The following is a 57,671-nucleotide window of genomic DNA, read 5'->3' as shown; positions in this document are numbered from 1 at the left end:
ACATCGGCGAGCTGGTCCTGGACGGCTTCGGCCCGTCCGTGGACCCGCGGCGCGTATCGGCGTCGTTCGAGCGGGAGTTGACCCGTCTCGTACGGGAACACGGGGTGCCGCTGGCCGCGGACGGCGCCGTGTCGATGGACGGGATGTCGGGACTTCCCCCGATGCCCGCCGGGTTGTCCGCGCGCCGCATCGGCCAGGAGCTGGCCCGCGCGGTGCACGCGGGACTTTCGGGCCGTGGGGAGGTGACGCGATGACGAACTCCGCAGCTCAGGACTCCCAGGCAGCCGAGCAGGCCGCCGCCGAACGCCGCCGCAAACGCAAGGAGCGCGCGGCGAAGAACCGCGCCCCCGAGCCGAAGAACATCGTCAGCGGGGCCGGACAGCCGCTGGACGCCGGTGTGCGCCGGGAGCTGGAGGAGCAGCTCGGCCACGACCTGGGCTCCGTACGCCTGCACACCGACCGCGACGCGAGCGCTCTCACCGGCATGCTCGGTGCGGACGCGGTGGCGGTGGGCCGGGACATCTTCTTCGGCGAGGGCCAGTACCAGCCGGGCACGGAGCAGGGCCGCGCCCTGCTCGCGCATGAGCTGCTGCACACGATCCAACACCCCTTCGCCAGCGGCACGTTGGCGGCGGGCCGTGACCTGGGTCAGGTCAGCGCGCCGCACGAGGCGGCCGAGCGCGCCGCCGAGGACACCGCCCAGGCCGTCGCGCGCGGCGAGCAGGCACCCGAGATCGCCCCGGAGGCCAGCACTCCGGCGTGGATGCGCTACACCACCGTCCACGCCGACCGTAATCGGCTCGAACACCTCGACCCCGCCACGCTGGTCGACCGCCTCGCCAACACGGTCATCCGGTCCCTCCGCACCGACCCGACGGACAGCGCGCAGCGCGTCCGCGCCTCCCTGGCCCCGCTCTCGGAGGAGCTTCAGGAGCGGGTACTGGATCGCCTGGAGCACCGGCTGCTCACCTCCGAGCACGACTTCGTGGTGGACCTGGTCACGGAGATCGACGAGGACGGCCAGGCGGAGAGCGAGGCCACCGCCCGGCAGCGCGGCCTCCTCGCTCCGGAGGTCGAGGAGGACACCGCCGAGGACGTACAGGCGGAGCGGGAGAGGGAGCAGGAGGCCGCCCAGGAGGAGCAGCAGCGCACCGAGCGGACGGGGCCCGCTCCCGGCCCGGAGAAGCAGTCCGTGGACGGGGCCGGGTCCGGGGACACGGCTCCCGCCGCGGGCAGTACGCCGGAGAACGCGGGCGGCACGATTCCGCAGGGTGGCACTCCGGGCGCGGACGCCGGGAAGGCGGAGGACGAGAAGGAGTCCGACCCGCGGACGGGTGGGGACGCGTCCAGCCCCAAGGGGGACGGGCAGCAGCCCACTTCGCCGGCCGCGCAGTCGGAGCAGAAGCCGGGGCAGCAGCAGGGGTCCCAGGATGCCGCGGTCGGCGGGAACGCCGGAGCGCAGGCGGCCGGGAAGCAGGACGCGAAGTCCGGCGCGGAGAAGAGCGGACAGCAGGGGCAGCAGCAGGACAAGGGGGACAAGGGGGACAAGGGGAAGCAGGGCGGCGGGAAGGACGGCGATCGGGCCGGGGCGAAGCAGGCCGAGGAGAAGGCGAAGAAGGAAGCCGGCCAGGAGGAGGCGGCCGGCCCGCGCGCCGACGCCGAGGACGGGGCCGCCAAGGCCCGCGAGAGCGCCGCCGCGGCCGAGGCGGCCAAGAAGGACGAGCCCGGTCGCGACGAGGGCAGTCCCAAGGTCGCGGGCAAGGACGAGGGTTTCCTCGGCCGCGCCAGCACGCTGGACGGGGCCCGCGCCCAGGACCAGGAGGGCGAGGAGGAGCGGGAGGAGTCCGCCGTCCAGGGCGGCGACTCCGAGGTGGAGGTCGGCGGCGGGGAGCCGAGCGCCTGGGACATCAAACTCAGGCCGGAGGACTTCCTTCCCGAGCAGGACCTCGACGTGTCGAACGTGCCGACCTCCGACCAGATCGACGAGTCCGCCGGGAGCTCCGCCACGCCCACCCCCTCCTTCTCTGCCCCGCCGCCGACCAGGGCCGAAAAGGTGCAGGCACAGCGTCAGCAGGAGGACGAGGAGGACGCCGAGCGCGAGGCGGCGGCGGAGAAGGACGACCCGGGCACCGACGACTCCCCGCCCGTGCCGGGCGCAGAGGAGGAGGCGGCGGAGCAGTCGCGTCGTACGGAGAGCGAGCTCGACCCCGAGGAGAAGAACGAGCCGAAGCCCGCCCCGGGCGTCGCCTCCAGGGACCCCAAACAGGGCGACAACCCCAAGGCGGGCCCGGCCGCGGCCGAGGCCAACGTTCAGGAGGCCAAGGACCGTTCGAAGGAGACGGGCGGCGATACGGCCGAGAAGGCTGCCAAGGAGGAGAAGGGCACGCCCGCCGCGGGCGGCCCCGGCGACAAGTCCTCGGGCGGCGGCGAGAAGGGCTCCGCGCAGGCCCGCTCCGACACCTCGGCCGCCGCGTCCCCGGCGGACACCGCCAAGCAGGGTGCCGAGGGCGAGAAGGCGGCTTCCGACGAGGGCGCCAAGGGAGCGGCGAAGGCCGAGGAGTCCGCTGGACCGCAGGAGTCGAAGGGGCCCAAGGACGAGGGCGGGAGCGGCACTTCGGAGGGGTCCGCGTCCGGTGGCGGGACGACCGACTCGGGCAGCTCGGCCGATACCGGCTCGACACCGTCGTCCGGCTCGACGTCCAGCCAGCCTTCGAGCGGCGACAACTCCACCTCAGACACGGGCAGTTCAGGCTCAGGCACGGAGTCCCGCTCCTCATCCCGTACGGAGAAGCCGAGCCCGAGGGCCCAGGAGCCGCGTACGGAGAAGCCGAAGGAGCAGGCTCGGCAGCCGGAGAGCAGGGCGGAGACCAAGGCCGAGTCCGGGGGCGGCGACGACTCCGGCACCCGGGCGGCTCCTGCGCCGGCGCGCGGTGGGGGCGGCGGTGGCGGTGCCGCTTCGAAGGGTGGCTCCACCAGTGGGGGCAAGGCCTCCGCGGCCAAGGGGAAGAAGGCGTCCAAGGCGGCGCCGGACCTCTCCGGCGGCTCCCCTGAGGAGGGCCTTGCCACCGCGTCGAACCTCAAGCCGCACCAGGCCGTCGAGGCGATGGACAGCGTCGGCGGAGCCGTGGACAAGGACGTCGGCAAGGAACACAAGCAGCTGGCGTCCAAGCCGCCCGCCATGGACCGTCCCACCGGCGCGCCGAAAACCCTGCACGGCAAGCCGGACGCCGAGGAAGCCGCGCAGTACAACGAGGACAAGGCCGAGCGCGCAGAGGACGCCAAGGACGAGAAGGCCGAGGTCAAGGGCGAGAAGAAGCCGGAAGGCAAGATCGACGCCGAGGAGATGGAGGAGCCGGACTTCTTCGACCAGATCGGGATGATGGCCGGCTACGCCATCGGTGGGATCGGCGACTGGCTCGGCTTCGATGTGACGGCGGAGGACCTGGCCGCCCAGTTCGCCGGCATGCCCACCAAGGACGAGGCCATGAAGGAGGCGCAGAACGGCACCGCGCCGGGCGTCGACATGCAGGGCCAGGCCGACGACAAGGCCACGGAGCAGGGCGGCAACACCGACGACAAGAGCCAGGAGGCCGCCGAGACCGGCGCCGACGACGCCGGTCGCAAGATGGGCGAGGACCAGGTCTATCCGGACGCGCCGAAGGAACGGCTCGAAGGGAAGGTGCCGGCCGAGCAGGGCGGCAAGTCGCGCGTCGGCGGAGGCGGTGCGAGCACCGGTGCCGTGCCCCCCGAGGCGGCCTCGGAAGTGGCCGAGCACGAGCGCAAGCCGCAGTTCAAGAAGGCGCTCAGTGACGGCCGCCAGGACATGGGCAAGGGCCGGGAGAAGAAGACCCAGGACACCCGTACGTCCCAGGAGAAGCACAAGCGGCAGGTCGACAAGGAAGTCCAGTCCAACACCAAGGAGCAGACGGGCAAGCGCGAGGGCGTCCTGACGGACGTGGACAAGCAGCGCTCCGACTGGACCAAGGAGCAGGACGACGAGCTGAAGAAGCTCGGCACGAAGAAGTCCGACCGCGAGAAGAAGATCCGCGACGACGTCAAGAAGGAAGAGGAGGACACCGACAAGGACGTCGACAAGGAGAAGGAGACCAGCGACAAGGACGTCAAGGACAAGGGCACCAAGGCCGAGGAGGACGCGGAGAAGAAGAAGGACGAGAAGGTCGACGACTCCAAGGGCTGGCTGTCGAAGACGCTCGACTGGATCAAAGAGAAGTTCATCGAGCTGCGGGACAAGGTCGTCCAGATCATCAAGGACGCCCGTAACGCGATCATCGAGGCGCTGAAGAGCTTCAAGGAGACGGTCGAGGGCTGGATCAACGCGGCCCGCGAGGGCATCGTCGAGATGATCAAGAAGTTCATCGAGGACCTGATCGAGTTCGTCACGTCCTTGGTGGAAGCGGTCATCGAAATCGCCCGCCGTATCCGCAAGTTCATCACGGACCTGATCAACGCGGCGCTCGCGTTCGTCACTCAGCTCGCCAACGCGCTGAAGCAGATCATGAAGGATCTGCTGGAGTCCATCGCGAAGCTTCTCAGCGACATCCTGAACGTCCTGAAGAAGATGCTCCTCGACGTCCTGAAGGCCTGCAAGGACGCCCTCAAGGCGGTCCTCGACTTCGCGACGAAGTTCATCGCCGCCTTCGGCGAGTTCATGATGATCCTGGTCGACATCCTCTCGGACCCCGGCGGCTGGCTGAGCGGCGCGAAGAACTCCGCGTACGACGGCGCGAAGAACCACCTCTTCAACGAGGTCAAGAGCGCCGTCAAGCAGTGGTTCAACGACAAGGTCAAGGAGATCACCGGCCTGACCGAAGCCGTCTGGAACAAGCTCATGAAGGGCGGCTGGACCCTAGAGAAGATCGCCAAGGAGGTGTGGGACGCGATCGTCCCCCAACTCCCGTTCATCATCGGCGAGATCGTCATCACGAAGGTGCTCGCGAAGCTGATCCCCGGCGCCGGCTGGGGCGCGGCCATCCTGGAGGCCATCCAGGCCGCGATCGGCTCGCTGGGCGAGATCCTCAAGGCCATCGGCGCGGTCATCACCTGGCTGAAGTCGGTACGGCAGGGCGGCGCGGGCGTCCTCTTCGCCAAGGCGATCGCGGCGGGCATCGTGGTCCTGCTGGAGATGGCCTACGAGTTGATCCTCAGCGGGATCGGCAAGTACGTGTCGAAGGTGGGCACGCGGCTGAAGGGCGTGGCCGCGAAGATCGGCAAGGACAAGGGCGGTTCGGGCGGGGACAAGGGGAAGGACGGCGGGGGCGACCCGCCGGCTTCCAACAAGGACAAGTCCTCGTCGACTCCCGAAAAGACGCAGACGCCCCCGGCCAAGGTCACGCCCCCGACGAAGCCCAAGGACACGGGCGGCCCCGGAAAGCCGAAGGACCAGGGCGCGCCTGCCAAGCCGAAGGACAAGGACGCACCGGGCAAGCCCCAGGACAAGAAGCCGGCGACGACGAAGCCCGGAAAGCCGAAGGACAAGGACACCGACGCCCCGTCCCCCAAGCCGACGAACCCCAAGGCCCCCACGAACAGGCCCGGCAAGGACAACGGCAAGCCCGACGACAAGAAGAACAACACCCCGAGCGACACGTCCACGAAGCCGACGCCCCCGACGTCCAAGGACAAGAACGGCAATCCGAAGGACAAGGACCAGCAGCCGGACAAGGACAAGCAGGACACCAAGCCGACGCAGGACCCGAAGCCCAAGGACGACAAGGGCGACCCGGGCAAGCCCAAGGACAAGGACGCGCCGGGCAAGCCCAAGGAAAATGACCCTCCGGGCAAACCGAAGGACCAGGAATCCAACAAGCCGAAGGACAAGGACAAGGACACGGACAAGGACGGCAAGCCGAAGAACGAAAAGGACAAGCAAAAAGGAAACGACGAAAATAAGCCGAAGACTGATCCGAAGCAAGAAAAGAGGGACAAGCGGAAGGAAGAGGAGGATAAGGACAAGGAAGATCGCTTGAGGAAGATTCTCGCGAAGATCCGGCCACGCGATCAAAAACTCCTGGACAAGGGGTTGGCGGAGTCGAATCACATATCGGCCCTCGCGGAGTTCAAGGACTATTACCGCTTGACCGGGCTTTACAAGACGGGGGACGAAAGTTTCGGAGTGCGAGGGACGCTCAACCCTGCGGCGATGAGCGGCATTCACGGGGTGAACACGCCGGCGAATCAGGACCGCACTCGCCCCGAACAATTTCCCTCGCCGGATATATCCCCCGGTCGGGTCGACGACAAGCTCACCCGCGTGGACTACGACAAGGTGCAGAACACCGGGTCGAATATTTCCAGTAAGTCCATGGAAGGAAAATTCCTCGACAGTACGATGAAGGCGAAGGGCCAGGTTCCGGACAAAAACAGGAAGCAGCCGCTGGGGTGGGAGTACATTGCCAACAACGGCCTCGGGAAGGGTGCGGAGTGGGTCAAGATGCACCTCCTGCCGGGTGGGAGTTCGAAGGGTCTTGGCGGGCACAACGGGGCGAATAACCTTGTGCCGGCGCGAGGCCACCGCACCAATGACTTGTTCCACCGGGAAATCGAGAAGTGGGCGCACGATTCCATCATCGGTAAGTCGGAGCAGGAGAGGGGAAGTGGGAAGAACGCCAAGCACAGGATGATCTGGTACAAAGCCGAGGCGGACTTCAACCACTCCGACTTCCCCGGATTCCCCGATCGAATCAGCGCCTCTTACGGCGGATACACCAAGAAACGGCCAGAGCTTACGGGAAAGTTGCCCGAGCACTGGGAACCCAAAACATCCCACACCTACGAGGCCACTGGAATTCCTCAGCCGGACCCGGACGAGAAACACAGCATTCACATCAACTCTGCGGGAGAGAAGATTCTCGGAGATCGGCTCAAAATATCGAATCGGAGTGCGCGACACATAGCCGGGACGTTCGAGAAGTCGGAGACGAAGGTCGAAAAGCCTACCTACACGAACCTCGGCTCGGTCAGAAAATACCTTCGGCAGCAGCAGCGGGTGAACAAGAAGCCCTCGGACAAAATAATCGACGAAATCATGCGGCAACTGGCGAAAAAGAAGCAAGAAATCGACTGGCGAGTATGACATGAAGGATCGCGAAAGGGCTGCCATGCAAGACGCCGACGACCTGGAAAGGCGATGCCTTCGAGCGGTGCGGGAACTGGGGGAGGAGGCGAACGTCCGGATCGAGTACGAGTACGTCTCCCCTTCGGCTGCAACGTCTGAAGAGGTGGACCTTGCCCTTCGCGAGCTCGACGCAAACGGGCGGCTGCACTTGGAATCCGCCCTTCACCACCAATTTTTCGTTCCTCGGGAAGTTCACGTCCTGTGGGAGAGCGAAGACCATCCGACACTTGGCGGGGAGTTTCAGCTTCACAGCACAGTGGATTCAGCAAGCCACCCGGAGTACGTGCCGAGGGATGTCAACCTGAAGCCTCGCCGTCAAAAGATCCTCTCCGAACTTCGCGCCATCGATTCTTTGTCGCAAAGCGGAATGGGTGCGGTGGCAGGCGTGCGGCTGGCTGCTGAACCACCCTTCGAGATGTGGTACTACAGCAAGACTGAGCGCATGTTTCAGAAACTGAATCTGAGCCCCAGCGGCTATCTGGAAACCGTGTTGGCAACCAAAGGCACTACAGGTTGGCAGTACCTGTTCGCTGACGTCGACTTCAAGGATTCCTGGCTGGAGGAAGTCGGCAGCAACCTCCAAACGATGCTGGAGACGTTTCCCACGCTCTTCCCCGAATATGACTACGAGCCGCTCCGTGCACGCTTGGAGGCCCGCCTGTGACCCGCTACGCCGACATCCCCAAACCCATCCGCTCCGGAATAGTCCTCGTCGACCCCGAAGTAGGCACCCCCCAACGCATCATCGTGCTCCAGTTCAACCCCGACACCCTGGAACGCAGCCTCTCGCCCCAGTCCGCAGGAGGCAGCGGCGATTCCGGTGGCGGAGGCAGCGGCAACGGGGACAGAAATGAGGCCCTCCGCCTCAAGGGCCCCGCCCAGGAAACCTGGAAGTTCACCGCCGAGATCGACGCCACCGACCAGTTCGAGATCGCCGCACCCGACGGCATCCACCCCCAACTGGCCGTGCTCGAAATGCTCGTGCAGCCGACGTCCTCCCAACTGCGCGAAGCCAGCCGGCAGTCGCAGAAGGGGACCATCGAGATCTCTCCGATCGAGATGCCGCTCACCCTCTTCACCTGGGGGAGCAAGCGGGTCATGCCCGTGCGGCTCACCGAATTGTCCATCAACGAGTCCGCGTTCGACGTGGATCTCAATCCGATCCGGGCTTCGCTCAGCATCGGACTCAAGGTGCTCACCGTGAGCGATCTGCCCATGGGGCACCCGGGCGCCGAGTTGTACTACGCGCATCTCGCGCAGAAGGAGCGCCTCGCCGCCGCCGCGCGCACCGCGGGGATCGGGTCGCTGGGGCTCGGCTCCAGTGGCATCGGGGTGGGAAGGGGCTGAGGAGCGAACGCCATGGCAGAGATCGAGCCGTACGAGAACGCGCTGGACGCGATACCGGGGGCCCATCCATACCCCCGGACGAGCCGGTACCACGATGCCGAGATCGGCGTGCACCGGCTGCCTGACGGGACCGAAGTCCGGTACACCAAGCGGCGGTTGCTCCCTCCGCTGGAGGAAACAGGCGACGCCACGCAGACCCACACCGTCCGCACCGGTGAGCGCCCCGACCTGCTCGGGCAGCGCTACTTCGGCGACCCCGGCCAGTGGTGGCAGATCGCCGACGCCAACCCGGTACTGGATCCGCGGGAGCTCACCGACGAACCCGGCCGCGAGGTCGACGTGCCGCTCGCCGGGCACTTCCCGCAGGGGCCGCAGGGAGTCCGGCGTGGCTGAACTGCCCGTGGGGCGCGGCCCCGTTCACATCACCCTGCACATGGGGCCGAAGCTCGCCAAGCCCGTGCCCGCGGAGGTCGCCGAGGCACTCCTCTCAGCCCAGATCACCGCCACCGCGGGCGAGCGCTCCGGCTTCCAGCTCGCCTTCGACCTCACCAAGAACGGGCTCATCAGCCGCACCCTCCTGCCCGAGGGATTCTTCGACCCGAAGACGCGGCTCATCGTGACCGTCACCGTCCGCGGCACCCCCGAGGTGCTCTTCGACGGGCTCGTGGTGCGCCAGGAAGTCGGGGCCAGCAACCAGCCGGGGCACTCCACGCTCACCGTCACCGGCGAGGACCTGAGCCTCCTCATGGACCTGGAGGAGCGGACCGACCGCTACCCCAATCTGCCGCCCTCCCAGCGCGTCCTGGCCATCCTGCGCCGCTACTCCGACTACGGCATCCGGCCCGACGTCTACACCGAGAAGGTGAGCCAGCCGCCGCACCAGGACCTCCGCGTCCACTACCAGACGAGCACCGATCTGCAGTACATCAACGAGCTCGCCCGCGCGAACGGCTACACCTTCTACCTGGAGCCGGGGCCGAACCCCGGTCAGTCCTCGGCCCGTTGGGGCCCCGAAGTGCGCCTCGGCATCCGCCAGCACGCGCTCAACGTCAACATGGACGCCAACTCCACCGTCGACCAGCTCACGTTCGCCTACGACGGGACGGCCCGCGAGGAGCCGCAGGCCCGCTGGCAGGACCCCGGCACCCGGCAGTCCACCCTCCTGCCCCAGCCGCCGATCAGTCCGCTGCGCCCGCCGCTCGGCAAGCGCCCCACCCCGGCCCTCAAGCGCAGGACCCTCTCCGGCACCGCCAAGCACCAGCGCGAACAGGCCGAGGCCGAACTCCTCGCGCGCGCGGCCGTGTCCGCCGACGTCGTCTCCGGTTCGGGCTCGCTCGACGTGAACCGGCACGGCTACATCCTGCAGCCGCGCCAGTTGGTGGGTGTGCGCGGCTCGGGACGGACGTACGACGGCGACTACTTCGTCAAGTCCGTCACGCACATCCTGCGGCAGGGGTCCTTCCAGCAGAACTTCACGCTGTCGCGAGAGGGGCTCGAAGCACGCAGCGCCTACGTCAGGCCCTGATCCACCCCGAACCGACCACCACGACCAGGAGCAGTTCACATGGCGGCACCCAGCAATCGCTACCTCGGCAAATTCCGCGGCCGAGTCGTGGACAACAACGATCCGCTGCACATCGGCCGGATCACCGTCGAGGTACCCGACGTCCTGGGTGACGAGCCGTCGACCTGGGCGCTGCCCTGTCTGCCGTTCACCGGACCGCAGGCGGGCCAGTTCGTGGTGCCGGCGCCCGGGGCCGGTGTGTGGGTCGAGTTCGAGCAGGGCGATCCCAGCTTTCCGGTGTGGACGGGGTGCTGGTACGGGGAACAGGGCGAACTGCCGCCCGATGCCCGCCGTCTCGTGCAGCCCGCCTCCCAGGCCAAGCCCGTCGTGGTGCAGACACCCGAGGCGCACAAGATCGTGATGAGTGACCCGCCAGGCCCCGATCAGGGGATTCTGCTGCAGGCCCAGGGCGGGGCGTACATCCGCATCACCAAGGAAACCATCGTGATCTCCAACGGCCTCGGCGCGGAGGTCATCCTGCGCGGAAACCAAGTGGACGTGAACGAGGGCCAGTTGACCATCGCGTCCAAGCGATAAGAACCGGGGGAAGGAAGAACGTGTCCGGGACATCCGGGAGTCTGCTCGACGCCAACGCCGTGATCGGCTGCCCGCACGGCGGCCGCGTCACCGCCGCCAGCTCACCGTCCGGCGGTGTACGCATCGCGGGTGCCGCCGTCGCCACGGCCGCCCACAGCTATGTCGTCACCGGCTGCCCGCACACCGTCAACGGCGTGCCCACGCCCTGTGTGACGGTCCGCTGGACCGCCGGCGGCACCGGCATCACCGTCGACGGCGCGGCCGTACTGCTCGACACCGCCGCGGCCGAGTGCTTCACCGCCGCCTTCGTGCCGCAGGGGCCGCCCGTCGTCCAGGCCGCGCAGCGAAAGGTCACCGTCCGATGAGCCGCCGAACCAGTCAACGCCCGCGCAGCGACGTCGCGTTCCCCTTCCGCGCCGACCGCCGGGGCCGTACCGCGCACGCCACCCACGGCGAGCACGTCCACGACCTCATCGAACAGCTGCTGTTCACCAGCCCCGGCGAGCGCGTGATGCGCCCCGACTTCGGCTGCGGGCTCCTCGACCTGGTCTTCGCGCCGACCAGCCCGGAACTCATCAGCACCCTCGAACTCTCCGTCCAGGCCTCGCTCCAGCGCTGGCTCGGCGATCTCATCGACGTGGAGGCCCTCGACGTGGTCAGCGAGGACAACGTCGTCCGTGTGTACCTGTCGTACGTCCTACGCGCCGACGGCGCCTCGCGCGACGACGTCTTCGAAGGGAGGGCCACGGCATGACCGGTACGACCGTCACCTCCCGCCGGGCCAAGGTCCGCGCCGCCCAGCTCAACGGAGTCGACTCCGTCGAGGTCGGCGACGACGGCCTGCTGCTCACCGTCACCTTCCTGGGCAAGGCCCCGCACGGCCTCGGCCCCGAGAACGTCCGCATCGACGGCGGCCGCCGTATCACCGGCATCACCGCCGTCGACGTCAGTGTGGAGCGCGAGGAGGACCCCGAGCTGGACGACCGGCTCTACGTCACCCTCGACAAGGCCGGCGACACCTCCCGCTACCGGCTCTCCCTCGTCGAGACGGACCCGTACGGACGGCCCGGGACGGAGCCGTATCGCGGCTTCGACCAGCGTTACCACAGCACGACCTTCGCCTTCCGGCCCGACTGCCCGACTCCCTTCGACTGCAAGGAAGACGAGGAGCCGAACCCGGACTTCCCGGCCGCGCCCGTCATCGACTACACGGCCCGCGACTACGACACCATCCGCAAGCTGCTCCTCGACCGGCTCGCGCTCACCACCCCCGACTGGGTCGAGCGCAACCCCGCCGATCTCGGCATGACCCTCGTCGAGCTGCTCGCGTACACCGGCGACCAGATCAGCTACCAGCAGGACGCCGTCGCCACCGAGGCCTACCTCGACACCGCGCGCCGTCGTGTCTCGGTGCGTCGGCACGTCCGGCTCATCGACTACGCGATGCACGACGGGTGTTCGGCCCGCGCGCACGTCGCCGTCGAGACCGCCGGTGACCACACGCTCGCGCCGGGCACCTTCCGCTTCGCCTCCGTCGACGTCCGTACCCTCGACCCGCACGACCGGCCCGAACCCGGCACGGTCGTCGACGAGGCCGACCTCGGCGACCTCGACGAGCGCGGCTCGGTGGAGGTCTTCGAACCGGTCGTCACCGCCGACCCGCTTCAGCTGCGCGTCGCGCACAACGCGATCCGCCTGTGGACGTGGGGCGGCGAGGTCTGCACCCTGCCGAAGGGCGGCACCTCCGCCACCCTGCGCGACGAGTGGGTCGACCCGGAGACCTGCCGGGAACGGCAACTCGACCTCAGGCCCGGCGACCTGCTGATCCTGGAGGAGGTCAAGGGCCCGCGCACCGGCACCCCCGGCGACGCCGACCCGAGCCATCGGCAGGTCGTACGCCTGACCTCCGTCACCCCCGCCGTGGACCGCATCGAGGACCAGCCGGTCCTGGAGGTCGCCTGGGCCGCCGCGGACGCGCTCCGCTTCCCGCTCTGCCTCACCACACGCGGCGGCCGCGACTGCCTGCCCGTCGAGGACGTGAGCCTCGCCCGCGGCAACGTCGTCCTCGTCGACCACGGCCGCACCCTGCACGGGCTGCCCGAGACGTTCACCGTCCCGCAGGTGCCAGCCGTCGTCGCCCCCTGCGACCCGCCCGCCTTCGGCTGCTACGACCGCGACGAGGGCAACGCGCCCGCCCGCCTCATCAACTCCCTGACCGACAAGGCGAATTCGGGTGAAGTCCTGACTCCCGACGACGTCCGCGAGCTGTTCCAGGAAGCCGGCGAGAGCGCGACCAACCGTGCCGGAATCGGCCTGGAACGCGCCGGCCAGCGCCACGAACGCGTCGTCCCCGGCACCGCCTACGCCCAGGCGGCCGCGCTGCGCACGCTCCTCGCCCAGTCCGTCTACCCGGGCATCCAACCCCGCTTCCGTCCCGTCCTGGGCCGCGCCCCCGTCGCGCAGGCGGTGCCCTTCCCCGACCTCGGCACCGTCGCCGCCGGGCAGGCCGAGCGGATCGCCGCGATTCCCGGGCGGGTCCGGCAGCGGCTCGTCGAGCTGTGGCGCAGTGCCCGCGACCGGGACGGCCTCTCCGACGCCGAGATCGCCGAACTGGCGGTGATCTACGGCCTGAAGATCCTGGAGCGCATCGAGCTCCGCCGCCATCCCGTCCGCGCCCTGCGCGAACTCCTCTACCGCAGCGACGAGTTGCTGGACGCCAAGCTTCGCCGGATCGAGGTCCTCACGGCGCGGGCCCGCGCGGGCACCGTGCTCGACGGCAACATCGCCTGGGAGATCGCCCACAGCTGGGGCCCGGCATACGCGGCAGGCCTGCATCCCGAGGAGCCGGTGCTGCGGGGCTCCGCCACCGCCGCGCTCGACCAGGACCCGCGCCGCGCGCTGCCCGCCGTACGTCTGCACACGGGCGAGGACGAGATCTGGGAACCGCGCCGCGACCTGCTCGACAGCGGCCCCCGCGACCGCCACTTCGTCGGCGAACTCGAGGACGACGGCCGCCTCGCCCTGCGCTTCGGCGACGGACGGCACGGCACGAAGCCGACGCCCGGATCCCGCCTCGCCCTGCACTACCGGCTCGGCGGCGGAACGGCCGGCAACGTCGGCGCGGAGGCCATCAACCACCTCGTCGTCCAGTCCGACTGCGAGCCACCGCCCGCCGCCGTGGTCCGCAACCCGCTGCCCGCCAACGGCGGCGTCGAGCCCGAACCCGTCGAGCAGGTACGCCAGTTGGCCCCGCTCGACCTGCGCCGCACCCGCCTGCGGGCGGTCACCGCCGACGACTACGCGGCCCTCGCCACCGCCCTGCCCGGCGTGCAGCGCGCGGCGGCGGAGCTGCGCTGGACCGGCAGCGTCCAGGAGGCGCACGTCGCGATCGACGCGAACGGCACCGGCGCCCCGTCGGCCGAGCTGCTGGCCTCGGTCGCCCAGGCCCTGGAGCCGTACCGGCGCATCGGCCACGACCTCGTCGTCGGCGCCGCGCGGCTCGTCCCGCTGGACATCGCGCTCACCGTGTGCGCGAAGCCGGGCCACCAGCACGGGCAGATCCTGGCCGAGCTGTACCGCGTGCTCGGCAGTGGTGTGCGGGGCTTCTTCCACCCGGACGCGCTGACCTTCGGTGAACCGGTGCGACTCAGCCGGCTCGTCGCCGTCGCGGCAGCCGTCCCCGGCGTGGAGAGCGTCCAAGTCACCCGACTGCAGAGGCTGTTCGAACCGGATCGAGGAGAGAGGGAGGACGGCGTGCTGCGGCTCGGCCCGCTGGAGATCGCCACCTGCGACAACGACCCGGACCGGCCGGAGAACGGCCGGCTGGCGATTTCCCTGGGAGGTGCCCGATGACCGAGTACCCGACGACCGAGGGCACGATCACCGACGAGTGCACCTGCGGCGGCGCCTGCCGCGGCGGCCACGACGAGCGCCTCGCCCCGGCCCCCGTGCACAACCCGCCCGGCCGCACGGCCCTCGACTACCGCGTCGGCGAGTACGGCTCCTTCCGGGCCGCCCTCCTCGACCGCCTCGCCTCACCGGCGTACCCGGCCCTGGCCGGCCTCACCGTCCGTACCCCGGACGACCCGGCGATCGGCCTCCTCGACGCCACCGCCGTCCTCGGCGACCTGCTCACCTTCCACTCCGAGCGCATCGCCGACGAGGCCTACATCCGTACGGCCAACGAGCACCGCTCGCTGGTTCTGCTCGGCCGCCTCGTCGGCCACCGGCCGCGCCCCGGCGTGGCCGCCGCCACGCATCTGGCGTACACGCTGGAACGCGACCCGCGCGCCGAGTCGCTGCCCGTGCTGATCCCGCGTGGCGCCCGCAGCCACAGCGTGCCCGCCTCCGCCGACGAGCAGTCCCTGACCTTCGAGACCAGCCGCGACCTGACGGCCCGCTGGGACTGGAACGAGCTGAAGGTACGCCGCCGGCGCCCCACCCTGGTCACGCCCGAGGACCTGGAGCGCCGCTCGGAGATCTTCGTGGCGGGCACGGCGAACTCGCTCCGGACCGGCGACCAGTTGCTCTTCGTCTTCGGTGAACAGGCGGGCGGCGAACGCAAGTTGCTGCCCGTCGCCGAGGCGCGCGTCGACCGGGACGACGAGATCACCGCGATCTCCCTGCCGAAGTCGGCCCCGCCGACCCTGAAGGAGCTCGTCGACGAGGTGCGGCGCTGGACCGCCGCCCCCACGGCCCCGGGCGAGCCCGGCGACGAGCCGCCCACATCCGAGGTCCCCAACCCGCGCCCGGTCAGCCGGCTGATCGAGGACTTCGAGGACCAGGTGCTGGCGCCTCTGCGGGACGACCTGGACGGCATCAAGACGCCCGAGCGGCTCGCGGCCCGTCTGGCGGAGCCCGTCGCACGGCTCGGCGAGGCGCAGGTGCTGGCCGGGCCGTACGAGGACGTGGCGGCATGGTTCGAGCAGCTGGAGGCGGTGCTCGCCGAACTCGCCGAGCGGGCAGTGGAGTTGGCGCCCGCCCAGCCCGACGAGGCTGAGCCGGCGGTGCGCACCGCGAGGGACACCGGGAGCGCCGACCCTCGCGCGGCCGCCCTGCAGACGCTCGGCGCCGTCCTGCCCGCCCTGCGTGCCGCGGCCCCCGCCCCGCGTGGCGGCACCGGTGCCCAGCGCCCGGGCAGCGACACCGCCCGCCTGCTCTCGGCCCTGAACCCCGCCCTCGGCAGCCTCTACCCGGCCTGGCGCACAGCGGCGGCCGCCGTCCCCGGCGCCCCGCAGCTCCTGCGCGAACTGCTCGCCATGCGGGTCACGGCCGCCCCCTTCGGCGCCACGGCTCCGCTCAAGCCGGTCCAGGACGACCGCGGTCGGGTCATCCGCACCGCGGACTGGCCGCTCACGGGCGCCGTTCTCGTCAGCATGCGCGTCGTGTACGACCCGGCGGGCCGCACGCAGGTCCGTGCCGAGTTCCAGTACGTCGAGGGCAGCAACTCCGACCAGCGGGCCGAGAACCTGCCCCTCACCCAGCCGGTCCGGTTCGACCTCGGTGCGGGCAAGGTCGACCTGTCCGAGGTGGCCGCGCAGGACCGCGAACTGCACTGGCTGGGCCGCCGTGCCGCCGACGCCCAGGAAGCGGGGATCAGGGCCAAGCTGCATTCGGGTCTGCCCGAGCAGACCCTGTTCGTGTCCGGGCCGGACGACGAGGGACTCGTCCATGTGATGGTCGGCACGGCCCCGCCGGTCGCCCTGCGCCCCGGCGACAACACGCCGCTCCATCTCGGTGAGTACGAGATCAGCCTCCGGTACACCGTGGGCAGCACCGAGCCCAACGTCGAGATCGTGATCGCCAGCAAGCCGGAGCCGGTCAACCGCAAAGTACTCCAGCTGGACACGGTCCACACCGGCATCACGGTCGGCAGCTGGGTCGCCGTCCAGCGCCCCGCCAAGGGCGCCGAGAACGGCATTCCCGGTGACAAGAAGCTCGCGTTCGTCACCACCCAGGTGGCAGCGGTGCGTACGGCGGTGTACACCAACTACGGCATCACCGGCCGCGGCACCGAACTCACCCTCACCGAGCCGTGGTTGGACGAGTTCGACGTCCTGCTCTCGCACATCCGCGACACCACCGTCCACGCAGCGGGCGAACCGCTGCGCCTCGCCGACGAACCGCTCGGCGAGGACGTCCACGGCAACGAGATCGAACTCGCAGAGCTGCACGACGGGTTGCGGCCGGGACGCACGCTCATCGTGAGCGGCGAGCGCAGCGACATCCCGGGGACGGCAGGGGTCCAGGCCACCGAGGTCGTCACGATCGCCGCCGCCGACGCGGCCCGCGATCCCCTGCTCCCCGGCGACCACGTCCACACCCGCCTGACCCTGACCGCCGACCTCGCCCACCGCTACCGCCGCGAGACGGTCAGGATCCTCGGCAACGTCGTCGAGGCCACCCATGGCGAGAGCCGCGAGGAGGCCATCGGCAGCGGTGACTCGGACCGCGTGAACCAGACGTTCGCGCTGTGGCAGTCCCCGCTCACCTGGCTCGCCGACGACAACCCCCTCGGCGCCACACCCGTGCTGGAGGTCCGGGTCGACGGCGTCCTGTGGCACGAGGTCGACAGCCTCGCCGGACGCGGCCCGGGCGAGCGGGTCTACATCACCGGCTCCACCGCCGACGGCCGTACGACGGTCACCTTCGGCGACGGCATCAACGGCGCCCGACTGCCGAGCGGCCACGAGAACATCCGCGCCCGCTACCGCTTCGGCACCGGCAAGGCCGCCAACGTCGCCGCCGACCGCATCACCCAGCCCCTCACCCGGCCGCTCGGCGTCACCCAGGTGACCAACCCGCGCCCGGCCAAGGGCGGCGCGGACGCGGACGGCCCCGGCCTGACCCGCCGTACGATCCCGCTCGCCGTCTCGGCGCTGGACCGCCTGGTCTCCGCGTCCGACTACGAGGACTTCGCCCGCTCCCGCGCCGGCATCGGCCGGGCCGCCGCACGCGAACTCTTCGACGGGCGGCGGCGCGTGCTGCACGTGACGGTCGCGGGCACGGACGACGTGCCGATCGACGGCGACTCGGACACGCTCAAGGCCCTGCGCGGCGCGCTGACCGAGTACGGGGACCTCAACCTGCCGGTCCGGGTGGACGTACGTGAGCTGGTCCTGCTGCTCGTCGCGGCCAAGGTGAAGGTCGCCCGCGACCACGCCTGGGAAGTCGTGGAGCCGCGGCTGCGTCAGGCCCTGCTGCGCCGACTCGGCTACGAGGGCAGGGAGTTGGGCCGACCAGCCCGCCTCTCGGACGTCCTGGCCACGGCCCACACCGTGCCCGGCGTCGACTACATCGACGTCGACGTCTTCACCGGCGTGCCCGCGTCCGCGACGCCCGAGGAGCTCACCGGGATCCTCACCGACCCCGGCCCGCCCAGGGCGTCGGTCGCGGCGCACCCGGCGACGTACGACGAGAAGATCCACACGGTCCGCGCCGCGAACGGCGAGACGCTGTCGGAGATCTGCGGCAAGTACGGCGTCCCGCTCGCCGAACTCCTGCGCCTGAACCCCGACATCACCGACACCCGCCGCCTGGCGAAGGGCCGCTCGGTGTTCGTCTTCCGCGGTATCCGCCCGGCCCAGCTCGCACTGCTGTCGCCCAGGGCGGCGGACACCCTGATTCTGACGGAGGTCAAGTGATGTCTGCGAACTCGGCGGATGTCCAGTTCGAGACGGCGACCCCGGCGACGACGTCCAGAGAACCCGACGGGCTCGCCGAACTGCTGCCCCGCTGGCACCTGCTGCGCGACGCCGAGGAGGGCGAGCCGCTGCGCGCCCTGCTCGCGGTGATCGCCGAGCAGCTCGACCGGGTCCGCGACGGCGTCCAGCAGGGCTACGAGGACCTGTTCGTGGAGACGGCGGCGCCGTGGGTGCTGCCGTACCTCGGCGATCTGGTCGGTTACCGCACCCTGCCGGGCTACGAGCGCGTCCTGACGACCGGTCTGCACGAGGGGGGCCGCGCCGCCCTCGCCGAGGCCGTCGCCCCGCGCGCCGACGTCGCCGCGACGGTCGCCAACCGCCGCCGCAAGGGCACCCTCCACCTCCTGGAGGAACTCTCCGAGCAGGTCACCGGCTGGCCCGCCCGCGCCGTCGAGCTGTCCCGGCAGGTCGCCCACACCCAGCCCGTGAAGCTGTACGGCGACACCGGCGTCCACCGCGGCGAGCGCGGCCGGCTGGTCGACCTGCGCGACAACTCCGCCCTCGACCTCGCGGGCGGCCCCTTCGGCGCGACGGCCCGCACGGTCGACGTGCGCCGCGCCAACTCACGGCATCGGCAAGGGGGTTGGACGCCAGCCGGAGTCGCGCTCTTCGTCTGGCGGCTGAAGGCGCACTCGCTCACGCAGTCCCCGGCGTACTGCATCGACCGCGCCCGCAACCTCTACACCTTCTCGATCCTGGGCAACGACACCCCGCTGGTCACCAAGCCGTTCCCGGAGCCGTCGCCCACGCACATCGCGACCATCGACAACGTCCCGGCGTTCATCACCCGCCGCCAGCTCCACGACCGGCTCACCGACTACTACGGCCCCGGCAAGAGCCTCGTCATCCGGCGCGACGGCGAGGACCAGCCCGTACCGCCGTCGGACATCGTGGTCGCCGACCTGTCCGACTGGCGCTACCGGCCGAAGCGCGGTCAGGTTGCCGTCGACCCGGAGCTGGGCCGGATCGCGTTCGGCTCGCGGTCGGCGCCCCGGCAGGGCGTGTGGGTGGACTACCACTACGCGTCCCCCGCGGACATGGGCGGCGGCGAGTACGACCGCCACGACCGCGAACCGCGACCCGACGCCGAGGTCTACCGGGTCGGCCCCGGGCAGCCGTACCGCCAGATCATGGACGCCTACCGGGCCTGGCAGCACGACCGCCGCGCCGACCGGACCGGCCCCGCCGGCATCATCGAGATCACGCACAGCGGCGCCTACCAGGAGCAGCTGGACTTCGACCTCGACCCCGGCGACCGCCTCGAAGTGCGGGCTGCCGAGGGCACCCGCCCGGTGATCCGCCTGCTCGACTGGTACAGCAACCGGCCGGACGCCCTCAACATCCGTGCGGTGTCCGAGGACTGCGCCCCGCACGAGCGCCCGCGCATCGTCCTCGACGGCCTGCTGGTCGCCGGACGCGGCATCAACGTCACCGGTCCCGTGGGCGCGGTCGTCGTACGGCACTCCACGCTCGTGCCCGGCTGGTCCCTGGAACCCGAGTGCGATCCGCACTCGCCCGAGGAGCCCAGCATCGTCCTGGAGCGCACCACCGCGTGCCTCCAGGTCGAGCACAGCATCCTCGGCACCATCGAGGTCATCGGCGACGAGGTGAGCGAGGAACCGCTCGACATCCACCTGCGCGACAGCATCCTCGACGCGACGGGCAGTGACCGCGAGGCCCTGTCCGCACCGGACTGCCGGCACGCCCACGCGGTGCTGCACCTGCACCGCACCACCGTGATCGGCGAGATCCACACACACGCCGTGAAGATCGCCGAGAACTCGGTCTTCACCGGCCGGCTCCACGTGGCCCGGCGCGGCATCGGCTGCCTGCGGTACTCGTACGTGCCGTCCGGGTCGCGCACCCCACGCCGGTACCGCTGCCAGCCCGATCTGGCCGGGCCCGAACAGGCCGGTCGCGTACGGCCGTTGTTCACCTCCGAGCGCTACGGGACGCCCTGGTACGGCCTGCTCGCCGACCGGTGCGCCGAGGAGATCCGGCGCGGCTCGGACGACGGCGCCGAGATGGGCGCCTTCCACGACCTGTACCGGCCGCAGCGCGAGGACGGCCTCAGGGCACGGCTCGCGGAGTACACCCCGGCGGGCACGGACGCCGGGATCTTCTTCGTCACGTGAGCGCCGCCGCCGTAAGCCCTGCCCGCACTTTCCTGAACCAGGGGGACCCCCTTCATGCACGCTGATCTCTCCCGCCTCACGTTCCGCCCGGAACGGCGCTACTCGGCGGTCATCGCCCAGCAGGGCCGCGTCCAGCTCGACGCCGACCTCAACGAGCAGACCGCGATCCAGCTCCACCAGGCCCGCACCCTCGCCGCCGACCTGATCGGCCGGCACGGCGGACCGCGCGACGCCGTGGGCTTCAAGATCGATTACGTGGGCGGCAAGCACGACATCGACACGCTGCACATCCAGGGCGGCCGCTACTACGTCGACGGCATCCTGGTCGACGCGACCCGTCCGGCGCCCGGCGTACCCGTCCCGGACGACGACGCAGCCGACGAGCAGGAGCAGGACGCCGTCGCTCCGCCCGCGTACTGGACCTACTGGGACCAGCCCGACGGCTTCCGCGACCCGGAGAAGCCCGGCGACCGGCTGCCCTCGCCCGCCACGTCGCCGTTCGTGGTCTACCTGAACGTGTGGGAGCGTGCCGTATCCGCCGCCGAGGACCCGGCGCTGCGCGAGGTCGCGCTCGGCGCGGCGATGCCGGACACCACCGCCCGTGTGAAGGTCGTCTGGCAGGTGCTGCCGCTGTCGCTGGCCGCGCTGGACATCGAGGAGACCGACCCGTCCAAGGAGGTCGTCCGGGCCGCCTTCGACAAGTGGGCCCGCAAGCAGGCCACGCCCACCGCGCGCCTGGCCGCCCGCAGCGAGCGGCCCGACCACGCCGACGAGGACCCGTGCCTCGTGAAGCCGGACGCCCGCTACCGCGGCCAGGAGAACCAGCTGTACCGCGTCGAGGTCCACGCGGGCGGCGAGGCGAAGGACGCCACCTTCAAGTGGTCCCGCGAGAACGGCTCGGTGGTCTTCCCGGTCGACGAACTCGACGGCACCTGGGTGCAGTTGGCGTCCCTCGGACACGACGACAAGCTGGACCTGGACGTCGGTGACCACGTGGAGCTCACCGACACCGGCTACGCCTCCCGCCTCGAACCGCTGCCCCTGCTCCGGGTCGAGGAACTGGACCTGCCGGGCCGCCGGGTGCGCCTGTCCGCCGAGCCCGACCAGGCCGTCGGACGGCTGCCCCACCTCAACCCGTTCCTGCGCCGCTGGGACCACCACGAGGGGCCGAAGCGCAAGGGCCGTACGACGGCCCTGAAGGGCGGTGCGGTTCCCGTCGCGGAGGGGGAGTGGCTGCCGCTGGAGGACGGGGTCGAGGTGTACTTCGCCAAGGGCGCCACCTACCGCACCGGCGACCACTGGATCATCCCCGCCCGCACCGCCACCGGAAGCGTCGAGTGGCCCACGGACGCGGCCCGCCGCCCGCTGCTGCGCGGCCCCTTCGGTATCGCCCGCAGCTTCGCGCCGCTGGCCCTCGTCAAGGGCGAGGGCGGCACCGTCGACCTGCGCCTCGCCTTCAACCCGATGGCCAGCAGCATCCCGGCCGCGGACGAGGCGACGCTCGCGGCGGAGGAGCAGGCGCGCCGCGAGGAGCAGCTGGCGGAGGACCCCTCGGGCGGGAGGTCGCAGACCACCGCGGATGCGGAGGCGGCGGCGGAGGGAGACGAGTAATGGCCAAGCCCCTGAGCGCGTCGAAGATGGTGGAGATCCTCCGCGCGGAGGGTCTGACGGTGCACGAGGTGCGCAGCTGGCGTACCCACAACCGCAACAGCAAGGGCGCCTGGGGCCCGGTGAACGGTGTGATGATCCACCACACCGTCACCAAGGGCACCGAGGCGTCGGTGAACATCTGCTACAACGGCTACTCCGGCCTGCCGGGCCCGCTCTGCCACGGCGTCATAGACAAGAAGGGCGAGATCCATCTCGTCGGCAACGGCCGTGCCAACCACGCCGGCCTCGGCGACAGCGACGTCCTGCGCGCCGTGATCAACGAGTCGAAGCTGCCGCACGACAACGAGGCCGACACCGACGGCAACGCCCGCTTCTACGGCTTCGAGTGCATCAACCTCGGCGACGGCAAGGACCCCTGGCCCGAGGCGCAGAAGGAAGCCATCGAGAAGGTCTCGGCCGCGATCTGCCGCCACCACGGCTGGAGCGAACGCTCGGTCATCGGCCACAAGGAGTGGCAGCCCGGAAAGCAGGACCCGCGCGGCTTCACCATGGACGGCATGCGCAAGCGCATCGCGCAGCGGCTGAAGGACGGCGGTGGCGGTGGCGGTGAGCCCGCCCCCGACCCGAAGCCCGTGCCCAAGCCGAAGTTCGTGCCGTTCCCCGGCAGTGGCTTCTTCCACATCGGTCAGAAGTCCCCGATCATCACAGCCATGGGCCGCCGCCTGGTCGCCGAGGGCTGCGGCCGCTACGAGGAGGGCCCGAGCCCCGAGTGGACCGAGGCCGACCGCCGCTCCTACGCCGCCTGGCAGCAGAAGCTCCACTTCAAGGGCAAGGACGCGGACGGCATCCCCGGCAAGGTCAGCTGGGACAAGCTGAAGGTGCCTGACGCGGGCTGAATGAACGGCCCGCGCCGGAGCCGCCCTGAATACCCCGAGGAGGTATTCAGGGCGGCTCTGACTCATGTGACGGGTCTTGCTCGGCACCGGAAAACAAGTCACACTGGTACCGAACGAATGGTCGGTTGGGAAGCCGGAAGTCGGAAGCTGGTATCGATGACGGAGCAGCTGCAGGAGCACTTCGATGCGACGATCTCGCGCGACCAGCGGATCGAGCCGCGGGACTGGATGCCGGACGGCTACCGCAAGACGCTGATCCGCCAGATCGCGCAGCACGCCCACTCGGAGATCATCGGCATGCAGCCGGAGGGCGAGTGGATCACGCGCGCGCCGTCGCTGCGCCGCAAGGCGATCCTCTTCGCCAAGGTGCAGGACGAGGCCGGGCACGGCCTGTATCTGTACTCGGCGGCGGAGACCCTGGGCGCCGACCGCGCGGACCTGACGAACCGGCTGATCGAGGGCCGCCAGAAGTACTCGTCGATCTTCAACTACCCGACCCTCAGCTTTGCGGACGTCGGTGTGATCGGCTGGTTCGTGGACGGCGCGGCGATCTGTAACCAGGTGCCGCTGTGCCGCAGTTCGTACGGGCCGTACGCGCGCGCGATGGTGCGGATCTGCAAGGAGGAGTCGTTCCACCAGCGGCAGGGCTACGAGCTGCTGATGACGATGATGCGTGGCACCGAGGCCCAGCGGGAGATGGTGCAGGACGCCGTGAACCGCTGGTGGTGGCCGTCGCTGATGATGTTCGGTCCGCCCGATGACGCCTCGCCCAACTCCGCGCAGTCGATGGCCTGGAAGATCAAGCGGCACAGCAACGACGAGCTGCGCCGGCGCTTCGTCGACATGACCGTCCCGCAGGCCGAGAAGCTCGGCGTGACCCTGCCCGACCCGGAGCTGCGCTGGAACGCCGAGCGCGGCCACCACGACTTCGGCACCCCCGACTGGGACGAGCTGATGCGGGTCATCAAGGGCGACGGGCCGTGCAACGACCAGCGAATGGAGCGGCGCAGGAGCGCCCACGAAGAGGGCGCCTGGGTGCGGGAGGCGGCCACCGTCCACGCGGCCAAGCAGGCGGCCCGCGAACGGAAGGGAGCGGTGGCATGACCGCCGACGACGCCAAGAAGCAGGACTGGCCCTTGTACGAGGTGTTCGTGCGCGGCAAGCGCGGGCTCAACCACGTGCACGTCGGCTCGCTGCACGCCGCCGACGACCGGATGGCGCTCACCCACGCGCGCGACCTGTACACGCGGCGCAACGAGGGCGTCAGCATCTGGGTGGTGCGCAGCGAGCACATCGCCGCATCCACGCGCGACGAGAAGGACCCGTTCTTCGCGCCCAGCGCCGACAAGGTCTACCGCCACCCGACGTTCTACGACATCCCCGACGACGTCCCGCACATCTGAAGGAGAGGGCATGAGTGACGACCACGTCTATCTGACCCTCGCCGAGGGACACGAGGACGACGCCCGCTGGGCCTACGGCACCGGCTTCGAGGACCCCCTGCACGGCGTGGACACCACGGTGCCCGACGGCATCGACGGCGGCGAACTGGCGGCCCTGTGTGTCGCGCTCGCCGACGACGCCCTGGTGTCGGCCCAGCGCCTCGCCGAGTGGATCACCCGCGCCCCCGAGCTGGAGGAGGAGGTGGCGCTGGCCAACATCGGCCTCGACCTCCTCGGCCAGGCCCGCCTGCTCTATTCCCGCGCCGGCCAGGCCGACGGCTCCGGCCGCGACGAGGACGCCTACGCCTACTTCCGCGACGCCGGCGACTTCCGCAACGTACGCCTGGCCGAAGTACCCAACGGCGACTTCGCGTTCTCGATCGTGCGGCTCCTGCTGCTCTCCAGCTGGCGCCTCGCCCACTTCGAGCGGCTGGCGGACCACCCGGACCCGGTGCTGGCGGCGATCGCCGCGAAGGGCGTCAAGGAGCTGGCCTACCACCGGCAGTACGCCGCCGAGTGGGCCGTGCGCCTGGGTGACGGTACGGACGAGTCGCACCGCCGGACACGCCGGGCCCTGGAGCAAGTGGCCCCCTACGTGGGCGAGTTGTTCACGGCGTGCGACGTACGGGACGAGGTCGTCGCCGTTCTGCGCCAGGTCACCGCGGCAGCCGGACTGCCCATGCCGGTGTACCGGCCGCTGCCGGGATCCGGCCGCGACGGCGAGCACACCGAGCATCTCGCCCCGTTGCTGGCCGAGTTGCAGGGCGTGGCCCGGGCCCACCCGGAGGCGACATGGTGACCACCCTGCTCGACGCCCGGCGCGCCCGGCACATCGCCGAACAGGTGCCGGACCCCGAGCTGCCCATGCTCACCCTGGCCGACCTGGGCGTCCTGCGGGGCGTCGAGCTGACCGCGGACGGGACGGTGGTCGCGAGCCTGACCCCGACCTACTCGGGCTGTCCGGCCATGGCCGAGATGCGGGCCGACGTCGCGGCGCGGCTGCGTGACGAGGGGTACGCCCGTGTGGAGATCCGTACGGTCCTCGACCCGCCCTGGACCAGCGACTGGATCACCCCGGCCGGCCGCCGCAAGCTCGCCGAGTACGGCATCGCCCCGCCCGGCCCCGCACCGCGCGGCGGCCCTGTCCCGCTCGTGCTGTCACCCACCCGCCAGGCGGTGTCGTGCCCGCGCTGCGGCTCGGCGGACACCGAGGAGACCTCCCGCTTCGCCGCCACGTCCTGCAAGGCGCTGTGGCGCTGCCGCGCCTGCCGCGAGCCGTTCGAGTACGTCAAGGAGATCTGAATGGAAGGCCTGAGGGAAGCACAGCCGGCTGCCGCGGTACGCCCGCGCACCCGCCGCCGTCCGGCCTTCCACGCCCTGCGCGTCGCCGCCGTGACGCCCCTGTGCGCGGACGCGGTCGCCGTCGGCTTCGACATCCCGGCGGCGCTGGCCGAGGAGTTCGCCTTCGCGCCCGGTCAGTCGCTGACGTTGCGCCGCGAGATCGACGGGCGGGACGAGCGGCGGTCGTACTCGATCTGCTCGCCGGTCGGGTCGAGCCCGCGGATCGGCGTACGGGTGGTGCCCGGCGGCCTGTTCTCGTCCTGGCTCGTCGACGACGTACGCCCCGGCGACACCGTCGAGGTCATGGCCCCCACCGGCGCCTTCACCCCCGACCTCACCACGCCCGGCCATCACGTACTGATCGCGGCGGGCTCCGGCATCACGCCCATGATGTCCATCGCCGAGTCCGTCCTGGCTGCCGACTCCCGCTCGACGGTCACCCTCTTCTACGGCAACCGCCGCACCGACACGGTGATGTTCGCCGACGAGCTGGCGGACCTCAAGGACCTCTATCCGGCCCGGTTCCAGCTGGCTCATGTGCTCTCCCGCGAGCCGCGGGAGGCCGAGGTGCTCTCCGGCCGTATCGACGCCGACCGGCTGTCGACGCTCGTCGACGCGCTGGTCGATGTACGGAGCGCCGACCACTGGTGGCTGTGCGGCCCGCACGGCATGGTCCGGGACGCGCAGCGGGTGCTGGAGGGACTCGGCGTCCCGGCGGAGCGGGTGCACCAGGAGCTGTTCTACGCCGACGACGAGCCGGTACGCGAGGCGCACCACGAGGAGGCCGGCCCGACGGGACCCGTCAGCGAGGTCACCATCACCCTCGACGGCCGTTCCACCACCGCCGCCCTGCCACGGGAGCGCACCGTCCTCGACGGCGCCCAACGCAGCCGCCCCGACCTGCCGTTCGCCTGCAAGGGCGGGGTTTGCGGCACCTGCCGGGCCCTGGTCACCGACGGCAAGGTGGACATGCGGCGCAACTTCGCGCTGGAGGCGGCCGAGGTGGCCGCGGGCTATGTGCTGACCTGCCAGTCCTACCCGGTCTCCGAGACGCTGACGGTGGACTACGACAGCTGACCGGCGGTGAGCGCCGATCGGCGTCGGCCGGAAGAGTTGAGTGGCGAGGAAAGCGAAAGGACTAGTTCAAGAAGGAGTTGAGAAGGAAGTCCCTTCATGGCCTACAACGCCAGGTAAAGGGCGGTGACTTCGCTGTCCGCGTCGTCGCCCAGCTGCAGCACCGTCACACGGTCGCCGGCCGCCGCGATCAGCTCCTCGTGGTGGCCCAGCATCTCGGCGTACGTGTGCTGGTAGCGGCCGTACGACGGAAGGGTGAGCAGGTCGACGACGCCGTCGCTCAACTGCTCCAGCACGCTCGCGCGCGTCGCGTCGTCGGCGAGCGCCTCGGCGATGCAGCCCGTCCAGAAGTCGTAGGTGTCCGGCACGTTGGCCGGGAAGTCGATGAAGTACGCGTTGTGCCGCACATGGTCGCCGACCATCTCGCGGACCGTGCCCAGCGTCCGCACCGCGGTGTCGGCGACCGTGCCCTCGGACAGCCCCGACAGACGGGCCAGCAGCTCCTCGAGACGGTGGACCATTCCCGGATGATCCCAGATGCGTACGTGCGTTCGCATGCGGGTTTTCTGCGGCGAACACGGCTTTCCGCACGCCTCGCACTAGTCATATGTGCGGAAATTTGGCGGGTATCGCTCGCGGTTCGGCCGGGCATCGTTAGTTGGCGGGGTCTGAGGGTGAGAGGGGAACCATGCCGTCGTCGTCGATGCGGTTGACCGATGCACAGTCACAGCCGGTGCTCAGTCCGCCGGCGCCCGTCGCTGTCTTCCTGGTGGTCACGATCGAGCCGGGCGGCGAGAGCGAGGTCCGCGATCTGCTCGCCGGGCTCGCGGGGCTGGTACGGGCCGTCGGATTCCCCAGTCCCGACGGCGGCCTGTGCTGCGTGGCCGGAGTGGGGTCCACGGCGTGGGACCGGCTGTTCGGTGACCCGCGCCCCCAGGAGCTGCACCCCTTCAAGGAGCTGGAAGGGTCACGGCACCGCGCCGTGTCGACCCCCGGCGACCTGCTCTTCCATATCCGTGCCGCCCGCACGGATCTGTGCTTCGCCCTGGCCGCCGAGATCATGAAGCGGCTGCGCGGCGCGGTCACCGTCCAGGACGAGGTTCAGGCCTTCGCCTACTTCGACTCGCGCAACGTCCTCGGCTTCGTCGACGGCACCGAGAACCCGGTCGGCCAGGCGGCGGCCGAGGCGGCGGTCGTCGGGGACGAGGATCCCGTCTTCAGCGGCGGAAGCTACGCCATCGTCCAGAAGTACCTGCATGACGTGGATGCCTGGGAGGCCCTGGCGGTCGAGGCCCAGGAGAAGGTGATCGGCCGCTCCAAGCTGACCAACATCGAACTCGACGTGCCCGGCTCCCACAAGGACGTGAACACGGTCACCGGCCCGGACGGGGAGGAGCTGGAGATACTGCGCGGCGCCATGCCGTTCGGCAGGCCCGGACATGGCGAGTTCGGTACGTACTTCATCGCCTACGCCCGGACGCCCGAGATACCGGAGGCCATGATGCGGAAGATGTTCCTGGGCGGCCCGGAATCCGGCCCCGACCCCATCCTCGACTACTCGCGGGCCGTCACCGGAACCCTCTTCTTCATCCCGCCGGTCACTTTCCTCGAGTCGATCCAGGAACGGTCCGTGACGGACTGAGCCGGCGGGAGGCGTGGGCGGGTTCCCCGGCCGGGCTTCGGCGGACGGAACCCGCCCACGGCGAGACCGTGCGGGCGAGGTCAGGGGCGCTCGGTGGCGCGCTCCGCGTCCCGCTCCTTCAGGCGGGCCGCCTCCTTGCGGACCTCGGCCTGGGTGGCGCGCTCCTTGTGCAGCCACTCGGGCTGCTCCTGCTTCAGCGCCTCGATCTGCTCGGTGGTGAGGGGCTCCGTGACACCGCCGCGGGCCAGGCCCGCGATGGAGACGCCCAGCTTCTGCGCCACGACCGGGCGGGGGTGCGGGCCGTCGCGCCGCAGGTCGCGCAGCCACTGCGGCGGGTCCGCCTGCAGCGCGTTCAGTTCCGCGCGCGTGACGACACCCTCCCGGAATTCGGCGGGGGTGGCTTCGAGGTAGACACCCAGCTTCTTGGCCGCGGTCGCGGGCTTCATGGTCTGGGTGCTTTGGTGCGACGTCATGGTCTCAAGGGTATCGACTGGGTGAACCGCCGCCGACCACGGCCGGTAACCTGGCCAGGTGACAGGCTCGGAAGCACCCCCTTCGTCCTCGGAAGCAGCCCCTTCCTTCCGGCTCGCCTACGTCCCGGGAGTGACACCCTCGAAGTGGGTGCGGATCTGGAACGAGCGCTTCCCCGAGGTCCCTCTGACCCTCCACGCGGCCACCGCCGCCGAGGCGTCCGACCTGCTGCGGAACGGTGCCGCCGACGCCGGATTCGTACGGCTGCCGGTCGACCGTACGTTCTTCAGCGCGATCCCCCTTTACACCGAGACCACGGTCGTCGTCGTCCCCAAGGACCACGTCATCACGGCGGTGGAGGAGGTGACCACGGACGACCTGGCCGACGAGGTCGTCTTCCACCCCCTCGACGACGTCCTCGACTGGGAGCGGCCACCGGGGCAGCCCGCCTTCGAGCGCCCCGCGACCACCGCGGACGCCGTCGAGCTCGTCGCGGCGGGTGTCGGCCTGCTCGTCGTACCCCAGTCGCTGGCCCGTCTCCACCACCGCAAGGACCTCACCTACCGGACGCTCGTGGACGCCCCCCAGTCGAGCATCGCCCTGTCCTGGCCGCAGGACGCGACCACCGACCTGATCGAGGACTTCATCGGCGTCGTCCGCGGCCGCACGGTCAACAGCACCCGGGGCCGCACCACGTCCCAGACCCCGGCAGCCCCGGAGCAGCCCAAGCGCAAGCGCCCCGAAGGCACCGGCAGCCCCCGCCGCCAGCCCGGAACCGGCCGCAGCCTCCGCGCCGGCTCCGGCGGCGCCAAGGGAGCCAAGGGAGCCAAGGGCACCGGCCGAGGCAAGCCCCGCCGCCGGTCGTAGCGGGAGGGCGTGCGCCGCACGTGCAGCAGGGCCCCGAGTCCCGGACCCGGGGCCCTTGGGCGGGCGGCGGCTCAGGGGGCGTACGTGGCCTGCTCCGCCGTACGTACGACCGTCTGGCCGTCCGCCTGGCTCAGCAGGCCCGCGGTCACCCACGCGTTCACGGTGGACCGCACACGCGAGACCAGTGCACTCTTGCCGCTGAAGGGCGCGCCGGCCCAGATCTCGTCCAGGAGTGTGGTGCCGTCGGACTTCGCGGGATTGGCGACGCCGGAGTCGGTGTTGCCGAGGACGACCCGGGGTTCGGAGCGCCGGAAGTAGGCGTGGGTCGGGTCCTCGGTGCCCTCGAAGAAGGGGGCGAACTTGGTGCCGCCCAGGGTGTAGTGGAGCGGTTTGCCGGACACCGCAGTGAGGGACGGCAGCAGGTCGCCGGAGAGTCCGGCGTTGCGGTACAGGCCCAACTGCAGGTAGTCGGTCGAGGAGTTGCGGCCGACCAGGTTGACGGGGCCGTAGAACAGGGTCTGCAGGGACGGATCGTCGAGGGCCTTCTCGACCCGGAGCCGGAACGGCAGGGTGACGCGCACGGTGTCGCCGCTGCGCCAGGTCCGGGACACGGTGAAGTAGCTGCCCGCGGCCGGAGTGCCGCCGACCGCGCTGCCGTTGACGGTCACCTTGAAGCCGCCGGCCGCCCAGGACGGCACGCGCAGCTTCAGCTCGAACGACGCGCTGCCTCCGCCGATGGTGATCGTGGAGCCCTGCTCCCTCGGGAAGTCCGTGCTCTGCGTGACCGTGACGCCCTTCTCGGCCCAGGTCAGCGTGGACGGGCTGTACAGGTTGACGTACAGAGCATTCCCGTCGGCCTTCTTGAAGTACACCGAGTCCTGGTACTTCGTGGCGCTCTCCATGCCGGTGCCCTCGCAGCAGGTCGTGCCCTGCTTGGGCGTGTAGTCGCGCACGTGCCCGGGCTTCAGGCCGATGAAGTACGTGACGAGCGGCTTCTCCGCGTCGGCCTTGTCCTGCTTGGAGCCGAGCACCTGGTTGTACAGCGCCCGCTCGTAGTAGTCCATGTACTTCGGGTCCTGCTCGTGGAAGAACAGCATCCGGCTCAGCTTGAGCAGGTTGTGTGCGCAGCAGGTCTCGGCGTTGGTGTCGCTGATCGTGCCGGCGATGACCCCGCGGGCCTTCCAGAACTCGGCCGTGCTCGTCCCGCCGATGCCGTACATGCGCTGCGGGACGACCATGCCCCAGAAGTTCTTGGCGGCGGTGAGGTAGCGGCTCTCGCCCGTGGCGTCGTACAGCCGGACGTAGCCGGTGAAGATCGGGATGTGCTGGTTGGCGTGCAGGCCGTCCAGGATGTCGGTGTTCGCGGCGCAGGCGTCTATGAGCTTGTCCAGGTCGAACAACTTGGCCAGGGCGAGGTGTTCGGCCTTGCCGGTGATCGAGTGCAGGTCGACGATCGTCTCGACGATGCCGCCGAACTCGCCGCTGGAGAAGATGCCCCACATGCGCTGGAGGGTGGCGTCGGGCAGCTTGGACAGCCGGGAGTACATCCAGTCGCACATGCCGGACGCGAGGTCGAGGGCCCGGGCGTCGTCGGTGGCGAGGTGGGCGTCCAGCAGGCCCTTGAGGATCTTGTGCGCGGTGTAGTACGGCGCCCACACCTTGGTGTAGTCCCCGCTGGTCATCGACTCCAGCTCGATGAACTGGGTCTCCGGGTACGCGGCGAGGAACCCGGGGTGGCTCGGCCCGCCCCAGGTGCGGCGCAGGGTGGCGGTCAGCCCGCGCCCGGAGGCGTCCGCGAAGGTGCCGCCGGTGGTCTCGAAGAAGTCGTACGACGCCAGGTTGCCCCGGCCGGCCGAGGTCGCGGAGGCCCGGTTGCTCTGCAGCGCCGTGATCTCGGCGGCGGTCAGGGCCCGCGACCAGACGTTGAACTCGTCGAAGGCGCCCGCGAACACCGGGTCGCCGGAGAAGTTCGAGCGGCCGAGCCAGTTGTTCGCCAGGGTGCCCAGCGCCGACGGGTTGAGGGTCATCGACGTGTTCTGGGCGACGGCCGTGCCGTTGACGTACAGGGTGCCGGTGCTGCCGCTGATCGTCACCGCGAGGTGGCTCCACTGGTTGAGCGGGAGCGCGGCGGTGCCGTTGAGGCCCTGCTCGCCGCCGGGGCCGTTGGTGGTGACGGCGAAGCGCGGGATGCCGCTCGCGTTGCGGGCGACCAGGTACATGTACCGGGTGTTGTTGTTGCCGAAGTCGAAGACGCGGGCCCAGTTGGCGTTGTGGGTGGGCTTCACCCAGGCCGACAGGGTGATCGCGGAGGCGCCGCCGAGCACGGCGGCAGGCAGGTCGACGTACTGGTACGAGCCGCGCACGTTCTCCTGGGCGGTGCCGAACTTCCCGGCGACGCTCAGCATCCGAGGGTCGCGGCGCAGCGCCTCGCGCACCTCGGTGAGCGCCCCGACCATGGTCCCGATCTTGTCGGCGTAGGCCGGGTCCCCGGTGCTCGCGTACGCCTGCGACAGCATGCTCAGGAAGTGGCCGGTGTAGTGGCCGCGGAGATTGCCGTTGGCCTCGCCGTCCAGCCCCTCCCAGCCGCCCGGGGCTACCGCGCCGCCCGTGGAGAGCCCGGCGTTGGCGCGGAAGACCTGCAGGAGCCGGTTCACGTCGTAGCCCCGGCCGTGATCGAGCATCAATTGGCGCTTGCCGGTGAAGATGCCCGGCCTGAGGGCCACCTCGTCCAGGGCGAAGGGCTGGACGGTCCAGGCGGGCGGGGCGGCTGCCGCGGCCTGCGCCGCCTGCCCGGCGGCCGCAGCCTGAGCCCCCGGAACGGCGGCCGAGGCCCGGCCTGTTGCCGCGAACGAGACCGCGGGGGTCGCCGCCGCCAGCGCCGCGGCCTGGAGAAGGGATCGTCTGGAGAGGGGCGGTGCCATGTGTGCTCCTCTGCGAGGTCAACGCAGGTTCGGAATATCGAACAGTGTACGAATGGTCGACCAGACGTTATGTGTGGGCTGAGGAGGCGTCAACGGTGCTGACGGGATTTGGCGCTCAGGAATGGGGAGGGCGGGGCACGCGCGCCAGGGCGGCTCTGATCGTGTCGGCGGGGTCGGGGACGGGGATGCCGAGTTGGTTCAGGAGGGAGGTGATGTGGCGGATGCCGGTGCGTTTGCGGAGGGCCGTCTTGTGCAGGTACTGGAGCGGGAAGTTGCCGACGTCCGGAACATCACCCACGTCCAGCTCGTCCGCGCGGATGAGTTTCAACGCCTCGCTGAAGGAGAGGCCTTTGGGGAGGCTGTCGTGCGAGGTGGCGATGTTGCAGGCGTGCAGGCGCTTCGCGATGGCTGCGGGCCGGTCTCCCAACTGCCGTGCGGCCAGAAGGACTTGACTGAACGGAACCGCCTCGTCCGTGTTGATGAACCACCAGTTGAACGGGCTGCCCTCCCACAGCATCTCCCTGTCCAGCGAGGTGGGCCGACGGGGTACCTCCAGCGCGATGTCGAATCCGTAGGCACGCATGCGGCGGATCTTGTGGCGGAGATCGTCGAGGTCCTGGACGCCGCTGAAGACGCTTCCGTAGGACAGCGGCCCCGGAGGAACGAGGAACTCGCCGTAGACCTCGTCGTCAAGAGCCCAGAGGTCGTCCAAGGAGGCATCGGCGGGGAACGGCTCGGGCAGGGCGAACCCGAGGGCGGCGAGCCTGGCCAGTACCTCCGTCGGCTCCAGCTCGAGTTCACTCGCCGCATGCAGAACATGGCCTGGGGGTGGTGTCCGCGCCCGGTCCAGCCAGGGAGACTCACCGGTCACGTTCCTGCTCAGCAGGGAGAGGGTCTCCGGCGTCGGGTGGTCCGGCAGCCGACCGGGGTCGCTGCGCAGCCCGTGGGCCGCGAGCCGCCGGCAGACCTCGGGTACGGGTATGGCGAGCCGGATGCTCGCGTCCGCGATGTGCCCCGGTGGCACCACGACGTCAGGATCCAGGCAGCCGCGGGCAGGCTTCCCCGGCTTTTGCCAGAGCAGTTCGTCCTTCTCCGCGGCCTGACACAGGGCCACCACTTTCTCCGGTACGTCGGCCCCGAAGTCCCGCAGAAGTTCGGCCGTCGCGGCGACCGTGTCGTTGATGCGGGCCACCGCTTGCATGAGGTCGGCGGAGTCGAGCGGCTTCTCCCGGACGAGGCTCTCGCCGTACTGCGTCCTGAAGGCGTGGCTGTTCGCCGTGGTGAGCTGCGCTCCGGGCGACCATTTGCGGGGATCGGTGTCCGAAAAGCCCAGCGCGGCCAACCGGGCGGCCACGTCGCGCGGCGTGCACTGGACTGTGTCGGCGGATTGCGCGATGCCGCTCAGGTCGCGGGCCCCCCGGCGCCACCTCGGTGAGTCGGTGCTCTGCTGGTCGTGCAGGAGCAGCCACTGGTCGGAGGGAGTCGGCCGGAGCACTGGGCGGTGGTCGTCGATCTCCGGACACACTTCCGACAGCTTCCGAAGGGCGCGTGCGGGACGGCGGGCGAGGAGCCGCCACACGTACACGTGGTCCGGTGCGTCCCCGTCCACGTGAGCCCACGGGCCACCACCGTACGCGCTCTCTTCGCTGGGCTCCCTCGGGACGAGAGTGAAGTCCCCCGGGAAGTAGCCGGTCTGCGGACCGCCGAACTCCACCCCCTTGAAGGTGAGTTCCCGGCCGCGCGAGAAGAGTGCCCGGTCCACGACGTCCGCGAGCGCCGCGCTGTCCACGGCCACTCGATTCAGCCACCAGAAGTCCGGCAGCCCCTCGTCGCCCTCCGCCAGAACATCGGTCGCCTTCTCCAGCAGCTCCCGCACCGCGGCGGTCACATCGTCCAGCACATGCCTGCGGTCCACCGACAGCATGGCAGGGGCGGACGGACCACGCAGGTTCACCACCGCCCCGGTCAGCCCGAGACCCGTCGCCGAGAAGACCCCCTTGCGCACCGTCGGCTCGACGACCACGCCGTCGACCAGCAGCGCACCGCCGTGCTCGCACCAGACGACCTGCGCGCCCCGGGGATCCTCGGCCCAGGCCAACTGCTCCCCGTACGCGTGCAGTCCGGTGTCGGCCCGGTCGGGCCGCTCCCGCTCCTTGAGCCGCCCGGGCTCCCAGTCGCTGCTCAGAGCACCTTTCCGCGCGGTCGTCGGGAACTCCGCGATGGCGAGCACCCGTTCCAGGACGTCGATCACGGACCAGCTCTCCGGTGCGACGTCGGAACGCAGATACAGCCGGACGCGGGTACCCGGTTCGCGCCCCCGCGCTCTGGTCTGCACGATGCGGAAGAGGTGCCCCGGACCGCAGATGGACACCTCGTACACGGGCCCGGGGACACCGTCGGCGTCCATACGGCACGTCGTGACCCGGATCTCCTCGGCGAGCATGAAGTAGCTGAGCACACCGATCCCGAACCGGCTGTTCGGGTACAGCTCGACCGGCGGATCCAGCGCCTCCCACCGGGCCCGCTCCAGCTTGAACTCCAGCTGTTCCGCGAAGCGTGCCCCCGCGTGGGAGAAGACACCGCGAAGTTCGGCCTCGCCCATGCCGATGCCGTCGTCCTGGCAGTCCAGATACGGCCGGCCCTTTTCGTCGGTGTCCTGGACGAACGAGATGCTGCCGGTGTACGCCGCGCCGGAGGAGCCCGTCGTGCGGTCGAGGTACTCCTGCCGCGCGCGCCGGTAGCGGCAGGCGTCGAGCGCGTTCTGGTACAGCTCCCGGACGGCCAGGTCACGGTCCTTGTACAGCTCGATCCCCATCGCCAGATCGAGGACCCGGCGCCCGTCGCTGCGGAACCTCGCATACCCGTCGAAGGCGCCGCGGCTCGGCAGCACGCCGTCGGCGGACAGCCGGGTGGGGAGGTCCGGCATGGGCTCGTTGACGCGTTCGCGGGTGGTGCGCCGTACCGCGTGCAGCAGGGCGTCGGCCCGCGCCGTGTACTCCCGCAAGCCCTCGACGACCGCTTCGTGACGGCACTGCGCGCGCAGTACGGGAAGTTCGCGCGAGCCTCCCCACTCCGCCGCCGTGAGGGTGCGGCGCAGCTCGGCGAGGTCCACCGGGTAGGGGATGGCGAGGTGCTCGGCGACGATGTCGGGCAACGCCGTCATCTCGACGGACATGCCGTACGCCAGGGCCAGCAGGAGGGCGGCACGCTGGAAGCGGATCTGCTGATGACCGGGGCCGCAGCGGACGCGGTCGTCGGCGGGCAGCAGATTCAGGAACTCCGGATGGCACACATCGGGTCCCCGGCGCAGCGCGTGCAGCAGGACCGTCACCCGGTCGGCGGCCAGCGCGCCGCCCAACTCGGCTGCGGGCTCGCCCAGTTCGGCCAGCAGGGCGGGGACCGAGTCGGCCTCCGAGAACTCCTCGTGCTGGGCCAGCCTGCGGTGGTAGAGCCACCAGCCGACGAGCGGTTCGGCCTCCGGGTCCCGCAGGGCACGCTGGACGAGCGCGTCACTCTCCTCCGCGAAGAGCTCGTACGCCTCCCTGCGGGGCCCGGCGCCCGGGTCGGGCTGCAGGGACCAGGGGCGGACCTCCGCGAGCCGTACCGCCCGCCGCAGGTAATGGACCCGGTGGAGGAGGGGGAACAGGACGAGGAGGGCCGCCTCGGCCGGATAGAGGTCCAGGCTGTCCGATCGGGGTCGGCCCTGGATCTGGCCCTGGATCTGGCCCTGTGCCTGGCCCTGTGCCTGGCCTTGGGGTGGCTCGCCGAGCAGCCAGTCGACGTTGTCCAGGAACGCGGTCGCGATCCGTGAGTCGCACCAGGGATCCTGCTCCAGCGACCCCTCCCACTCGTCCCGCATGCCGGCCAGTCGGAACGCCACGGCCGCGACATACCGGCGGTGGTGGCCGGTGTCGCGGCCGGCCGGCACGTGCTGCCAGACGCAGGACTCGAGGGCCTTGCGCACCCAGGGGTCCGACGCGACGGGTTCGGCCTCCGACGACGCAGCAGCCGTATGAAAGTGAACTTCACCGATCGACTGGGCCTGGACGACGGCTTTCGCCACGGTGTTGCCGCCCACGACGTTACGGGTGCCGCCCTCCGTCAACCTGCCGCTCCCTTCAGGCACTTCCCCAGAATCTAGAGGAGCGACGCCCGGGCGTGGCCGGTTTCGGCGTTACGGGTTGTGGTGCGTGAGGACGAAGTCCAGCGCCGCGCTCACGTTCACCAGCCCCGCCCCGGTGGCCTCGTCAGGGCCGCGGCGGGCCGGGATGTCGAAGGCGTTCTTGCCGGTGGTGACGTCGGTGGCGGTTCTGGCGAGGGCGTCGGTGACCTCGTCGGGCGTGAGCCCGGGGCGGGCCTCCAGGAGCAGTGCCGCCGCCCCCGCGATCTGCGGTGCCGCCGCCGACGAGCCCGAGAACAGCGCCCAGCCGTCGTGGGGTGACGTCCCGTCGTCCGCATCGCTCTCCTCGACGTCGATCGTGCAGCCGGGCGGAATCGGGAGCATGAGGTACTGGGCCAGGGGCGCCAGGCCGACCAGTCCGGAAACCGTGGGGACGACGACGCCGTCGAACCAGGGGCTGGCGTAACCGCTCGTGTAGTCCGACGCCCGCAGCTCGCCCTGCGGACCGGAGAACACCCCGCCGACCGACAGCACTCCGGGAACCTGCGGCTCGATCGAGAAGTGGCCGTTGCCCGCGGCGAAGACGACGACGATGCCCTCCTCCAACGCGTCCCGGATCTCCAGCGCCCACAGCCGGTCGAGCTCAGGCAGTGGCCCGTCCTCGGGGAAGCGGGTCGGCGTGCCCCAGGAGTTCGTCAGGACCTGCGGCTGTCGCGCCTTCGCGCGCAGGAAACCTCCCATGGCGGCAATGAGAACGCCTTCCTGGTTGCTCGCCCGGTACGGACGCAGGCGTACGCCGGGCGCCACGGCGAAGATGTTCGCCGACTCACCCGTGCCGTGCCCGACGGGATCCTCCGCCGCATCGGTCCCCGGTACGACCGCCAAGGTCCGGGCCACGTCGTAGTCGTGCTCGGTGAAGTACGCGTGCGGAGCCTGTCCCGTATCCACCATGGCGACCTTCACGCCCCGCCCCACGCGCCCCTGCTGGTGTGCGGGCGTGGCGTTGAGCAGGCGGGCCACGTCGTCGGGAAGGGTGAGATGGAAGTCCGCGACCAGTGGCGGATCGGCGGTCGCCGGGTGCAGCCGCATGGGCACGCGCGGCTCCTCCAGCGCGACCGCCTCGATGGTGTCCTCACCGGGCGCGGCGCCGATGCCGAGGGCTCGGGGCTGACGGTCGCCGATGATGTCCAGGTGCGTCACGGAGCGCTCTCGGCTCATCTCGACCCGCTGGCGCACTTCGTAACTGGCGATCCTGCCGGTGGTCAGCTGTTCGTACGCCGCCGGCGAGCCGGCCACGGCGAATCCCAGGCGGCTCTCGGCGGTCACCGTCAGGCCGGCCTGGCGGGCGTACTCCTTCGCCCGTTCCCGGACGCGCTCCTCGGCCCGGAACGGCGCGGCCGACTCGAAGCGCCTCGCCTGGGTCATCGGTACCCCGCCCTGCGACCGCGCGGCCACATAGCCGTACACGGTGTCCGGAACGTTCTGCTCGTAACTGGGCGTCTTCGCAGCAGCCATCGGTCCCTCCGGGATGGTGGAGCTCGGGACGCATGCGTCACGGCAGCCGGCCACGCGCGCCGAGCATGGGTGTCGGCAAGGAGGTGACGGACCTCGCGGTGTTCGCGAGTGCCTGTGGAACGGCTCGTGCGGGAGCGCGTACCAGTCTCAATCCTCCCATTGGATGCCTGGCGTCGCAAAAGGTGCTAATCGGAAGCTCAGTTGGTCCGGTTGGTCGAGTCGGTCCAGTTGGTCTAGTTGGTCCAGTTGGAGCGTAGGAGCCAGTCATACGCTCCCCGCGCCGTGAACTCCCTCTGGCCGCCCCGCAGTAGCAGGCCGGCGGTCACGAACTCCGGGGCGTCCGCCTGCGCGGCCACGTACGGGATCGCGATGCAGCGCATCCCGGCCGCGTGCGCGGCGGCGGCGCCGGGGGCCGCGTCCTCCAGGACCACGCAGTCGCCCGGTGCCGCGCCGAGCCGGCGGGCTGCCTCCAGGAAGACGTCGGGGGCGGGCTTGCCGCGCTCGACCTCGTCGGCCGAGACGACGGTGCGCAGATGGGCGTCCAGGCCCGTGCCGGCGAGGATCGCCGTGATGGCCCGGTGCGACGAACCGGACGCCACGGCCATGGGGACCCCCTCGGTCGCCAGCAGCTCCACGAACGCGCGCATCTCGGGGTACGCGCGCGTGGCGGTGCGGGCGAGTTCCAGATAGCGGCGGTTCTTGGCGGCGAGCAACTCGTCGACGGAGGCCCGCAGGCCGTACTCCCGCTTCCAGAGCGTGACCGTCTCGAACGTGCTGATGCCGACGTACCGTTCGTGATCCGCCCATGTGAAGTCGGGAACCCCGTGCTCGGCGAGGAGCTGCCGGCCCGCCTCGTAGTAGTTGGGCTCGCTGTCCACGAGCGTCCCGTCGAGATCGAAGATGACCGAGATGCCGCTGAGACCGCTCATGGACCCAGGATGTCAAAGGTCATTTCCGGGCCGCCGCCGCCCGCCCGATCGACTCCACCAGCGGCAGCAGCCGGTACGGGACGCGCTCACGCAGGGCCACCTCGGAGCGGGTGCGGACCACGCCGGGCAGGCTGATCAGCTTCTGGATCACGTCCTCCAGGTGTGCGTTGTCGCGGGCCACCACGCGGGTCAGCAGATCCCCGCCGCCCGTGATCGAGAAGGCCTCGACGATCTCCGGCACGGCGGCGAGGGCGTCGCCCACGTCGTCGAGATGGCCCTGGGTGACCTCGATGTGCACGAAGGCCAGCACCGGGTGGCCGAGGGCGGCGGGTGACAGCATCGGCCCCGTGCCGGTGATCACGCCGTCCCGCTCCAGCCGGTCGAGCCGGGCCTGCAGCGTGCCCCGCGCGACGCCGAGGACACGGGCGTACTCGCGCACGCTGGTGCGGGGCTGTTCCAGCAGCAGCCGCAGGATGCGGGTGTCGAGCTCGTCCACGGCCATGACGTCCGGCCTCTCCTCGTCCGTGGTCCGTTGCCTCGCTGGTGGACGCTCCAGGACCGAAATGTCTGTGCCAATGGCCCAGCATATTCGACGTCAATTGTGCTGAACAGGGCGTTCCTGGCGCCGGACCCGGGCCGGACGCGGCTGCGCTTCGCCGTGCGGGCCGCGCTCGGCATCAGGCTCGCACTTCTTCGTGGCTCCCTGCTCACGGCGTCCGTCGTGCGCTTCGGGCTGTGGTGCCACGAGCGCCGCCTGCCCCGGCACCCGTGCCCGCACCGCCGGCCGGCGGCTACCTGGCCCGGGTGACCACGCGCCAGGCGATCCAGGCCACCGCCGGCGCGGGCTTCGCCCTGGTCATGGGGCAGTTGGTGTCCGGGCAGCACTGGTACTGGGCCGTCGGCGCCACCTGGTGGATCTTCGTCAACACCACCTCACGCGGCGATACGCTCGTCCGCGGCTTCCGCCGGGTCCTCGGCACGGCGATCGGCATCGGCCTCGGCCTGCTCGTCGCCGTCCCGCTGAACGGCGCGGGAATCGCGACGGCCGTGGCGAGGAGGGCGTGGTCGACGAGGGCGGATCCTTCGGCTCACTCCGCGTCGGCGACGACCGAGCCCACCCGCTCGGCCAGGCCGGGGTCACGGCGGACCAGGAGGGTCGCGTAGCCGACGGCTGCGAGCAGGGTGGCCAGGGCCGCGTAGGGGAACCAGCTGTACGGGGCGGGCTGGCCGGGCTTGGCGAGGTAGTAGAGCGGGACCAGGATGGCGAGGGCGCCGATCGCGGGCAGCACGAGGTGGCGGACGGTCCGGAACTCCTGGGGGCGGTATCTGCGGTAGTACAGCGGTAGCGCGATGTTGGACGCGAGATAGACCAGCAGGATCAGAATGGCGCCCAGGCTCGACGACTCCGTGAAGAAGACCACCGGGTTCATCGAACCGCCGTCGGACCCGAGCAGATGGCCCAGGCCCCAGCCTCCGATGATCAGCAGTGCGGTGACGGCGAAGGTGACGATCGCGTTGTTCGGCGTACGACGGATGGGGTGGACGTAGCCGAAGAAGGACGGCAGCAGTCCCTCGCGTCCCGCGTTGAACACCAGGCGGGCCTGGGAGTTGATGCCCGCGATCAGTACGCCCAGGGTGGAGGTCAGGCCGCCGACATAGGCGAGGAGCGCCAGCGCGCCGAGCGTGTGGTGGGCGACGTCGATGAAGGGGATCGGGGAGGCGCCGAGCCGCTCCACGTCGTAGCCGAAGCCGGTCACCGTGGCGTAGGAGAAGAGGATGTAGCTCACGGTCATGATCGCGACGGAGGAGAACACGGCGCGGCCGACGTTGCGCCGTGGGTTCTCCGTCTCCTCGGCGAGTGCGGCCGAGTTCTCCCAGCCGATGAACAGGTACACCGCGAGCGGGAAGCCGGCCGCCAGCCCTTTGAGGCCGTGGGTGAGGTGGTCAGGCTGGAACGGGGTGGTGGAGAGGTTGCCACGGTGCTCGATGAGCGTCGCGACCGACACTACGACGAGCACCAGCATCTCCACGCCGAAGAAGTAGCCGGCCCACTTGGTGGAGACCACGATCCCGCGCAGCATCAGTACCACCGACAGCCCGGTCAGCAGCAGCGTCCAGATGATCCACGGCAGGTCCACACCCGTGTAGTGGTGCAGGGTGATCTGCACGAAGCCGCCCGAGATCGCGATCACCGAGGCCATCGCGATGATGTAGCCGAGTCCGGCCAGCAGGGCCGTGGTCACCGCGCTGACCGGCCCGAACGTCCGGCCGACAAAGGTGGTGAAGCTGCCCGCCGAGGGGTGGGCCCGGGAGAACTCGGCCAACGTGTTGCCGAGCAGTGCGACCGCCACCCCCGCCGCCACGATGGTCAGCGGCGATGCGACCCCCGCGGTGGTGGCCAGGAAGGCGAAGCCGAAGAAGAAGCTCATCGCTGGGCCGACGTTGGCCATCGTGGCGGCGGCGATGTCCGCCATGCCGAGGACGCCGCCGCGCAGCCGCTGGGGCGCGCCGCCGACGGGGCCCGACGTCGACGACGGGCCGACAGCTCCGGGGTCCGGCATGGCGACAGCTCCTTCTGGGGGATGACGACACGGGGAAGGGAAGGAAGAGAAGAGATCAGTGCAGGCCGGCGTGCCGGTGTGCCTTCACCGCGTGTACCGCCGGGTCCATCGCGCCGCGGGTGAGCTCGTCGAGCAGGTCGGCGTGGCAGCGGTTGCGGGCTCGTACGACCGCGGGGTCCGGCGCGGGCCCCAGCAGGCACTGCCGGCCGAGCAGGTCGGCCGCGAACTCACGGATCCCGGCGCCGCCGAGGGCCTCCGCGAGGCCGAGGTGGAAGCGGGTCTCCAGCTCCAGCAGCCGGGCCGGATCCTCGACCAGGTCCATCTCCTCGACCAGTGCCCGCAGCCCGTCGAGTCGCCCGTCCGGGACCTCGCCCGTGTTGTGCGCCACGAGACCGCATTCGAGCAGCAGATGGAAGGATTCCAACGCGGCCGCCTCGTCGGCGTCGTGCAGTACGGCGACGACCGCGTCCCAGTCGGCGGCGACGAAGGTCCCGCCCGCCCGGCCCCGCCGGCGGTCGAGCAGGCCGTCCTGGCACATGGCCTCCAGCGCGCGGCGCACGGTGATCTCACTGATTCCCAGTTCCTCGGCGAGGACGCCCGCGTCCGGCAACCGGTCTCCCGGCGCCACGGACCTCAGGCGGACCCGCAGGGCGATCCTGGACCGGACGAGCTCCGCTCCCGTGGGGCCCCGGCCGGCCAGGACGCGGGTGTCCCATGCCCCGCCGACCGGCGCGGACCGCGCGGGCACCGGCTGGTTGTAGGGACCGAACTTGCCCGCTGCATTCACCACGACGCCACCCTAACGGCCTGTCGAGCGCGGGCAGGGCCCACGGCGACGGCATCCGCACGGAGGGTTCTCGCGACCATGCCGCGGTGTGGTGCATGGGGGCTCCCCAGGGGACCGGAACACGGGGACGACAAGGGGACGACAAGGGGCCGAGACGGGGACGAGACGGGAACGGCGCGGTGGCAGTCACGGAGGACGGCAGTCGCCGTACACGCTGCACGAAAAATAGAGCAAGGTGAACAGTTAAACAAGTCTTGTTCTTTTAGATCGTACTGAACTAATTTCCAGGGGCCCTGGTCCGCACTCCCTCCATGGATGTCGAGATGACCACAACCGTCCCCAAAAGCCCTCCCACAGAGCCCGAGTCCGGCCTGCAGGCCGGACTGAAGAACCGCCATCTGTCGATGATCGCGATCGGCGGTGTCATCGGCGCCGGCCTGTTCGTCGGCTCCGGCTCCGGCATCGCCGCCGCCGGCCCCGGCATCCTGATCTCGTACGCCCTCGTCGGCGTCCTGGTCGTCCTCGTGATGCGCATGCTCGGTGAGATGGCCGCGGCCAACCCCACCTCCGGCTCGTTCTCCGCCTACGCCGACCGCGCGCTGGGCCGGTGGGCCGGCTTCACCATCGGCTGGCTGTACTGGTTCTTCTGGGTCGTGGTGCTCGCCGTCGAGGCGACCGCCGGGGCCAAGATCCTGGCCGGCTGGATACCGGCGGTCCCGCAGTGGGGCTGGGCCCTGATCGTCATGGTCGTCCTCACCGCCACCAATCTGGCCTCGGTGAGCTCCTACGGTGAGTTCGAGTTCTGGTTCGCCGGCATCAAGGTCGTCGCGATCGCCGCGTTCATCGTGGTCGGCGGCCTCGCCATCTTCGGTCTGCTGCCCGGCTCGGACCACCCGGCGAGCGGCTTCTCCAACCTCACGGCGCACGGCGGCTTTCTACCGAACGGACCAGGGGCGATACTCACCGGCGTCCTGATGGTCGTCTTCTCCTTCATGGGCAGCGAGATCGTCACGCTGGCGGCGGGTGAGACCGCGAACCCGCAGGCCGCCGTCACCAAGGCCACCAACAGCGTCATCTGGCGGATCGCCGTGTTCTACCTGGGCTCGATCCTGATCGTGGTCTCGCTGTTGCGCTGGGACGACCCGGCCATCCTCAAGGACGGCTCGTACGTCGCCGCCCTCAGCTCCGTCGGCATCCCGCACGCCGGCCAGATCATGAACGCCATCGTGCTGACCTCGGTGCTGTCCTGTCTCAACTCCGGCCTGTACACGGCCTCCCGCATGGCCTTCTCCCTCGGCCGCCGCAGCGACGCCCCGGCTGCCTTCGGTCGGACGACGGACCGTGGCGTCCCGCGCTCGGCCATCCTGGCCTCGGTGGTCTTCGGCTTCGTCGCGGTCGCCTTCAACTACCTGTGGCCGGACACTGTCTTCCAGTTCCTGCTCAACTCCTCCGGCGCGATCGCCCTGTTCGTCTGGCTGGTGATCTGCTTCTCCCAGCTGCGGATGCGCAAGATCATCGAGCGGGAGTCCCCGGAGAAGCTGGTCGTACGGATGTGGCTCTACCCCTACCTGACCTGGGCCACCATCGCCCTCATCACCTTCGTCCTGGGCTACATGCTCACCGACACGGCCGACGGCGGCGGCCGCGACCAGGTCGTCCTCTCCACCCTGGTGGCCTTGGGTGTGGTGGTCTTCGCCGTGGTCCGCCAGCGCCGGGCCGCACGGAACGGGACACACACGCCGGACCGCGTCACGGCGTCTTAGGAGGAAGAAGTACCCGCTTCCGCCCCGATCCCCTCGGTGGTGGCATGAGCTTCCCCAGTCATGCCACCGCCGCGGCGTCGCTCTGCGGAGGGCGGTGCCGGCCGATCACGCCGAGCGGCTGCGCAAGGCACTCGCCGGGATCGGCAGTGGGTAAGCCACCGCAGGCGGTGGCCGTGACGCTCATGTGACGCTCCGGGCCCCTGAAGGTACGTTCAGCGAGCCGAAGAGATGCTCCTGAGCTGCAGGTTCTCTCGCCCTCGTTGACGCTGAGACGATTCCGATGACCCATCACGTGGAGCCGACGCCGGACGGGCTGGCATGGGCACTGTCGGTGCCTGCAGGCGCGACTGAGCCGTAGAGGAAGAAGTCGTACCACTCGATGGTGGTGCCGATGAGGCTGGCGGCGACGATGCGACGGAGGTTCGCGGGTGGTGGGGGAGCGGTGGTTCCGGAGGCCATGTGCGCCACTTCCTCGTGTGCGGTGGGGGCGGGTACGTGTTCGCACACCGTAGAAACGTGCAGGTCAGGCGCACATGTGGTGGGGCAACATAGTTCGGGCTGAGGTTATGCGTGGGGCCACCATGCCTGCTCGCGGCGCGGCGGCTGAGAGGTCAGGAGAGGGCGAAATTGGTGCTGTCCGGGAAGCGCAGTTGAGGGTGATTTGACGGTGGCCTGCTGACTCCCGTGCTGGTTTGGTGCCGACTAAATTCCCACGTCATCACCCGTGTTCGCCTCTCCCGTGCTGACTTGGTGCTGACTACGCTCCGTAGAACTCGGGCATCAGGGGCGGATCGGGCCCTGAGCTTCGCTGCGGCAAGTGGCCCGAACGAAGGCCGAGCCGGTCGATGCGACTCGGTCTCTGGGCGGGTGAGCGCGGTGCCGGGACTGGGTTCGGTGCGTGGTCGTCCCAGTAGGTACCGCTCGCGCTGCGGCCGCGCGCCGACGGTTCCGTGAGGGCACTGTGCTCATTGTGGACGGCACCTTGGTGCCCACGCGTGACCAGGCGGTGGCCGAGCAGTCGAAGACATCTCATGTCGGACTGGGCGGAGTGGGCGATCGCCCGCAGGCGGGTGTGCACCGTCCTGGCTCCGGACAACGGCAACATCTCTGATCAAGAGGCCGCCCCCGGCCCGCAGGACACGGACCCGCGCCCGGCGCCCGGGCAGGCGGCGAGACCGAAGTCGCAGGTGCCGGTATGGCGTGAGGGACTGGCCTGGTCGGTGCTGTCGGTGGACTATCAGCGCATCCTCACCACGCTCGCGGACCGGCACCGGCTCCATCAAGGGCCGCTGACGCAGGCGTGGGTGCGGCGTGAGAATCACGCGGGCCAGGACGGTGACGGCCTGCCCGGCTTCGCTGTCGTCAGGAAGGGGGCGGTGGGCGTGCCGGTCGGTCCGCAGAATGTCGGCCAGGACCCGGGCGTCAGCTGCGTCGGACTTGACTCGGGAGACACTGGCGCGATCGCGGTAGCGGGCGGCGGCCAGTGGGTTGATCGCGTCGATCCTGCGGCCGGTGGCGCGCAAGCCGGCGACGAGCAGCCCACGGGGGTCTCGATGGCGACCGGGATTGGGTCCTCGGCACTGTCGCCGTGTCGGGCAAGCAGTTCCATCAGGGTGTGGAAACCTGCGCTGTCATCGCTGATCCGTAGCTTGGCGCCGTGAGCACACCGCGTACGTCTCCGAGTCGGGCAAGCGCATGCTGTACGCCATCGACATCGAATCTGGCAAGAAGGTCACGTCCGTGACCCTGCCTGAGAGCACGAACGAGCTGTCAGGCGTCGTCACCGGCCAGTGATCGTGCGACCTCGGTGAGGCCGGGCCAGGGGCGTGGTCGGCGCCTTCGCCGAGCAGGGCCGCGCTTCCGCACGGTGAGGTGCCTCGCCGGCTCAGGGATGATCAGGTTGCGCGGCGCGGCCCTGTCCGCCCTGTCCGCGGCGGCTGTCGTCCGGTGCCCGCTCACGGGCCTGGGCCGTTCGGCCCCGCAGGGGCAGCCGCGCGTATGTCACGCGGGCTCGCGCCGAGTTCACGGCGGCAGGCCTTGTTGAAGGCCTGGAGATCGGCGATGCCCACGGCCGCGGCGATGGCGGTGATGGCCAGGGTGGAGGACAACAGGAGGTGGCGGGCGCGTTGAAGGCGTCGGTGCCGTATGTACGACACGACTGTGAGGCCGGTTTCGGCGCGGAACACACGCGTCAGGTGGGTGTGGGAGATTCCGACGGCGCGAGCGACGTCCGGTACGGACAGCGGGCCGGCCAGGTGTTCCTCGACGTAGGCCTGTGCGGCGGTCACGAAGGGGTGGCGGCGCCTGGTTTCATCGCCCCTCGGCAACTCGGCGATGCGCCACAGAGCGGTCCAGACCTCGGCCGTGGCTCGCGGGGGAGAGGTCGGCATGGCTGTCACGGCGTTTCGGAGGAGATCGGCCAGGCGCGTGCTCTCCGTCGCGGCGTCCTGCATCACCGGGACCATGCGCGCGGTTCCGCCGTCGTGCAGCCGCAGGTGGACGTAGAAGTGCTCCGACCTGCCCCTGTAGTGGAAGTGCACCTCGGTGTTCGGTGGCACGAGGCTGACGTGGCCGGGGCGTATGGGGTGGACCGACTGCCCGAGGGACAGTGCACCGTCGTAGTGGTAGAGGTGCAGCTGCCACAGGTCGGGCAGCCGGAAGACGTCGTGGGCGGTGGAGACGCCGTGCACCCCGATGCCGGCATTGGCCACGGTGGGCGCCTCGTCGATGCGTAGTGTCGCGTGCTTCACGAGGATGGAAAATTACCAGCACTGGACGATTTCAGCCCACGACCGATCCGGACAGGGCCCGTACGTTCGTCGCATGTCAACCAGCCAGCAACTCCTGACATCGGTTCAGGTGGCGCGCTTCGTCGCGCAGGGATATCTGCGCCTGGACGGGGTGGTGCCGCAAGAGATCAACGAACGGGCCATCGCGGCCTTGCCGCAGGGCCTGCCGGAAGTGGCCTACGGCACTCCGCTGGACGGGGCGTTCGCGCGGGACACGTTCGTCCACGAGCTGCTCGACCTTCCGGTCGCCGCAGGCGCCGTCGAGAGCCTGGTCGGCCCCGGGCCGACCGTCGACCACCATGCGGTTCATGTGCGCGAGCCGCACGAGGGACAGGCGCAGCCGCTCCACGGAGACGCGATCATCGACGTGCGGCCGGACGCGTTCGACATCCAGCTCATGTACTACCCGCACGAGGTGACCGCCGAGATGGGCGGCACCCTCAGTGTGCCCGGAAGCCATCTGCGCAGGATCAACGAGACGGATGTCGGCCGCGTCCAGAACCTCAGGGGGCAGACCCGTCTGACCTGCCCGGCAGGCACGGTCGTTCTCCTGCACCACGGCATCTGGCACAGTGGCCGCCGCAACGACACCGCGCGCCGTCGCTACATGTACAAACTCCGCCTCAACCCGACCGTGCCGCAGGTGCGTCTGTGGGACGTCTCCGACCTGCACGACCCCGCGGTGACCGCGGAACTCAACACGTACTTCCCCTGGTACGAGCAGGCCACGGCCCGACTGGAGATCTACAACCGGGTCCTCCTTTGGCGGGCCCTGACCGGTGACGACTCGTTCGACGTCGAGTACTGGGTCACGCGCGTCAGCAACCGGCCCACCTTGAGGAGTCACGCATGAGGCAGCAGGTTCTGGTCCTCTATCTCGCGACGTCGACGCTGGACTCCCACGTCGTGGGCTGGTCCCGATACGACGGGACCGGCCGGACCCACCCGACGACCGGTGACAGCGACGAGCCGCCCTATCCCACAGGGCTTGCCGCACTGCTCGACGGGTGGCGCCTGTTCCAGGCCTCCCAACTGCTGCCGCCTCAGTCCGGTCACGAGTACGACGTCTCCTTCCTCAAGCACGAGTTCTTCTTCGAGAAGGTGGAGGACAGCTCTCGTCCTTGACCCGGCGCTGGAACTGCTGAACCGGGCGAGGGCGCCGGCGATGACGTCCTCGCGCTCGTCTATGTGGGCCTGGGGCATGCAGGCGTGGTCCGGGAGGGAGTCCGGTGCGAGGAGGAGGACGGCCGGGCGGTTGGTGACCCGCGGGCGAACTGCGCGATCGAGGTCGCCTGGGCGGACGGCGTGGCGGCTCCGCCCGGGGAGCGCCCGCTGGAGCTCGGCGGAGCATGCGAGACGACCGACCACCTGGTCGCGCGCGGCCGGACTCACGTGGCCGCGATCTGCGCGTGTCCGGACACCGCGGTTGTTCGCCCGCCGCGATGCCGATACGTGGGTGGCACAACGCGACAGGCGTGCCGCATCGTTTGAGGGCCCGGATCAAATGATCAAGCGCTTCGACATAGCCCCGCCGATCGTCCGCCGTAGCTCCATACCTACGGACCTGAGATGCAAGCGTCGCAGCCGGTTACATTCGAAGCGCTTCGACAATATGGTGTGCGCCGGAGAATCGCGTCCGGAGCGCCTGGAGTGACCAGACGCCTTCTCCGAGCCGACGGCGCGTCACCGGGGAGGGCACGTGCGGGCACCGCCGATACGCATGGTGGCAGCGCGATCGAGATCCGCGACGGCGCCAACTCGGGGCTGCTCCGCGGTACTGAGCCGAGCGCGCTTCACCCCGCTCGTGCTCCGGGCGTCCGGGACGGCGACTCATGGTGGCCATTCGAAGGCCTCGCCATTCACGCGTGATCGGCGGTGACCGCCGATGAGGCCCGCCGCTCGCAGGTGATCCGTAACGGCAGGTCCGGCCAATGGTTCGGTCTCGACGCGGCTGGGGCCTGCCTTCGGTGGACCGGCTGACCCACTCGGTGAAGGAGACAAGGATGCAGGGCACGTATATGACACTCAGCGTTCCGTGGCGGCGACGCGGGAGGCGAGCGGCCGTGCTCGCCGCGGTGACCGCCCTGATGGCAACGCTCCTGACCGGGTTGGGTGCCGCCGGGACGGCACAGGCGGCCACCGTGGACACGAGCGCGTCATGTGTGCTGGTCAACCGCAACAGCGGCAAGGCGGTCGAGGTGCAGAACGCCTCCACCGCGGACGGCGCCAAGGTCGTGCAGTTCGCCGACTGGGGCGGCGCCAACCAGCAGTGCCAACTGGTCCGCGCGACGGGAGTGACGGCACAGGCGCACACCGCGGGAAGGGTCAAGGACGCCGGGAACACGGTGCAGTACAGCTGGCCCGGCGTGTACTTCGAGGGCCGCGTCAGCGGGACCGGCGTGGGCATCGTGCTCAACGACTCCGCTGCCGACTACGACGTCCAGATCGATGGATCCACCGTTGCCACGCTCGTCACGCCCGGCAACACCACGCACTGGATCAACGGCCTGTCCAACAGCACGCACACCGTCCGGCTCGTCAAGCGCAACGACACTCCAGGGGACACCAGCGTGTTCGGAGGCTTCGTCGCCGCGCCCGGAGGTGCCGTGCTGAGCAAACCGGCCGCCCGCAACCGCCAGATCGAGTTCATCGGCGACTCCCTCACGGTGGGTTACGGCAACCTCTCGACCTCCCGCACCTGCACCTGGGACCAGGTCAAGCGGACCACCAACGCCGACGTGAGCTACGGCGCCCTCACCGCCCGGCAACTGAACGCCGACTACCAGATCAACGGCTACTCGGGACTTGGCATGGTCCGTAACTACAACGGAGGCTCCCGGGACGTCACCTACCGGACCTTCTACGACCGTGCCCTGCTGAACGTGCCCGGCGACGTCTGGCAGAACCCGGGCACCTGGCGCCCCCAGGTCGTGGTGGTCAACCTCGGCACCAACGACTTCTCGACCGCCATCAACCCCGGTGAGCCGTGGACGTCCGACAGCCTCGCGGCCGGCTACCGCACCGCCTACGACGACTTCATCCAGAAGCTGCGGTCGCGCTACGGGGACGACACGACCATCGTGGCGGTCGGCGCCGGCCAGTACGCCGGCCATGTCCAGCAGGTGGTCAAGACGCGCAACGACGCCGGCGACAGCCGGGTCCGCTACTGGTTCCTCGACGACTCGGGCCTGGACTTCCTCGGCTGCGACTGGCACTACTCGGCCCAGGACGACCGACTCATCGCCGACCGGCTCACCTCGTTCATCGCCGGTCTGCCGACAGGCTGGTGACGGCACGACCGACCAAGAGCAGCACGGGTCCGACCAGGGACATCCGTCTCCTGAACGGTCCGGGGCGCCGTACCACCCATGCAGCGACCAGGCCTCGTCGCCCGGATGTGGTGCCGGCCCTCGCGAGGCGGCGGGCTCCCGCACCCTAGGTGCGGTGCCGTTGCCGTGCCCTGCCGCGCGGCCGGCGACGGTCCGTGGGCTTGGATCTCAGTGCGGCTCAGGCTGGGGGAGGGTCTGCGCGCACCAGATCGTCTTGCCGTTGGTGGTGTGCCGGGTGCCCCACCCTTGGGTGAGCTGGGCGACGAGCAACAGGCCGCGGCCGCCCTCGTCGAAGGCGCGGGCCCGGCGCAGGTGCGGAGCGGTGTTGCTGGCGTCGGAGACCTCGCAGATCAGGGACGTATCGCGAATCAGCCGCAGCCTGAGCGGCGGCTCGCCGTATCTGATGGCGTTGGTGACCAGCTCACTGACGACCAGTTCGGTGACGAAGGCCGCCTCCTCCAGGCCCCAGGCGTCGACCTTGTCGACGGCGAACTTCCTGGCGCGCGGTACCTGCGCGGGGTCGGGCTCGATGTCCCAGTCGGCGACGTGGTGGGGATCCAGCGCGTGAGTGCGAGCGAGCAGCAGGGCGGCGTCGTCGGTGCGGCGTTCGGGGAGCATGACGTCCATCACCGTGTCGCACAGGGCCTCCAGTGAGGTGGCCGAGTGTTCCAGGACCCGCTGCAGTTCGGTGATCCGCTGGTCGACGTCGTGCTCGCGGCTTCCCACCAGCCCGTCGGTGTAGAGGGCGAGCAGGCTACCTTCGGGCAGCTCGAGCTCGGTGGCCTCGAAAGGCAGCCCACCGATGCCGAGCGGCGGTCCCGGCTGTGCGGCTACGGGTGTCCTGGTGCCGTCCGGAGAGACGATCAGCGGCAGCGGATGGCCGGCGCTCGCCAGCGTGAAGCGCCGGGAGACAGGGTCGTAGACGGTGTACAGGCAGGTGGCGCCGGACTCGCCGCTGGGCTGGAAGTGGCTGTCGGGCTGGAGGTCGCTGGCGAGGTGGAGAACCAGGTCGTCCAGGTGGGTCAGCAGCTCGTCCGGCGGCAGGTCGACATCGGCGAGGGTGCGGACCGCCGTACGCAGCCGGCCCATGCTGGCCGAGGCGTGCAGTCCGTGACCGACGACATCGCCGACGACCAGGGCGACCCGGGCGCCGGACAGCGGAATGACGTCGAACCAGTCACCGCCCACTTCCGCCTCGGTCCCGCCGGGCAGGTAGCGGGAGGCCACTTCGACCGCCTCCTGGATCGGCAGTCCCTGCGGCAGCAGGCTGCGTTGCAGGGTCAGCGCGGTCGAGCGCTCGCGCGAGTACCGGCGGGCGTTGTCGATGGCGACGGCTGCCTTGGCGGTCAGCTCCTCGGCGAGGATCAGGTCGTCGGCGGTGAAGGCCTCGGGCCGGTCGAGGCGGGAGAAGGTGACGATGCCGAGCAGCGCGCCGCGCGCCCGGAGCGGCACGGTGATCCGGCCCGTCAGCCCGTCCGCGGCGATGGACTCGTCGATCACCGGGTTGCCCGGTGGCCAATGGGCCGGGTCGGCGGCGAGCCCAGGCCCGAAGGCCCACTCGCCGCCCTGGCCGGGGTCAGCGGCGAGCTCGACTGTGGACCTGCCGGTGGCCATGCAGCGGGCGGCGACGGAACCGGGTCGGTGCGTGACGGGCTTCGTGGGCCCGGGAGCCCGGTCGGCGCCGTCCTTCGCGCTGTGCTGGGCGGCACGGCTGAGCCTGATCGTCTCGCCGGGCGAGAACGCGGACACGGAGGGCGGTTCCTCTCCGTGCAGTACCTCGTCGAAGAGATCCACGCTGACGAGGTCGACGAATCTCGGCACCGGGGTCATGGCCAGTTCCTGGGCGGTGCCGATCACGTCGAGTGTCCGGCCGATGCCGCCGCTGGCCTGGTTGAGGATGAGCAGGCGTTGCCGAGCCCAGTACTCGGCGCTCATGTCGAATCCCCAGTTGGCGATCCCGCGTACCCTGCCCTCGGCATCCCGGACGGGCCAGATGCTGGTGGCCCAGGCGTTGGCGTAGTCGCTGCCGCGCGGGCGGAAGACGGTGATCAGACGCGTGGGCTCGCCCGTCCTCGCCACTTGGGCGAGCGCGTCGGTGTAGGGCTTGTCGTCCCGTTCGGGAAACAACGTGCGGTCGAATTCGGGAAGCACCTCGCGGTACTTCTTGCCGAGCACCTGCTCCTCGGAGTGCGCGATCACCCGGCACGAGGAGGCGTTGATCCACAGGAACCGCAGCTCGGGGTCGTAAACGCCCAGAGCGAAGGGAGACTGCTCGAAGGCCCGGTCGGCGATCACCGGACGGCGTCCCCAACGCTGGATGGTCACCACGTGGCCCAGCGCCCGCCCGTCGGGGCCGAGCAGCGGGTGAGCCGTCACCACGGCGTCCACCGTGGAACCGTCCCGGTGGCGCAGGGGGATGAACCCCGAGGGGTCGGGGCCGGCGCCGTAGCCCTCAGGGAAGCCGGGTGGCGGGGGATCGACCAGCAGGTCGGTCACAGGGCGCCCGACGGTGTCCTCCGCCGTCCAGCCCAGCAGCAGTCGGCCCCCCTCGCTCCAGCCGCTCACCATGCCGTCCGGGTCCACCACGACAGCGGCAGTGGGGGCATCCTGCTTGTCGGCCATCTCCACGCACCACGCCTCCGTCCGGACAGCCGTGCCCGTCAGGGCTGGTTTCCAGCGGCTGCTTCCAGCCTAGTTCGGCCCCCGCTCCACGGCGCTCCGGCTGGTGCGTTCGGGGTGCCGGGTGCCGGGTGCCGGGTGCCGGAGCGGCCGAGGCCGGGGCCTGCGCGTCCCCGCTCGACAGCAGCCGCAGTGCGTTCGCCGATGTGGGCCAACTGCATACCGTCAACGGCAAGTGGACGGATGTCACCCCGGTGAAGCCGGGTGGGACGGCGACGGACGGGTCGGCCGACGCCTTCGGCTACGGCGGTGTCGCCGTCGACGCCCGCCGCCCCGGCACGGTCGTCGTCTCCACGAACAACCGCTGGGCCGAGATCGACACCGTCTTTCGCTCCACGAACGGCGGCCGCACCTGGACGTCCTTGAAGGACGGGGCCGTCCTCGACGTCTCCGAGACCCCCTACCTCAAGTGGGGCCAGGACAAGCCCAAGTTCGGCTGGTGGATCCAGGCCCTCGCCCTCGACCCGTACGACTCGGAGCACGTCGTCTACGGCACCGGCGCGACCCTCTACGGCACCCGCGACCTCAAGCACTGGGCCCCGCAGATCCGCGGCCTGGAGGAGGCGTCCATCCGCCAGCTGCTCTCGCCGCCGACCGGTGAGGCCCACCTGCTCAGCGGCTCCGGGGACATCGGCGTGATGTACCACGAGCGGCTCACGGCGTCGCCGTCGCGCGGCATGGCGTCGAACCCGGTGTTCGGCACCTCCACCGGCCTGTCGCTGGCCGCGGCCAAGCCGTCGTACGTGGTCCGGGCGGGCTGGAGCGACCACGGCAACGGCGCCTACTCGAACGACGGCGGCAAGACCTGGGCCCCCTTCGAGGCGCAGCCCGCCGTCGCTAAGGACGCACCGGGGCCGATCGCCACCAACGCCGACGGCAGCGTGCTGCTGTGGTCCTTCGGCACGGCGAACCCCGGATACCGCTCGGCCGACAACGGCGCCACCTGGTCCGAGGTCGCCACCTTCCCGAAGGGCGCCGCCCCGGTCGCGGACCCCGTCGACCCGACCCGCTTCTACGCCTTCGACACCACCAACGGCACGCTGTTCACCAGCACCGACAGCGGCCGGACCTTCACCGTCCGGGCCACCGGCTTGAGCTCGCCCGACAGCGAGTCCCAGCTGACGGCTGCCCCGGGCCGCACCGGCGACCTGTGGCTCAGCCTCAAGATGAACGGGCTCTACCGCTCGACCGACGCAGGCGCGACCTTCGCCAAGGTCAGCAGCTGCCACGCCGCACACACCCTTGGCTTCGGCAAGGCCGCCAGGGGCGCTTCCTACCCGGCGATCTACATGGTCGGCGCCGTCGACAGCTTCAACGCCATCCACCGCTCCGACGACGAGGCGAAGACCTGGACGCGGATCAACGACGACCAGCACCAGTGGGGCTGGACCGGAGCCGCCATCACCGGTGACCCAAGGGTCTACGGCCGGGTCTACGTCTCCACCAACGGACGCGGCGTGCAGTACGGAGAACCCGCCTGATGCCCCACCTGAGCGATGCGACGCGGGGCCGCCTCCTCTTGCTGACGAAGCAGGCCGGCGTCAACTCGGTCACGCTCGGCGTCTTCTCGTGGTCGACGCTCGAACCGGAGCCCTGGGCGTGGGAATTCGGTCGGCCGGGCACGCTGACGGACCTGATGCACGCGAACGGCATCGACGTCCAGCACGGCACCACATGCGCAATCCCGCCCAGCTCCTGGACTTCTGGCGCTTCACCACCGGCAACTTCATGCCGCTGTGGTTCGGCCAGGACACCTGGCCGCTGGGCCGAGGAGATGGAGCAGGCGGCCGAGGCCGATCTGACCTGGGCGGCCGACGGGGCGAGGGCGGTACTGAGGCCGACTCGCACCGTCTGTATCGGATTCAGGACTTCTTCCGGCGACGCGGAGCCGATCGACCTCGTCGCCGGAGAGGACCACGTCCTCAGTATGGGGTCGTGGTAGCAACCCCCACATGTCCCCCCACCCGTGGAAGGGACACCATGGTTAACAGCAAGATACGCAAGATCACCATGGCGGTGCTTGCTCCGGCGATGGCTCTCGGTGCCACCGTCGCTCTCGCCTCCGCCCCCGCTTCGGCAGCAGTCTGGAACTCCTGCGACCGGTGGAGCAGCACCAGCCTCGACGGCTACAAGCTCTACAACAACATCTGGGGCTCCGGCGCGGGCAGCCAGTGCACCTGGGCCAACTCCGGGACCAACTGGGGTGTGTGGGCCAACCACCCCAACACCGGCGGCATCAAGTCCTACCCCAACTCCACAAAGACGATCAACAAGACGATCGACTCCCTCGGCTGGCTCACCAGCAACTACAACGTGAGCGTCCCGTCGTCCGGCGCGTACAACTCGTCGTACGACATCTGGGACACGGACCACCAGTACGAGATCATGCTCTGGGTCAACTACAACGGAGCCGTCGGCCCGATCGGCGGCTATGAGGGCAACGTCAACCTCGGCGGTCACAACTGGAACGTCTACCGGGGCACCAACGGGTCGAACCAGGTGTTCTCGTTCCTGCGGACGTCCGACTCCAACTCCGGCACCGTGGACATCAAGCCGATCCTCCAGTGGATCGCCTACGCCAAGGGCTGGATGCCCGGCAACGAGACCATCGGCGACGTCCAGTTCGGCTACGAGATCACCTCGTCGTCCGGCGGACTCAATTTCAACACCAACAACCTGACCATCAACGGAGGCTGAGCCGACATCAGGGCCGAGGTCGTTCCGTGCCTGTGCTCGGGCGCGCGGACCGACCTCGGCCCGCAGCGCGCCGTCCGCGAACGGCGAGATCCAGGGCGGCGCGGCTCAGGCCGTGCAGCAACAAAGCGGGGAGTTGAACTCGGCGCGGCGGCCGTGGAAGTAGCGCACGCCACTCGCTCCCGTGATTCCCTTGCCCCCGATCCGGCCGCTCTCCCGCGCCCGGTGCAGGCGCTTGGCGCCGAGCGCCGCGTCTCCGGCTCCCTGGCTGCGAGCGTCGGGCTGCGCCCCGCCCGCCCAGGACTTCCTGCGGGCGCCTTCTCCGGCGGCGATCAGCAAAAGCTCGTCCCCGGCAGGTGGATCAATGAAGCCCGCGACGTGGAGGCGCTGCTGCTCCCGGCGCCAATGGGCGGATCCGCCGACGTGCGCCCGGAGCCGGCCGAGCTGCGCCGCCCGGAGCCGGCCGGCCCGCGACTGCTGAACGTCATCGGCGTCAAGATCGTCGCCGACGGAGTGCCCCCAACCGTACGGCCTGGATGAACGATCCGTACCCGGACGGCGGCCACGGAGCCCTCTGCGTGCAGGGAGAGTCGCCCGCCCTCCGGGCTGAGGAGCTGCGCGAGATGATCCGCATCGCGCACGAGGCGGATTCCAGCTCGGGGTGCACGTCACCGGCGACCGGGCCATCGACACTGTCGTCGACACCTTCGTCGCAGCCGACGAGGCCGCACCCCGCCCCGACGCCCGCCACTACGTCATCCACGGCGCGCCTCGTTTCGACTCGCCCCGTGTCTTCGCCTCGCTCCTGGACGGCGAACGCGGCGGGCTACGTGACCTGTGGGGGCAGACATCCGACTGCCAGAACGCGGCCGGACGGGAAGAATGACGAAAGCAGCGGGAATAATGGTTAGGCGCAGGCAACAACGGTCCTGTGGCGCCGATCCAGCATCACCCGCGTCCCGTCGGGCGGCGGCCGTCCGCTCTCGAAGGCGGCGTCGGCTTCCTTCCTGATCGAGTTTGACCGGCCGTCAAATCGCTCGCAGCGTTCATCGACGAGTTCAATAAGGCGGGGTCGAGCAGATCTGCAGATCTGCCGTGTGCTGTCAGTTCCGTCGAGTGGGTCGGGCAGCTTGACCTCCAGAATCTGCATTCCGCGGATCGGCGGCGTTCGGTCCGCCGAACGTGAGGTCGACTACTGCGCTCACCATCAGCCCCAACCGGTAGCCGGGAGCCGCCCCGTAGGGCCTTTGCTCGTCCCGGAGTGACTCCGTTCGGGCAGTTGGGCGGGCTTCCCGTGAGGAGATTCACCGCTTGGTTGATCACTCAATGAATGGCTACCGGCGAGTCTGGTGACCAATTCCCGGCCGCTTGATCCTTTCTGGTGGTTACACGTGTCGTCGTGCCCATCACGTTGTCGGCCTCCCATATCCAAGTACGTATCGGCCTTGCTAGATTGACGCCCGTACCTCCGAGGCGAAGTCGGGCAGATCCCGCAGTTCGCGGAGGGAGAATCCTCCCCCATGCCTTCAACAAGGCTTTCTTTGGATGCCCGAAAACCGTGCGGATGAGTTTCGCTGCTTCCAACCGCGTCTCACGCCAATGCTTTTCGGCAGCCAAACCCCCCAACAACTGGAAAGCGCACGCAAGTGATGAGATCCCTTCAGCGTTTCGGCCCCCCGCTGGCCATCTCTGCCATGACGGTCGTGCTGAGCACGCCCGGGCTGGCCGCCGCCGACGATGCGACCGGCGGCAAGGACGCCACGTACTACATCTCGCTCGGCGACTCCCAGGCCTCTGGCTACCAGCCGGACGTCGACAA

The 57,671-nt window shown here is 70.1% G+C and carries 40 protein-coding genes and 7 pseudogenes (2 of these 47 running past the window's edge); 34 read left to right on the top strand and 13 right to left on the bottom strand.

What is annotated here, in order from left to right:
• From PBV52_RS04775 to paaE, 19 genes are all read left to right on the top strand, one after another.
• Window positions 1-254: the 3' portion of a hypothetical protein gene (locus PBV52_RS04775; RefSeq protein ID WP_274237003.1), read on the top strand. Its footprint begins 67 nt before the window's first position; only the last 254 of its 321 coding nucleotides appear in the window; its start codon lies off the left edge, out of view; it ends in the stop codon at window positions 252-254.
• Window positions 251-7,093 (top strand): DUF4157 domain-containing protein, encoded by a 6,843-nt coding sequence (locus PBV52_RS04770; protein ID WP_274237002.1) that lies wholly within the window; start codon window positions 251-253, stop codon window positions 7,091-7,093. The genes PBV52_RS04775 and PBV52_RS04770 overlap by 4 nt, the downstream gene beginning before the upstream one ends.
• Before the next feature lies 1 nt (window position 7,094).
• Window positions 7,095-7,799, top strand: a complete 705-nt coding sequence (locus tag PBV52_RS04765) for a hypothetical protein (protein ID WP_274237001.1) — start codon at window positions 7,095-7,097, stop codon at window positions 7,797-7,799.
• Window positions 7,796-8,482: a hypothetical protein gene (locus PBV52_RS04760; RefSeq protein WP_274237000.1), complete on the top strand. Its 687-nt coding sequence runs from the start codon at window positions 7,796-7,798 to the stop codon at window positions 8,480-8,482. Before PBV52_RS04765 ends, PBV52_RS04760 begins: the two co-directional genes overlap by 4 nt.
• A 12-nt stretch (window positions 8,483-8,494) precedes the next feature.
• Window positions 8,495-8,875, top strand: coding sequence for a hypothetical protein (locus PBV52_RS04755; protein ID WP_274236999.1), 381 nt, complete (start codon window positions 8,495-8,497; stop codon window positions 8,873-8,875).
• On the top strand, window positions 8,868-10,007 hold the full coding sequence (locus tag PBV52_RS04750) for a hypothetical protein (RefSeq protein WP_274236998.1): 1,140 nt from the start codon (window positions 8,868-8,870) through the stop codon (window positions 10,005-10,007). The genes PBV52_RS04755 and PBV52_RS04750 overlap by 8 nt, the downstream gene beginning before the upstream one ends.
• 39 nt (window positions 10,008-10,046) lie before the next feature.
• Window positions 10,047-10,583, top strand: a complete 537-nt coding sequence (locus PBV52_RS04745) for a phage baseplate assembly protein V (RefSeq protein WP_274236997.1) — start codon at window positions 10,047-10,049, stop codon at window positions 10,581-10,583.
• Between the two features lie 20 nt (window positions 10,584-10,603).
• Complete coding sequence (locus tag PBV52_RS04740; RefSeq protein WP_274236996.1) at window positions 10,604-10,948, top strand: hypothetical protein; 345 nt, start codon at window positions 10,604-10,606, stop codon at window positions 10,946-10,948.
• On the top strand, window positions 10,945-11,337 hold the full coding sequence (locus PBV52_RS04735; RefSeq protein WP_274236995.1) for a GPW/gp25 family protein: 393 nt from the start codon (window positions 10,945-10,947) through the stop codon (window positions 11,335-11,337). The genes PBV52_RS04740 and PBV52_RS04735 overlap by 4 nt, the downstream gene beginning before the upstream one ends.
• Complete coding sequence (locus tag PBV52_RS04730) at window positions 11,334-14,435, top strand: putative baseplate assembly protein (RefSeq protein WP_274236994.1); 3,102 nt, start codon at window positions 11,334-11,336, stop codon at window positions 14,433-14,435. The genes PBV52_RS04735 and PBV52_RS04730 overlap by 4 nt, the downstream gene beginning before the upstream one ends.
• The gene (locus PBV52_RS04725) at window positions 14,432-18,226 is read left to right on the top strand and encodes a putative baseplate assembly protein (protein ID WP_274236993.1); all 3,795 of its coding nucleotides are present in this window, start codon (window positions 14,432-14,434) and stop codon (window positions 18,224-18,226) included. Before PBV52_RS04730 ends, PBV52_RS04725 begins: the two co-directional genes overlap by 4 nt.
• Window positions 18,226-20,421 carry a hypothetical protein gene (locus PBV52_RS04720; RefSeq protein WP_274236992.1) on the top strand — a complete coding sequence of 732 codons (2,196 nt, stop codon included), beginning with the start codon at window positions 18,226-18,228 and terminating at the stop codon, window positions 20,419-20,421. Before PBV52_RS04725 ends, PBV52_RS04720 begins: the two co-directional genes overlap by 1 nt.
• Before the next feature lie 54 nt (window positions 20,422-20,475).
• Window positions 20,476-22,032: a DUF6519 domain-containing protein gene (locus tag PBV52_RS04715; RefSeq protein WP_274236991.1), complete on the top strand. Its 1,557-nt coding sequence runs from the start codon at window positions 20,476-20,478 to the stop codon at window positions 22,030-22,032.
• Window positions 22,032-22,928, top strand: coding sequence for a peptidoglycan-binding protein (locus PBV52_RS04710; protein WP_274236990.1), 897 nt, complete (start codon window positions 22,032-22,034; stop codon window positions 22,926-22,928). Before PBV52_RS04715 ends, PBV52_RS04710 begins: the two co-directional genes overlap by 1 nt.
• A gap of 117 nt (window positions 22,929-23,045) precedes the next feature.
• Entirely contained in the window at window positions 23,046-24,032 is a 987-nt protein-coding gene (gene paaA / locus PBV52_RS04705; protein WP_373921828.1) for a 1,2-phenylacetyl-CoA epoxidase subunit PaaA, read from the top strand.
• Complete coding sequence (gene paaB, locus PBV52_RS04700; protein ID WP_274236988.1) at window positions 24,029-24,331, top strand: 1,2-phenylacetyl-CoA epoxidase subunit PaaB; 303 nt, start codon at window positions 24,029-24,031, stop codon at window positions 24,329-24,331. The genes paaA and paaB overlap by 4 nt, the downstream gene beginning before the upstream one ends.
• A gap of 10 nt (window positions 24,332-24,341) precedes the next feature.
• Window positions 24,342-25,169, top strand: coding sequence for a 1,2-phenylacetyl-CoA epoxidase subunit PaaC (paaC, locus tag PBV52_RS04695; RefSeq protein WP_274236987.1), 828 nt, complete (start codon window positions 24,342-24,344; stop codon window positions 25,167-25,169).
• Window positions 25,163-25,672: a 1,2-phenylacetyl-CoA epoxidase subunit PaaD gene (gene paaD / locus PBV52_RS04690; RefSeq protein ID WP_274236986.1), complete on the top strand. Its 510-nt coding sequence runs from the start codon at window positions 25,163-25,165 to the stop codon at window positions 25,670-25,672. Before paaC ends, paaD begins: the two co-directional genes overlap by 7 nt.
• Complete coding sequence (paaE, locus tag PBV52_RS04685) at window positions 25,673-26,788, top strand: 1,2-phenylacetyl-CoA epoxidase subunit PaaE (protein WP_274236985.1); 1,116 nt, start codon at window positions 25,673-25,675, stop codon at window positions 26,786-26,788.
• Window positions 26,789-26,892: 104 nt separating this feature from the next.
• Here the strand turns inward: paaE and PBV52_RS04680 are convergent.
• Window positions 26,893-27,342 (bottom strand): annotated as a pseudogene (locus PBV52_RS04680) (hypothetical protein); the annotation flags it as partial.
• Window positions 27,343-27,473: 131 nt separating this feature from the next.
• Between PBV52_RS04680 and PBV52_RS04675 the strand changes: the two are divergent.
• Complete coding sequence (locus PBV52_RS04675; RefSeq protein WP_274236984.1) at window positions 27,474-28,427, top strand: Dyp-type peroxidase; 954 nt, start codon at window positions 27,474-27,476, stop codon at window positions 28,425-28,427.
• Between the two features lie 80 nt (window positions 28,428-28,507).
• On the opposite strand, the gene PBV52_RS04670 is transcribed toward PBV52_RS04675, so the two are convergent.
• On the bottom strand, window positions 28,508-28,900 hold the full coding sequence (locus tag PBV52_RS04670; protein ID WP_274236983.1) for a DUF5997 family protein: 393 nt from the start codon (window positions 28,898-28,900) through the stop codon (window positions 28,508-28,510).
• A gap of 58 nt (window positions 28,901-28,958) precedes the next feature.
• On the opposite strand from PBV52_RS04670, the gene PBV52_RS04665 reads away from it, so the two are divergent.
• Window positions 28,959-29,765, top strand: coding sequence for a LysR family substrate-binding domain-containing protein (locus PBV52_RS04665; RefSeq protein ID WP_274236982.1), 807 nt, complete (start codon window positions 28,959-28,961; stop codon window positions 29,763-29,765).
• 71 nt (window positions 29,766-29,836) lie between these two features.
• Here the strand turns inward: PBV52_RS04665 and PBV52_RS04660 are convergent, their stop codons facing one another.
• From PBV52_RS04660 to PBV52_RS04640, 5 genes are all read right to left on the bottom strand, one after another.
• Window positions 29,837-32,686 carry a beta-L-arabinofuranosidase domain-containing protein gene (locus PBV52_RS04660; RefSeq protein ID WP_274236981.1) on the bottom strand — a complete coding sequence of 950 codons (2,850 nt, stop codon included), beginning with the start codon at window positions 32,684-32,686 and terminating at the stop codon, window positions 29,837-29,839.
• Window positions 32,687-32,801: 115 nt separating this feature from the next.
• Window positions 32,802-36,791, bottom strand: coding sequence for an ATP-binding protein (locus PBV52_RS04655; RefSeq protein ID WP_274236980.1), 3,990 nt, complete (start codon window positions 36,789-36,791; stop codon window positions 32,802-32,804).
• Between the two features lie 69 nt (window positions 36,792-36,860).
• Complete coding sequence (locus tag PBV52_RS04650) at window positions 36,861-38,321, bottom strand: S8 family serine peptidase (protein ID WP_274236979.1); 1,461 nt, start codon at window positions 38,319-38,321, stop codon at window positions 36,861-36,863.
• Window positions 38,322-38,554: 233 nt separating this feature from the next.
• Window positions 38,555-39,250: an HAD family phosphatase gene (locus PBV52_RS04645; protein WP_274236978.1), complete on the bottom strand. Its 696-nt coding sequence runs from the start codon at window positions 39,248-39,250 to the stop codon at window positions 38,555-38,557.
• A gap of 19 nt (window positions 39,251-39,269) precedes the next feature.
• A complete protein-coding gene (locus PBV52_RS04640) occupies window positions 39,270-39,752 on the bottom strand; it encodes an Lrp/AsnC family transcriptional regulator (RefSeq protein ID WP_274236977.1) in 483 nt (160 codons plus the stop codon).
• A 198-nt stretch (window positions 39,753-39,950) separates the two neighbouring features.
• Here PBV52_RS04640 and PBV52_RS04635 point away from each other — a divergent pair.
• Window positions 39,951-40,300, top strand: a pseudogene (locus PBV52_RS04635) (FUSC family protein); the annotation flags it as partial.
• A 38-nt stretch (window positions 40,301-40,338) separates the two neighbouring features.
• Here the strand turns inward: PBV52_RS04635 and PBV52_RS04630 are convergent.
• Window positions 40,339-41,811 carry an APC family permease gene (locus tag PBV52_RS04630; protein ID WP_274236976.1) on the bottom strand — a complete coding sequence of 491 codons (1,473 nt, stop codon included), beginning with the start codon at window positions 41,809-41,811 and terminating at the stop codon, window positions 40,339-40,341.
• 55 nt (window positions 41,812-41,866) lie between these two features.
• A complete protein-coding gene (locus PBV52_RS04625; RefSeq protein WP_274236975.1) occupies window positions 41,867-42,601 on the bottom strand; it encodes a FadR/GntR family transcriptional regulator in 735 nt (244 codons plus the stop codon).
• A gap of 320 nt (window positions 42,602-42,921) precedes the next feature.
• On the opposite strand from PBV52_RS04625, the gene PBV52_RS04620 reads away from it, so the two are divergent.
• The gene (locus PBV52_RS04620; RefSeq protein WP_274236974.1) at window positions 42,922-44,361 is read left to right on the top strand and encodes an amino acid permease; all 1,440 of its coding nucleotides are present in this window, start codon (window positions 42,922-42,924) and stop codon (window positions 44,359-44,361) included.
• 288 nt (window positions 44,362-44,649) lie between these two features.
• Here PBV52_RS04620 and PBV52_RS04615 read toward each other — a convergent pair whose 3' ends face one another.
• Window positions 44,650-44,820, bottom strand: a complete 171-nt coding sequence (locus PBV52_RS04615; RefSeq protein ID WP_274250015.1) for a hypothetical protein — start codon at window positions 44,818-44,820, stop codon at window positions 44,650-44,652.
• 466 nt (window positions 44,821-45,286) lie between these two features.
• On the opposite strand from PBV52_RS04615, the pseudogene PBV52_RS04610 reads away from it, so the two are divergent.
• Window positions 45,287-45,385, top strand: a pseudogene (locus tag PBV52_RS04610) (IS5/IS1182 family transposase); the annotation flags it as partial.
• Between the two features lie 7 nt (window positions 45,386-45,392).
• A pseudogene (locus tag PBV52_RS04605) lies at window positions 45,393-45,656 on the top strand (hypothetical protein); the annotation flags it as partial.
• Between the two features lie 27 nt (window positions 45,657-45,683).
• Here the strand turns inward: PBV52_RS04605 and PBV52_RS04600 are convergent.
• Both PBV52_RS04600 and PBV52_RS04595 read right to left on the bottom strand, forming a co-directional pair.
• Window positions 45,684-46,015: pseudogene (locus PBV52_RS04600) on the bottom strand (transposase); the annotation flags it as partial.
• A 301-nt stretch (window positions 46,016-46,316) separates the two neighbouring features.
• Window positions 46,317-47,111, bottom strand: coding sequence for an AraC family transcriptional regulator (locus PBV52_RS04595; protein WP_274236973.1), 795 nt, complete (start codon window positions 47,109-47,111; stop codon window positions 46,317-46,319).
• Window positions 47,112-47,184: 73 nt separating this feature from the next.
• Between PBV52_RS04595 and PBV52_RS04590 the strand changes: the two genes are divergently transcribed.
• From PBV52_RS04590 to PBV52_RS04580, 3 genes are all read left to right on the top strand, one after another.
• Window positions 47,185-48,003, top strand: a complete 819-nt coding sequence (locus PBV52_RS04590) for a phytanoyl-CoA dioxygenase family protein (protein ID WP_274236972.1) — start codon at window positions 47,185-47,187, stop codon at window positions 48,001-48,003.
• A complete protein-coding gene (locus tag PBV52_RS04585; RefSeq protein WP_274236971.1) occupies window positions 48,000-48,275 on the top strand; it encodes a hypothetical protein in 276 nt (91 codons plus the stop codon). Before PBV52_RS04590 ends, PBV52_RS04585 begins: the two co-directional genes overlap by 4 nt.
• An 878-nt stretch (window positions 48,276-49,153) precedes the next feature.
• Window positions 49,154-50,440, top strand: a complete 1,287-nt coding sequence (locus PBV52_RS04580) for a GDSL-type esterase/lipase family protein (protein WP_274236970.1) — start codon at window positions 49,154-49,156, stop codon at window positions 50,438-50,440.
• Window positions 50,441-50,647: 207 nt separating this feature from the next.
• Here the strand turns inward: PBV52_RS04580 and PBV52_RS04575 are convergent, their stop codons facing one another.
• Window positions 50,648-53,101, bottom strand: coding sequence for a SpoIIE family protein phosphatase (locus PBV52_RS04575; protein ID WP_274236969.1), 2,454 nt, complete (start codon window positions 53,099-53,101; stop codon window positions 50,648-50,650).
• Window positions 53,102-53,319: 218 nt separating this feature from the next.
• Between PBV52_RS04575 and PBV52_RS04570 the strand changes: the two are divergent.
• The 6 genes and pseudogenes from PBV52_RS04570 to PBV52_RS04550 all read left to right on the top strand — a co-directional run.
• A pseudogene (locus PBV52_RS04570) lies at window positions 53,320-54,639 on the top strand (WD40/YVTN/BNR-like repeat-containing protein); the annotation flags it as partial.
• Window positions 54,639-54,884 (top strand): annotated as a pseudogene (locus PBV52_RS51645) (beta-galactosidase); the annotation flags it as partial. The pseudogenes PBV52_RS04570 and PBV52_RS51645, both read left to right, overlap by 1 nt.
• A 254-nt stretch (window positions 54,885-55,138) precedes the next feature.
• Window positions 55,139-55,855, top strand: a complete 717-nt coding sequence (locus tag PBV52_RS04560) for a hypothetical protein (RefSeq protein ID WP_274236967.1) — start codon at window positions 55,139-55,141, stop codon at window positions 55,853-55,855.
• 222 nt (window positions 55,856-56,077) lie between these two features.
• Complete coding sequence (locus PBV52_RS51640) at window positions 56,078-56,392, top strand: hypothetical protein (protein ID WP_373921827.1); 315 nt, start codon at window positions 56,078-56,080, stop codon at window positions 56,390-56,392.
• 121 nt (window positions 56,393-56,513) lie between these two features.
• A complete protein-coding gene (locus tag PBV52_RS51635; RefSeq protein WP_373921826.1) occupies window positions 56,514-56,738 on the top strand; it encodes a hypothetical protein in 225 nt (74 codons plus the stop codon).
• Window positions 56,739-57,546: 808 nt separating this feature from the next.
• Window positions 57,547-57,671 carry the 5' end (the start) of an SGNH/GDSL hydrolase family protein gene (locus PBV52_RS04550; RefSeq protein WP_274236966.1) on the top strand. Its footprint extends 964 nt past the window's final position, so only the first 125 of its 1,089 coding nucleotides appear in the window; the start codon lies at window positions 57,547-57,549; the stop codon falls past the right edge of the window.

The organism is Streptomyces sp. T12 (assembly GCF_028736035.1).
Taxonomy (GTDB): Bacteria; Actinomycetota; Actinomycetes; order Streptomycetales; family Streptomycetaceae; genus Streptomyces.
The sequence above is the reverse complement of the archived record's forward strand: the minus strand, read 5'-3'. Positions and strand labels throughout refer to the sequence as shown.

What these genes read in the sequence shown, in the direction of transcription:
- PBV52_RS04770 (WP_274237002.1), top strand. Translation starts at nt 251, where the DNA reads ATGACGAACTCCGCAGCTCAGGACTCCCAGGCAGCCGAGCAGGCCGCC.
- PBV52_RS04765 (WP_274237001.1), top strand. Translation starts at nt 7,095, where the DNA reads ATGAAGGATCGCGAAAGGGCTGCCATGCAAGACGCCGACGACCTGGAA.
- PBV52_RS04755 (WP_274236999.1), top strand. Translation starts at nt 8,495, where the DNA reads ATGGCAGAGATCGAGCCGTACGAGAACGCGCTGGACGCGATACCGGGG.
- PBV52_RS04745 (WP_274236997.1), top strand. Translation starts at nt 10,047, where the DNA reads ATGGCGGCACCCAGCAATCGCTACCTCGGCAAATTCCGCGGCCGAGTC.
- PBV52_RS04735 (WP_274236995.1), top strand. Translation starts at nt 10,945, where the DNA reads ATGAGCCGCCGAACCAGTCAACGCCCGCGCAGCGACGTCGCGTTCCCC.
- PBV52_RS04730 (WP_274236994.1), top strand. Translation starts at nt 11,334, where the DNA reads ATGACCGGTACGACCGTCACCTCCCGCCGGGCCAAGGTCCGCGCCGCC.
- PBV52_RS04725 (WP_274236993.1), top strand. Translation starts at nt 14,432, where the DNA reads ATGACCGAGTACCCGACGACCGAGGGCACGATCACCGACGAGTGCACC.
- PBV52_RS04720 (WP_274236992.1), top strand. Translation starts at nt 18,226, where the DNA reads ATGTCTGCGAACTCGGCGGATGTCCAGTTCGAGACGGCGACCCCGGCG.
- PBV52_RS04715 (WP_274236991.1), top strand. Translation starts at nt 20,476, where the DNA reads ATGCACGCTGATCTCTCCCGCCTCACGTTCCGCCCGGAACGGCGCTAC.
- PBV52_RS04710 (WP_274236990.1), top strand. Translation starts at nt 22,032, where the DNA reads ATGGCCAAGCCCCTGAGCGCGTCGAAGATGGTGGAGATCCTCCGCGCG.
- paaA (WP_373921828.1), top strand. Translation starts at nt 23,046, where the DNA reads ATGGTCGGTTGGGAAGCCGGAAGTCGGAAGCTGGTATCGATGACGGAG.
- paaB (WP_274236988.1), top strand. Translation starts at nt 24,029, where the DNA reads ATGACCGCCGACGACGCCAAGAAGCAGGACTGGCCCTTGTACGAGGTG.
- paaC (WP_274236987.1), top strand. Translation starts at nt 24,342, where the DNA reads ATGAGTGACGACCACGTCTATCTGACCCTCGCCGAGGGACACGAGGAC.
- paaD (WP_274236986.1), top strand. Translation starts at nt 25,163, where the DNA reads ATGGTGACCACCCTGCTCGACGCCCGGCGCGCCCGGCACATCGCCGAA.
- paaE (WP_274236985.1), top strand. Translation starts at nt 25,673, where the DNA reads ATGGAAGGCCTGAGGGAAGCACAGCCGGCTGCCGCGGTACGCCCGCGC.
- PBV52_RS04675 (WP_274236984.1), top strand. Translation starts at nt 27,474, where the DNA reads ATGCCGTCGTCGTCGATGCGGTTGACCGATGCACAGTCACAGCCGGTG.
- PBV52_RS04670 (WP_274236983.1), bottom strand. Translation starts at nt 28,900, where the DNA reads ATGACGTCGCACCAAAGCACCCAGACCATGAAGCCCGCGACCGCGGCC.
- PBV52_RS04660 (WP_274236981.1), bottom strand. Translation starts at nt 32,686, where the DNA reads ATGGCACCGCCCCTCTCCAGACGATCCCTTCTCCAGGCCGCGGCGCTG.
- PBV52_RS04650 (WP_274236979.1), bottom strand. Translation starts at nt 38,321, where the DNA reads ATGGCTGCTGCGAAGACGCCCAGTTACGAGCAGAACGTTCCGGACACC.
- PBV52_RS04645 (WP_274236978.1), bottom strand. Translation starts at nt 39,250, where the DNA reads ATGAGCGGTCTCAGCGGCATCTCGGTCATCTTCGATCTCGACGGGACG.
- PBV52_RS04640 (WP_274236977.1), bottom strand. Translation starts at nt 39,752, where the DNA reads ATGGCCGTGGACGAGCTCGACACCCGCATCCTGCGGCTGCTGCTGGAA.
- PBV52_RS04630 (WP_274236976.1), bottom strand. Translation starts at nt 41,811, where the DNA reads ATGCCGGACCCCGGAGCTGTCGGCCCGTCGTCGACGTCGGGCCCCGTC.
- PBV52_RS04620 (WP_274236974.1), top strand. Translation starts at nt 42,922, where the DNA reads ATGACCACAACCGTCCCCAAAAGCCCTCCCACAGAGCCCGAGTCCGGC.
- PBV52_RS04615 (WP_274250015.1), bottom strand. Translation starts at nt 44,820, where the DNA reads ATGGCCTCCGGAACCACCGCTCCCCCACCACCCGCGAACCTCCGTCGC.
- PBV52_RS04590 (WP_274236972.1), top strand. Translation starts at nt 47,185, where the DNA reads ATGTCAACCAGCCAGCAACTCCTGACATCGGTTCAGGTGGCGCGCTTC.
- PBV52_RS04585 (WP_274236971.1), top strand. Translation starts at nt 48,000, where the DNA reads ATGAGGCAGCAGGTTCTGGTCCTCTATCTCGCGACGTCGACGCTGGAC.
- PBV52_RS04580 (WP_274236970.1), top strand. Translation starts at nt 49,154, where the DNA reads ATGCAGGGCACGTATATGACACTCAGCGTTCCGTGGCGGCGACGCGGG.
- PBV52_RS04575 (WP_274236969.1), bottom strand. Translation starts at nt 53,101, where the DNA reads ATGGCCGACAAGCAGGATGCCCCCACTGCCGCTGTCGTGGTGGACCCG.
- PBV52_RS04560 (WP_274236967.1), top strand. Translation starts at nt 55,139, where the DNA reads ATGGTTAACAGCAAGATACGCAAGATCACCATGGCGGTGCTTGCTCCG.